The sequence below is a fragment of the Pseudoalteromonas sp. DL2-H2.2 genome, from assembly GCF_021532535.1.
In the GTDB taxonomy this organism is placed as follows: Bacteria; Pseudomonadota; Gammaproteobacteria; order Enterobacterales; family Alteromonadaceae; genus Pseudoalteromonas; species Pseudoalteromonas rubra_A.
Genome location: NZ_JAKGBD010000005.1, coordinates 1 through 57,671, shown reverse-complemented (window position 1 = coordinate 57,671; position 57,671 = coordinate 1). Strand labels below are relative to the sequence as shown.

Genomic DNA, 57,671 nt, shown 5'->3' with positions numbered 1-57,671 from the left:
TTGGCCTCCAGGCGCTTTTCAATGGTTTTAACCACCTGACTGAAACTGGTGTCATCCAGCGAGCCATACAGCATAAACTCTATAACCGGCGTATCATTCACTGAGACCTGCTCGATCAATGGGGTTTTCACCGCTCCGGGAAATTCAGCTTTGCCTTCATCGACTTTCGCTCTTAGGCGCTGCATCGCCTCATTCATCGGTTCATCGGACTTGAACTCCACGGCAATCACGGCATAAGAAAACTGTGAGCCACTTTGCAGCTTTTTAAGCCCCTGCAAACCATTGAGCGCGTCTTCCAGGGGTTTAGTTACCTCCTTCTCAACCTGCTCTGCGGCCGCCCCCGGCCATTCAACCGTAATAATGGCCTGGGGTATTTCCAGGTCCGGATAGTTTTCTTTCAACATGCCCGAGTAAGCCAGTACCCCGCCGACCAACAAGATGGCCAGCAACAAAGTTGAAATGACTTTATCGACAAACAGTTTATGCGCCAGACCCTGCTTATTCATCGGTCGCTCCCACAACACGTACCGCACTGCCATGCACCAACAGGTGCTCGCCGTTCACGACCACCCGCTGGCCGGCACTCAATCCGGCCAGGATCTCAATACGATCAAGATCTTCAATGCCCGTTTCAACCGGCGTCAGTTGTGCCTTATTCGCTGAGTTGATGACATACACAAAAGGCTGGTTGTTGCGCAACATCACAGCCTTGTGTGGCACGCTTAGCGCCTGTGGTTTTTCTGCCACCTTGATCCAGGCGCTGACATGCATGCCATCTTTGAGATGCTGCGCACCTGCAAAAGTATGTACTTTCACTTCAATCGCACGCTTATTCAGGCTGATACTCGGGCTGACAGAGAAAATCTTACCCAGGCTGATATCCCCAGTGGTAAAGCCACTGTTAGCGGCATTCAGCAACTTCTCATTGCTCCAACTCAGATACACGGTTTGCCCTTCCGCCAACTGGTCGGCAGCATAATAAGGTACGTTTAAAGTGACTTCGTACTGACTGGTGTCGATCACCACCATGGCCGCATGCATTTCCCGGTCTTTATCTGACATCACAGCGGCCGGCCCGGCCCAGTAATCCCCCTGACGAATATTGACCGCTCTGAGCTGACCATCAAACGGGGCAAAGATGCCGGTTTTTTCCAGATTCACTTTGCCCTGATTCAGCTGGGCCTGCGCCGCCAGCTTTTGACTGCGGGCAGAGTCCAGCGCCGCAGTCGCGGTGTGCATGGATTGCTGCGCATTCAGCAGCTCGGTTTTGACGGCTTCAAAACGCTCTTTGGCAATGAGCTTGCGCTCCCACATTGATTGCGCGCGCTCAAAACTGGTTTTCGCGAGATTATGGTTATTCTGTGCCTGATGCAGCTGCGCCTGGGCCTGCTCAATGCCCAGCACCGCGCTGCGCAATGATGCCTCATAGCCTTTAACAGCTTCCGCGCCGGTGCGCTCATCAACCCGCGCCAGCAGCTGGCCAAAACGCTCACCCGGTTTAGGCCCGGTAACAAAGCTGCCAGCACGTAAGCGGTTACCACTTTGGTCGTCAGCCAAAAAAACCACCTTGCCGCCACTTTCAAAGTTGAGGTATTCGCGACGGATCCCTTGTGCTATCCCTTCTGCAAATGCCCAGTCTCTGATCGTCTGCTGACTCACCGTGCTTGCCTCAACGGCATAAGCAACAGGCATATTGTCTGCATAGCTCGCTTTGGCGACCAGCAAACTCATTACTGTGGCCGCAATTACTAAATATGATTTCACACTCACTCTCTTTTACATACCCGACGGAATGTTTTGATTATATACATACCAGAAAGTATGTAAATATCAATTGTGTATTTTCTCCGCAAAGGTGATATCACAAGTGGCTCGAAACCTGCCTATGGATGCAGCTAATCAATCAGAATAAGTATTAAAATCGAAGTAAAACGAACAGGTTAAAGGAAGGGAGTAGCGGTCAGTGTGACGCGTGCAAATAATGAAAACAGTTCAAATACAGCGCCAGAAAAGAAAAAGCGAGCATACCAAGGTATGCTCGCTGCAAAATAATAAAAACCGGCCTAGTCCGTTAGACCGTAACCTACTCAACGGGTTGTGAGCTAATAAGCTAGCGCCAGTGGACAGTCACTGACACTTATCTGGGCTCTATGGTTAAGGGAGAAAGAGTCATTTTTGCGTTGTTGCTGGCGCCCATGTAACCGCTGTAATTTTGGCCTTCAAACAAGGTATAAAACACATCCACATAGTCATCATCATTGCTGAACCAGTGGTCCGGCATCGCTTTGATCAGCTGATTGGTCAGTTGGGGAATGATCGCATAACCCTGCACATTAGGATCCGGAATGGTGCGCATCACCTGAGTGACGATATCCAGGAAAATCGTCGCTAAGTCTTTGTAATTGGTGTTGTCATCCTGTTCCATCAGCAGCACATCGGCGGCCTGCCAGCGATAACGCTCCCAGTGGATAAGGATTTGATTCGGCGTGTAGTCAGTGCCGTCATGATCCAGGTAGGGCATATCTACAATATCCAGAACTGGCTCATCCCGTGACGGGCTTACCCCTGTGACGATACCGTAGACTTCAGCTTTACCCAGTACCCAGGGCTCCTGATCATTGTTCAGGCGAATACGTTTCAAAACACTGGTCGAAATGGCTTCAGACTGAATTGTCATCTGGTTCGTTTGCAGCATATTATTAGAAAAACGCTCAACCGATTGCGCTTCTCTGGCACTGCTAAAAATGTTTTGCATCACGGCCAGCCCTTCACGGCGCACTTGCTGTTGATCCAGCTCCAGCACAAGCACCGGACGCTGTGGCATTTGCTGCGCATCTAACAGATGCAGCTGACCATCACTGTCATAGGCTTCAACATGGATCCAGGTTTTATCATCCCCTTTCGGTGCAAAGGCGATCAACGGCTCTTCGCCTTCCTGCCACTGGCTCAGCATGTCAGCAGAAGCCAGACGCAATTGGTAGAGGTTGCTGTCGCTTTGTGGCAAGCCTTTCAATACCCGAGTTTGCGTGCTTGCCTGTCCAATCAATGACTGTGCCTGTTGTGATACCTGCATATCCTGCACCGTCAGGCGTGGCTGACTGGCCAGCGCTGACTGCCAGCGCGGACCCTGCTGCGACAACTCTTGCGCCAGAGACTTCGCCATCACTTTTTTAATATCACTGACCTGGAAGGCCTGTGGATTAAAGCGGTCAATTTGCGCCAGCGGCGCTGCCAGGTTACTCACTGTCTCAACCGGTGCTGCGGTTGCGCTCGCTGCTGCACTCAGGCCCAGGGCCAGTGCAGATAAGGTCATCTGAGATATGCGTTTCATTGTTATAATTCTCCAGAAATAATCCTGTTCCGGCCTCACCTGAACCACGGGAAGCCACCTCTCGTGTGCCAGTTCAAGATAAAACACGAAAATCAAATTATCAACACATTAATATAAAATTTACATAGAGAAATTAACAAAAAATGAATATAATTATGTTTTTTAAGAACTTTAAATATTAAAAAATAAGTAAGAAATAGATCTTTTAGGCAACAAGAGTGATGACTCTATTTGGTTTGGTTCATTATTAGTGGCAGAGAAACAGTGCCAAACAGGCAATATACCGGCAACACTGAGCCTGCGAGATTGAGCAGGCCAGACCGGCTGAGTGCATGAGCTTAAGCAAAAGTCATTACCTCTCATGAGGGTACAAAGTGCTTCCCATACCAGCACCGATTGCACCGGCGAGAGAGCACCGTAGTAAAGTATCTACTTACAGCATCTGAGCATATTTCTTATAAAGTCATTACTTCTCATTAGGATACAAGGTGATTTCCATACCAGCACCGATAGCTGAGATACGTAGTAAAGTGTCAACATGCAGCGCCTGAGAATAACATTTTGGCTGCTCTCCACAGCTAAAACCAATATCAAAGGTCCGCTTCGAACATCCCAGCCACTGCTTGAGTGCAGACTTTGAGCATGATTCAATGAGTTCACACAAATGATTGATGGCTTTGTCCGGGCTCGTTACCTCGGCACTGGCCTCAATTCTGGCCAGCTGACGATACTCATCCTGATCATAATGCAGTACTACCGCGTTCTTTTTAAGATCCGCAACCAGGGCAGAAATATCCTGCTTGGATTCTAACTCTAAGTCGACATTTAAAAACTGGATTTCTGACATGACGGGGCAATTACCTTGTTTCTTTTTTGAGTTGTTCGCTGCCAGATCCAGGTCATGTTCAGCGCCAGAACACGGTCGATTGGCAGGTGCGACAATATGTCACTTCTGATTTTACGCGAATTCTCATAAGCTATCAGCAATTTTGACGAAAAAACACCACTATGAATAAGTCCAGCTTCAAATCTATCCGAAAATTCCACAAACTGGCAGGTTACCTGCTGGCATTACAGATCTTTGCCTGGTTGCTCGGCGGCCTGGTTATGAGCGCCATTCCTTTGGATATGGTACATGGCAAACATCTGGCTAAGCGCACGCTGGAGAATCCTTTTACTTACGTTGACTACACCGCTAACCTCAACCAGCTGGCGAACCGTGTTGCAGGATTTAACAGCCTGACCTTGAGTCACTTTTTAGACCAGCCGATGATCGTTGTCACAGCTACTGAACGCACCTATTTCACCTCTGCCGGCGCGCCCTTCCCCACCCCAAGCGAAGCCCAGATCCGCGCCAATGCTCAGGCGCATTACCTCGGCAATAGCCTCATCGAGTCAGCACAACTGCTCGCCCAAGGTCCTCGGGAAGTACAGTATCGCCCTCAGGTGTGGCAAGTCACATTTGCCGACACACTCAGTACAACCCTCTATCTGGATGCACACAGTGGTCAGGTGATCACCGTTCGCAGTACGCTGTGGCGTATTTTCGACTTTTTCTGGATGCTGCATATTATGGATTATGACGAGCGTGATGATTTCAACAACCCCTTGCTGATCACCTTTGCTGCCAGCAGTGTGGCGTTTTGTCTCAGTGGTATCTTGCTGTTGTTGCAATCCCCGCCCTGGCGCAGGCGCCGTCAGCAAATCCGCTAGCTTCTCGCGCCATACAGAGCGACCTGTTCTAAACCCGGGTTATGACTTACACTCATTATTTGTGCAGCCGTTGACATTAATTAACAGTCAACCCGGTCTATCTGTTGTATTGTACAAAAAGTGTTGATAGTTTTTAGCGCAATGAACAGACAGGAAAAACCATGATGCAATTCAGCAACTTATACCTTGCCATCGGATTGGCCCTCACCCTCACCGCACTCTCTGGATGCGGTGGCGGTGGTACAGAGAGCGGTACTGGCAGCAATTCTGGCACTGTAACAACCCCTGATAATAACAATAATAATGGTGGGGATGCCGGTGTTGACTCAGGCGGAAGCAGCACTGAGCCTAGCTGGCAGGCGGGCGTGTTTCCAGCCGCGACAAACTTCATCAACTTCTGTGCCACCCCGCGCACCGGGCCAGACCCACTCAACAATGATCAGCCCTATCCCGACAAAGCCGGGACCATGATGCATGAAAAAATGTGGTTGCGCTCGTTCAGCAACGAAACCTACTTGTGGTATGACGAAATTGCCGATAACAATCCGAGCGATTTCAGCACCGTGGCAAGCTATTTCGAACAGTTAAAAACCACGCAACGTAACCCGGATAACTCACTCAAAGATGAGTTTCATTTTTCCACCACCTACGAAGCCTATCAAAAAGAAAATCAGGCTGGTTTAACCACCAGCTATGGTATTCACTGGGCGGCTATCAAAACCGCCTCGCCAGATCGTAACTTTACCATTGCGTATATCGAGCCAAACTCACCGGCAGCGGCCAGCGGCCTACGCAGGGGCGACCGCCTGGTCAGCATTGATGGCGAAGACTTTATAGATGGTGATAATGTCACGCTGTTCAATGAAGCCCTATTTCCAAGTGTTCCAAAGGCCTATACCTTTGTGTTCCGCCCTATACAGGGAGAAGATAAATCAGCCACAATGACGGCCGTCGACTTTGAGCAAAGCCCCGTGCAAAATACCAAAATCATACCGCACGGTGGCAAAAACTTTGGCTATGTGCAGTTTAATCAGTTTATCCCCACTGCGCAGGCGCCCTTAATCGCAGCCTTTGATACCTTTAAAAATCGTAACGTCGATGAGCTGGTGCTGGATATGCGTTACAACGGTGGCGGTCTTGTCCACAGTGCTGCCCAACTGGGTTATATGGTGGCCGGTGACAGCTCACTGAGCCGCAATTTCGGCGTGACTACCTACAATGATAAACGCCAAAGTGAAAACCGCGTCTATACCTTCGAGCCTCGCCGAATAGATTGGACTCGCAACGAGTTTATGAATGACACGACTCTGCCAAGCCTAAACTTGTCCAAAGTCTATGTACTAACCACCGACGATACTGCCTCAGCGAGTGAGATGGTCATCAACGGCCTGCGTGGTATTGATGTAGAGGTGATCCAGATAGGCACCACCACACGAGGTAAACCCTATGGTTTCTTACCTGCGCCCAACTGTGGCATGGTGTATTACACCATTCAGTCTAAGTCTGCCAATGAAAAGGGCTTTGGCGACTACGCCAATGGCTTCACCCCGACACCGGCCAGTCAGGTAAGCGGTGAAACCGGATTGGATGCGAAGGTGCCAGGCTGCCAGGTGAGCGATGATTTAAGCCATGCGTTAGGTGATGAGAATGAACAGCTGCTGGCAACCGCCCTGCATCACAGCGTAACTGGGACTTGCCTGGTCAATGAAGCATCGGGGGTGTCTGCCAAGCCTGATAACGGCGAGCAGGCAAATGAGCATAACGCAGTGACATTGCCGTTCAAGCCTTTGCGTCATGGTGCTATCCACACAGACCTTAAAGGACAATAACCATGAAATATTCGGGATGGTTTGCCAGTTTACTGGCCTTGCTGCTCACAGGTTGCCAGACCAGTAAAGCGGCGCCTGTCTATGCGGCCTTAATTGAACAAACCACCCCGGATATGATCCGTGAAATACAGCACGCCATCGTCGCCCTCAAGGGCGGCGCAGCTCCTCAGCTGGCGCACAATGTGTTTATGAAGCATTCCACGTTATTCCTTGAAAAAGGCAATCCACTGGATCCCTATGGACAACCGATTGTCGGCAGCAGAGAAGGTGGCATAACCGGTTTTGAACTGCAAAAACGCGGCGAGCAGTGTGTGTTATATTACCCCACAAGCGGAGAATATCGGGTGCTGCCTTCGGTGCCCTGCGTGGTCAACCCGCAACAGCCTTAACATAGCAGGCTCTATACCTCGCTTGCCTCAGAGCATGCTTGCAACCTTTCCCTTTATCGGTAATATGACTGCCACTAATTGAGGGAGTCATATGTTGTTATCACCAGCCGAATTATTCACCCCCCAGCTGCCATTCGCCAGTTACAGTAGCACGTTTTGCGTTGCCGATTATCAGGACAGCGATTTTGCCCACTATGCTCAACCCTTGCCCGATAAACTCGGCCGTGCTGTTGCCAAGCGCAAGGCCGAATACCTGGCCGGACGCCACTGTGCCAGTCAGGCGTTACAAATGCTGGGATTGCCTCATACCGTTATTGCCAGTGCCGACAATCGTGCGCCTATCTGGCCAACAGGCATTCAGGGCACCATCAGCCATACCCAGGAGGTAGCCATGGCGATGGTCAGTGATGATCCCAAGGTACGGGGATTAGGCATAGACTTGGAAAGGAAAATGTCAGACAAACAGGAGCGGGAGCTACAAACGCAGATCCTGGCAAAGGCAGAGCAGGCAGCGTTCGAACAGCTGAGTAAAACACAGAGCTGCCCGCTGACGTTGATCTTCTCCGCCAAAGAAAGCATTTATAAAGCGCTCTACCCTGTGGTACAACGCTTTTTTGGCTTTGAGGCAGCATGCCTGATTGAGCACAGCGATAATCAGCTGCACTTTGCGCTCACCGAGACACTGCATGAGACCCTGCCACAGGGCACCCGGATCAGCGTCTATTACCAGCTCAGTGACGAGCTTGTACTGACCGAGTGCTGCCTGCGCGCCGCGCCCTAGGCGAGCGCCGTTTGCTGTGCTGATGACTCAGCGGGCGCCGCGCTGGCAGGCTCGCTGAGACAACCGTTGTCCATTTTAAGTAGCCGGTCGGCCAGGCCAAAATACTTGTCATCATGGGTTATCACCAGCACGGTTTTGCCCTGAGCGCTTAGTTCTGGCAACAGCTCGCGATAAAACACGTCTTTAAAGACTGGATCCTGATCCGCCGCCCATTCATCAAAGATGTAAAACGGCCTGTCTTCCATGTAGGCCACCACCAACGCCAGACGCTTACGCTGACCCTGCGAGAGCTTTTGGGTGGTAAACGCGCCGTCTTTAATCGCCACTTTATGGTGCAAGTTCAGCTTGCGGATCAAGGCATTGCCTTTCTCTTCCAGCGCTTTTCCTTGACATCCCAGGACTCGATCAAAGAGATAAAAATCACTGAATACCGTGCTGAATAGCTGGCGATAATCATCGAACTGCGCCGATTGCACCGCTTGCCCGTCAACCAGAACCTGTCCCTGCTGCGCTTCAAAAAGACCACACAACAATTTGGCAAAGGTGGTTTTACCACTGCCGTTGCCGCCCACCAGATAGACTAACTCGCCTTTGCGCAGCGTCAGATTAATCGGGGTCAGGGCAAACACTTCATCACTTTGCTCGTGGTAATAACCGTGACTGATGTCTGTCAGGGTAAGCTGGTTAAAGTCGTTCATGGCCTCATTGCTGCTCGGCATCAGCGCCATGTCTTTGGTTAACGTGGCGATGGTATTGGCCGAGGCCTTCGCGGCAGCAGCTTTGGGAATGGCGGCCAGCATCACCTCCAGTGGCGTCAGCATATACAAAAATAACAGCGCAAAGCCCGACATCACCTTACCACTGTCTGCCCCAGGTGCAGACAGATAAAACAGCGCACCGCCGATAAAGGCAAAGACACTAAAACCGCCCCAGGATGCCGCATAGTGATACATGCTGGCGCCCTGCACCCGGCGCTTTTGCAATAAAGTAATGGTGCTGCCAATCACATCCTGAAAGAAGGTTTCACGCTTTTTACGGTGCAACTTGAGCTCTTTTGCGCCGGCATAAATGGCATCGAACTGATCGTATAAGGTGTCCTGAATTTTCGCCGCCTCGGTCACTTTTCGAAACGCATTGGCATTGGCCAGACTGTAGCCTACTGAGCCCAGTACCAGCGTAAGCAGAGCGAATAAAAATACCTGCCAGTCGAGCCACGCCATGTAAACAAAGCTGCCCAGCACCACCATGGCATTACTGAGAATATTCGGCAGGCTCTGGAAAAACTCCGCCACTTTGAGGCTATGCTCGGTCAGGCAGGATTTAATCTTGCCAGCGCCCTGGGCTTCAACATGACTGAATTGCGCGCCTATCACGTGCTCAGCTACCTCGCGGCGCACCGTGGCTTGACTTTGCTGGCTAAGCTGCTCAGCGAGTAATTTAGAGGCCAGTTGCAGGCTCACCCCCAGACAGGCCAGTACGGCAAACCAGATAAACTGCTCAGAGCGGCCAGCCTGATCACTGTTAATGATTTCGTTGATCAGGGCAACCAGCGACACGCTGATCAAACCAAACAACACACTACTGAGTGCGGTGGCGATAAAGCGCCACCAGGTATTACGGATCAATTTTGCAAGCACGGGGTCTCTCTTCTTTGCTGACGTGGATTTGCTTTAGGTGGTGACGAACAGGGAGTAAAAAAATTCACCCACAAAACGTCTAGGTATCGGTATTTGTAGCAAATCAACCACGAGGTCCGCTTGCTTCCAACATTACAACCGTTTTTTCAGGGGCCCTTTCGGGAATATGGCGAGGCCGTCACTTTGTCACAGAGCCCGGACTTGCCGACACTGGCACAGCAATTTGCCGAGGTAACGGCGTTAAAGAGCGCCATAGCTGGCTGGGCACGTGCTGAGGGGATAGATTCGCCCCGGGCACAAGCCTCTGTCTGGCATATGCGCTATTGCGTGAGGGTGCTGCCGAGCGTGCTGCTCAGCCACAGCGTGCTCAACCTGGATTTGCCTATAGCGGCGCAGCAGGTGCAACTGTGTTTAACCACACAGCGGCTGATGCTGCCAACTTGTGGCCAGCCAGTTGCGCCTGCCAGCTGCACAGCCGAGAAATATCATTCGCTGATCTTTGCCCACTTTGCCCCGCTGCATGCCTTTCTCAGTCGCCATTTTAGCGTCACAGAACGGGTATTGTGGAGCAATCTGGTGTTTCGCCTGCGCCACATCAGCACCACCATCGCCAGTGTGTTGCCTGATGCCTCTGGGCTGCAACAGGATGTGCGCTCCCTGCTGAGCCAAGATTGCTGGCAGGACAAGCCCAACCCGCTATTCAGTGCGCAGCGTAACGAATATATGGTCGCAGGCAAGCGGGTACGCGGTGCCTGCTGTTTGCTGCACGCCCACCCGCACAAAGACTACTGTGGCGACTGCCCCAAGCGCCCGGAGTTTATGGCGGCACGCAAAACCGCCCGCAAGCAAATTGCCTGCGGGACTAAATCTTTTTCGCAATGAGTCGTCTTGGTCACATCTCGCTGAGTGTAGTTTGCATCAGCGTTGCTATCGACAGAGTCAACAGAGGAAAGTAAACCATGCATGCTGGTCAATTATCCGAGCCCACCCAGACGCACGAACTTGGCGAGTTCCGGCCCGAGCAGGACTGTTTATTTGTGTCCGGGCCGTCATGCCTGATAAGCCGCGGTGTGGCCAGACGTTTTACCTTACCCATCAATGACAATGCGGCATTGACCAGCAGACTTAAGCAACAGCTGGACGAACATGCCGCCAGAACCGGCGGCCAGGCCATTGCCTTCGGTGTGGTGCCGTTTTGTAAGCAACAACAGGCTCAGTTTATTATCCCGGAGCAGGTCAGCACACTGGACAAGCAACTGTTTGCACAGTGCCTGAGCGCACAACAGGCTGGCGCGCAGACGCCCAATCGTTTGCAGTCGGTGCACTACAAACAGGACAGAGCCCATTTTGAGCAGACCGTGCGCGACGCCAAAGCACTGTTTGCCGATGGCCAGCTGGATAAAATCGTCCTCAGTAAACAAGTTGAACTGCACTTTGAACAACCGCTGGACCAGGTGGGTGTGCTCTCACAACTGCTGGCACAAAGCCCCAGTGGCTATCACTTTTCTATTCCTGCTCAGTTACACGATGCCCATGCTGAGCAAAATACCGGCGTACTGATGGGTGTGAGCCCGGAGCTGCTGCTGCGCAAAACAAACGAGCAGATTTTTAGTAATCCGCTGGCCGGGTCCATTCCCCGCGACCCTTGCCCCAGTGTTGAAGCCCAGCGCCGCGCCACTTTGTTCGCGTCGAAAAAAGACCGCTTTGAACACGCCGTGGTCTTGCAGGACATGGCCCAGATCCTCGGCCCGCTCTGCAGCCAGTTGCATATCCCTGAGCAGCCCGACTTGCTCAGCACGGCGACTATGTGGCATTTATCTACCGTGATCGAGGGCACACTCAAAGCCCCCGAACAAAGCGCGATTGCACTGGCCAACCGCCTGCACCCGACACCGGCGCTGTGCGGCAAGCCCACTGCGCTTGCGTACCAACATATTGACGCGCTGGAAGGTCATGGCCGCGGGCTTTTCTCCGGGATCGTCGGCTGGTGCGATAACCAGGGCAATGGTGAGTGGGTGGTGGTGATCCGCTGTGGTTACCTGCAAGCCAACCTGGCGACCCTGTTTGCCGGTGCCGGCATTGTCGCCGCCTCCGATCCCAGCTCAGAATGGCTGGAAACCGAAGCCAAATTAAACACTATGCTGAACGCGCTGGACGTACGGCATGCCTATCACTTAGCAACGAAACACACACTATGAGTATTGAATATACCCCGTGGCCCGAAGATCTGGCCGCCCACTACCGCGCCCAGGGCTACTGGCAGGATAAACCGCTCACCAGTATTTTGTACGAGCAACTGGCGCACAACGGACAAGGCATTGCCGTAGCCGATGCCAATCGACAGCTGAGCTATCAGCAGCTGGATGACTACAGCTCGAACCTGGCAGCGCAGCTGGCCAGCCAGGGGCTGCAATCAGGCGACACGGCGCTGGTTCAGCTGCCCAACTGTGTGGAGTTTTACATCAGCTATTTTGCGCTGCTTAAACTCGGTGTTGCCCCTGTGTGTGCCTTGTTTAACCATCAGCGCACTGAACTGCAAAGCTACTGCGAAATTCTGCAGCCTAAGCTGTTGATCGTCTCATCAGCTCAGGCGCTGTTTGCCGATGAGTCGTTTACGCACGAGCTGTATAATCGCTTTGCCTGTATCAGTCACATTATGGTCGATCACACCAAAGGCAATAGCGAGCTCAAACAGGCCTATTTACAAACGCGTACCTTTAATGCACCAAAGCTCAATCCAGAAGATGTGGCGTTTTTCCAGCTCTCTGGCGGCAGCACCGGTACTCCGAAACTGATCCCGCGCACCCACAATGATTACCTCTATTCTGTGGTTGCAAGCCGGGATATTTGCCAGCTGCATGGTGACACCCGCTATTTGTGTGCCCTGCCGGCTCCGCATAACTTCCCGCTCAGCTCACCCGGTGCACTGGGTGTATTCGCCGCTGGCGGCTCCGTAGTACTGGCCTCCGATCCCAGTCCCAGCCACTGCTTTCCTTTAATTGAACGCTTTGCCATCACCCACACCGCACTGGTGCCACCGGCCTTGCAGCTGTGGTTGCAACACGCCCAGCAAAGCCAGCATGACCTGAGCAGCCTGGCACTGATCCAGGTTGGCGGTGCCAAACTCAGCCGCACTGTGGCCGAGCAGGTCAGGCCGCTACTGGGTGCCCAGCTTCAGCAAGTCTTTGGTATGGCAGAAGGACTGGTCAACTACACCCGCCATGACGATGACGACGAGCTGGTACTGACCACTCAGGGTCGCCCGATCAGTCCCGACGATGAAATCAAAGTGGTCGATGAGCACGGCAAGCCGGTCGCGCCCGGTGAAGCAGGCAGACTCCTGACCCGTGGACCCTATACCTTCAGGGGCTATTACAAGTCACCTCAGCATAACGCCAGTGCATTTGATGCTGACGGGTTTTATGCCTCGGGCGATCTGGTAAAACAACTGCCCTCCGGCCACCTGATTGTGGTTGGGCGTGATAAAGATCAGATCAACCGTGGCGGCGAGAAAATCGCGGCCGAAGAAGTGGAAAACCATTTGCTGGGCCATCAGCACATCGAGCAGGTTGCCATTGTCTCTATGCCCGATGCCACGCTGGGCGAAAAAAGCTGTGCCTTTGTCGTCGCAGCCGAAAAACTCACCCCGCTGCAACTGCGCAAGTATCTGCGCCAGCTGGGGATCGCCGATTTTAAAGTGCCCGATAAATTCCAGTTTGTCGCCGACTTACCCCTGACTGCGGTCGGTAAAGTCGATAAAAAAGCCCTGCGCGCCACCTTCGACGGCCAGGCCTGATTAATAAAAGAAGCAAAAACACCATGAGTATTCCTAAGCTATCCCATTACCCGTTACCCCGCGCTGCGGAGTTACCCGAAAACCGCGTTGACTGGCAACTTGATGCCAGTCGTGCCGCCTTACTGATCCACGATGTGCAGCATTATTTTGTTGGCTACTATGGCGACAACAACCCGCTGATTGAAACCATGATCAGCCATATTCAGCGCCTTAAACAGTTCTGTTACGAGCAGGGCATTCCGGTCTTTTACACTGCGCAACCGATCAAACAGGGCCAGCATGAACGCGGGCTGCTGAGCGATATGTGGGGCCCGGGCTTGCAAGACCCGGCCCAGCAACCGATTGTTGATGCGCTGGCCCCCTCCGAGCAGGACGTGGTACTGACCAAGTGGCGCTACAGTGCTTTCCAAAAGTGCGACTTTGAACAGCAACTGCGTGAACGTGGCCGTGATCAGCTGATGATCGTTGGTATCTATGGCCATATCGGGGTGATGACCACCGCGGTCGACGCCTTTATGCGTGATATTCAGCCCTTTGTGATTGCCGATGCAATCGCCGATTTCAGCCGCGATGAGCACCTGATGGCACTGAACTTTGTGGCCGGGCGCTGCGGTAAAGTGGCGACGGTTGCCGAGATCCTGGGCGAAGAAACGCAGGACATCACCACGCTTGAAGGCCTTAAAGCGCATATCCTGCCACTGATTGATTGTGAGGAGGATGAATTTGATGAGCATGAAAGCCTCATCGATTATGGCCTGGATTCCGTTCAGGTGATGAACCTGATTGCCCTGTGGCAGCAGCAAGGCATAGAAACCAACTTTATTGAACTGGCCCAGATCCCGACGCTGGCCGCCTGGGTTGAGCTACTCGAAGAGCGTAAGGAGGACTGATGTCCAGCGCTTTGCCATTAACCGACTCGCAGCAGGCCATGTGGCTGCTGCACACCATCAGCGGTCGGGGTACCTTATTTAACGTCGCCGAATGTATCGAGTTTCAGGGTCAGATCTCCGTAACCATGTTACAGCAGGCGCTGGCCCACGTTTGGCAAAGCAGCGACTGTCTGGCGAGCCGGTTTGTCCATGACGCCAGTTTTGTGCCTCAGCTGCGTCCGAACAAGGACGTGCCGCAGATCGATATTCACACTCAGGACACCCAGCCAGAAGACATTCAGGCTTTTGCCAATGACTTTGTTGCACCATATATGGCACAGAGTTTTTCACTGCCCGATGAGGCTTTGCTAAAGCTGACGCTGGTACGCACGCCAGAGCAAGATCTGCTGTTTATTGTCGGCCACCATTTGCTGCTCGACGGCTACGGATTTGGTCTGTTTACTCAGGCACTGAACCGCAGCTATAACGCATTACAAAAAGGCCGGGCATTGCCCAATCTGCGCTTTGGTACACAAAGCCAGTTGCTCGAATGGCAACGCAGCGAAACCTATCTGGCCCGTCAGCAGGTGGCCAAAGCCACGCTGATCGCCTGGCTGGAAAACGCGCCGCCACCACAGAGCTTTAGTGCCAAAGATGCGGACGTCACCGAGGCGAACCGCCGCCAAAGTGCCACTTTGAGCCGCGCAGACTGGCATACCATTCAGTCGGCCGCCACTTTGTGCCAGGCCGCTCATGCCGAGCTGCTGATCGCCGCCGTGTGCGCCGCGCTGGTTGCTAAATCCGCTCAGTACCATGTCACCCTTGGCATGATCATGATGAACCGCCAGCATCAGGTAGAGCTGAGCACGCCCTGTGTGCAAAGCAACGTGATGCCGCTGCCGCTGGAGCTGGATGCCGAAATGACCCTCAGCCAGTGCTGCCGGGTGATCAATCAGGGGATCAAAGCGCTGAAATCACTGCAAACCTTCCGGGTAGAAGAACTCAAGCGCGAACGTAACAAACAGGGCCTGAGCCCGCACGTATATGGCCCCACGGTTAACCTGTTGCCCTTCTCAAGCAGTCCGAAGTATGGTGCGGTGTCGTGTCAGTCGCACATTCTCAGCGCCGGGGCCACCGACGACATTATGCTGCAATGGCATTTATTGCAGGACCAGCCGGCGAAACTGGATACCGACGCCAATGTCGCGCGCTATACAGATACTGAGCAACAGCAGGTGCAGGCGCAGATCTTTGCCGCAGCCCGTTGCTGGTCGGCACAACCAAACCGCACACTCCTTTCGGTGATCGAAGCACTCAGCGCAGGAGCAGAGTATGCCGTTTGATGCCAGACTCAAAGAGGAATATCGCGACAAGCTGGTATGGATCAGTGGGGTTGGTCAGGGCATAGGCCTGGCCGCGGCGCAGCGTTTTCATGCCCTGGGTGCCAAAGTGATTGGCTTTGATCGCCAGTTTAGCGACCTCAGTGTGCTGCATCGTGCGGTGGAGTGCGATTTAGGTGCACCAGAGCAGCTTGCTCACCAGCTCGACACGCTGATCGCCCAAGGCCTTGCCCCGTATAACCTGATCAGTGTTGCCGGGGTACTGGAGCTGGGCGATTTAGAGCAGCTGACGCTTGAGCAGTGGCAACACTGCCAGCACGTCAACAGCACGGCCGTGTTTACCTTTTTACGTGCCTGCACGCCCCACTTTAAACAACAAGGCACAGGCGCGGTAGTAACCATAGGCTCCAATGCCGCAAATACACCACGCCAGCAAATGGCAGCCTATTGCGCCTCCAAAGCTGCCGTGACTCAGCTAACCCTTACAGCCGGACTGGAGCTGGCCAACTTCGGTGTGCGCTGCAATGTCATTGCTCCCGGCTCGACGCTGACACCAATGCAAACGGGCATGTGGCAAGATGATCAGGGCGCCCAGCGGGTGATCGATGGCTTTGCGGCCCAATACAAATTAGGGATCCCATTACAAAAGCTGGCCACGGCTGAAGAAATTGCCGACAGTATCGTGTTTGTGGCATCCAGCCTGTCTTCCCATACCACTATGCAGGTACTGACCATTGACGGTGGCGCGACGTTTTAACGTCTCGCCCCATGCTCCTGAACGATTAAGTCAACGCCTCCAGCTGCTCAGCCTGAGCATCCATGATTCGTTGCGGGTCAAGACAAAACGCCTGGATCACTAACTGATAGATGTGCGCCAGATCGGCAATGTCCTGGACGTCGGCCGATTCGTTCACCTGGTGGATATTGTCGTTTCTGAGACCAAATTCAATTACCTGAGTATGACTGGAAGCAATAAAGCGCCCGTCGGAGGTTCCGCCATCTGTGGTCAGTACCGGCACCTGTCCTACCACCGCTTCAATGGCATTACAGATCAGGGCCACAAACTCATCCGCCTGATTAAAATACGGCGCACAGGGGCGTTGCCACTCGATGTCGTAATTCAAGTCCAGATCCAGCAGAATGTCGTCGATCAGGCGCTTCAGCTCCGCTTCGTTAAAACGGCTGCTATAACGAAAATTAAAGCAGACATCACAGGCGCCTGGCACCACGTTATCTACAAACTCGCCGCTGTTGAGCTGAGTCACCTGAAATGTGGTGCCCGGCATCTGCGGCGTACCTTTGTCCCATTCCAACGCCAGTAAGCGCTGTAATAAACGCGCGGTATGATGGGTGGCATTGTCGCAGTTGTGCGGATAAGCCACATGACCCTGACGCCCGTACACCCGGATGTGCGCAGACAAAGAGCCACGACGACCAATTTTGAGTACATCGCCCAGCGTTTTGCGACTCGATGGTTCACCGACCAGGCAATAATCCGGCAGATGATCGATCCCCTGCTGCTTGAGATGGCTCATCAGCGCGGCCGTACCGTGCTCCGCCTCGCCTTCTTCATCACAGGTGATCAAAAACATCAGGCTGCCACGCGTACACTGCGCCAAAATAGACTCGACGGCAGCAATAAAGCAGGCAATTGCGCCTTTCATATCCGCAACGCCACGACCATACAAGCGGCCATCCTGAATGTTGGCGGCAAAGGGCGGGCTTTGCCACAACTCCAGCGGGCCCGGCGGCACCACATCCAGATGTCCGGCAAAAGCCAGTGTTTCACCGGGGCCAAACACGCGTTTAGCCACCAGGTTGCGCACGCCCTGACGAGTGACTTCGTGGCAGTCAAAACCAAGCGACTGTAACTTGCGCACTAAAAAGCAGAAGCTGCCGGCATCGTCCGGGGTAATGGATTTATAACGCACCAATTTTTGAGTCAGTGCAATGGCCTGTTCACTTAATGTCGCACAGCGTTTCAGAGCCGTTCCGGCAACTTGCATATGGCTTTACCCGTTTATTCTTAGTTATTGAAATGATGGACAAAAGTAAAACCTTTGCCCCGGTTGATTAGCTAGACGAGCCGATGGGTAAAAAATTCATATTAATTGCCGGATTTTTGCCCTGGATCAATGCGATTTTTTTCACTGCGCTTTGTGCTGATTTCCCCTACTTCAGCCCTAAAGAAACGCCCGCAGCCTTCGTCCTTAAAGGCAAGAAACACTATTTCACGCAGCTTTGCGTGTGGTTAAGGTAATCAAAGGCAAAACAATGAAACTATACGACGTGATTGGGATTGGATTTGGTCCCGCCAACCTGGCTCTGGCCATCGCCCTTCAGGAACAAAATAAACTGAGCGATCGAGTCTGCTTTATCGAAAAGCAGCAGGACTTTTTGTGGCATGGCGGCATGTTGCTGGACAACACCACGATGCAGATCTCGTTTTTAAAAGATCTGGTCTCGCTGCGCAACCCAACCAGTCACTTCAGCTTTATTAACTACCTGCACCATAACAAGCGTCTCGACAACTTTATCAATCTGAAAACCTTCTACCCGTCACGACATGAATTCAACGATTACCTGGGCTGGGCCGCCAGCCACTTCCGCGACTATTGTCATTTTGGTGAGCAGGTGTGCGCCGTAGAGCCGGTGCTGCTGGACGGCCAGGTTGATCACCTCAAAGTGATCAGTCGCGACAGCGAAGGTCAGCAAAGTGTGCGCCTGACCAAGCACCTGGTGGTCAGTGTGGGTGGCTCGGCCAAAGTACCGGCGCCATTCAATGCCTTACAGGACGCCGAGAACGTCTGGCATTCGTCACAGTATCTGCATAACAAGGACAAAGTACAAGACGGCGATCGCGTTGCAGTGATTGGTGCCGGTCAAAGTGGTGCCGAGATCTTTGCCGATCTGGCAGCGATGACCGAGCAGCCTGAGGTCGATATGATCATGCGTGCCGGTGCGATGAAACCTGCCGATTCCAGTCCGTTTGTTAATGAGATCTTTGATCCCGGCTTTACCGACGTGGTCTTCAGCAAGTCGCCGGAGCAAAGAGATCGTTACTTTAACGAGTTCCGCAGCACCAACTATTCAGTGGTCGATGAGCCGCTGATCGACCACATTTACGCCAGCCTGTACCAACAAAAACTCAACGGCACAGAGCGTCTGGCGATCCGCAACCGTACCAGTGTCAATGCAGCCCGCATTAATGCCGAGGGCAAAGTGGTTCTGGAGCTGGAAAACATTCATGGTGTCAGTCAGGTGGAATATGATCAGCTGGTGCTGGCCACAGGCTACCAGTATCCGAGCCGCTCACCGCTGCTTGAGCAGGTGAGTGAGTGGTTACAACCAAACATTACACGCCAATATCAACTGGAGACCAGCGAGCAGTTCAAGCCCAAGATCTTCACTCAGGGTGTGAACGAGCAGACCCATGGGATCAGTGATTCTCTGCTGTCTATTCTGGCGGTGCGCTCCGCTGAGATTGTCGACGCCCTCGAGCTGTGATCTCCCTGTTACGGGCTTCCCTCGGAGCCCGTTTTTTTCCTTTCCAATCCCCACTTCATATACGCCAAACGCTTATTTACCCCTGAAAACACATAAAAAAACCGCTTTGCAGCGGCTTTTTAAGCAGTAGCGGGAGGTTAATCCCGCTGAGTAAGTTTGGCTATCAAATCGGTCTGAACCGCTGCGGCGCGGATGATCTGCTGGTGATCATCCTCTGTGTGGGTCGCCGTCACTGTGCTGCCCAGCATGGTTTGATAGGCCGCCGTCGCTGCGGGGTCGGCATCCGTTGACCACCAGGCGTGCGCCCGTTCGGTCACACCATCCAGAGTGTAATCCGGCTGATGTTCTGTTGGCGTCATTCGGGCCAGTCGATACAGCTCAAACCCGTCGGACAGCAGTTTGCCAAGCTCCTGCTGTGGCAGCAGTAGCAGCTCTTCATTGAACAGTTCAGCAAAACGAGTGCGATGTGCCACCAGCCAGCTTGCCAGCGTATCTGCATCCTTCAGGTCTTGCTGTAACGCCTCGCTGAGCTCTGCCACAAACGCCTGATACAATGCGGCGTCGACCGATTGGGCTGCCCCACCAATCCACTCCAGCACCCAGTCGGACCAATTCAGCTGCGTCGCAGCAAAGTCGCTACACGGGTTCCAACTATCCACCAGATACACCTGACGCACGTTGCGCCCCTGCGCTTTAAGCGTGCGGGCCACCAGTACTGCCAGTGCGCCACCCAGTGACCAGCCCATCAGATGGAAAGTCCCGTGCGGCTGCGCCATCATCAGCGCCTCAGCGTAATGCTCGGCCAGCGCCGTCAGGCCATTAATGTCTGACAGGTTCGCCGCCGGCGCCACCCCGACGCAATTAAACTGACCCGTGAGCTGCTCGGCCAGCGGGCGGTATGGCGCAGTCAGGCCATTGCCTTCATGGAAACAATACAAGGTCTCGGCTTTGTCCGTGTGCGGGTTCAGCGGCTGCAATACGGAGTTATTGGCGTTTTGCATAGTCGCGACCAGCGCCGCCAAATCACTCGCCTGCCACAGTTGCTTGAGTGCCAGCGGCTGCTCACTGCGCTGCTGCCACAGGCTGATCACTTTCAGCCCGGAGATGGAGTCGCCGCCCAGCGCAAAGAAATTATCCCGGCGCCCGACCTGCGCCACGCCCAGCACCGTTTGCCAGATCTCGGCCATCAGGGCTTCAGTGTGGTTATGTGGCGCGACATAACTGACTTCACTTTGTAGTTCGGCCTTCGGCAGGGCCTTGCGGTCAATTTTGCCATTGCTGTTCAGCGGCAAATCGCCCAGTGCCATGATCACCGCAGGCACCATGTAGTCCGGCAGACTGGCTGTCAGCATGGCTTTGAGTGCGCCTTCATCGGGCAGCTCGCCCTGATGGCCACTGACATAGGCCACCAGACGCTTACCACTGGGGGTGTCATCCGCGACGACCACGGCCTGACGTACTTCAGGGCGCTTGCGCAGCAGGGTTTCGATTTCGCCCAGCTCAATTCTGAAACCGCGAATTTTCACCTGATGATCGGTCCGGCCCAGGTATTCCATCAGCCCCTGCTCGTTCCAGCGCACCAGGTCGCCGGTGCGATATAAGCGACTGCCATCATTGGCAAATGGGTTAGCGACGAAGCGCTCGGCGGTCAAGTCCGGACGGTTCAGATAGCCCCGTGCCAGACCAATCTCTTCGGCCAGATATAGCTCGCCCACCTGTCCCGGCAACACCAGATTGAGGTGACTGTCGAGCAGCCAGGCCTGACGCTGGCCAACCAGCTCGCCGATTGGGGCATACACCGCATCAAACTCGCTGCCCGGCAGGGCTTTCCAGGTCAGTGGCGTGACCACAGTTTCGGTCGGACCGTAACCATTGATAAAGAAGTCAGGTTTTAATACCCGCTGGGCCAGCTCAAAGGTGGCCTGTGGCATCGCATCGCCACCAAAACAGTAGACCCGGACCGACGGCGGGTTGCCGACCTGCTCGACATGGGCTGCCAGCTCACGCAGGAATACCGGCGGGAAGACAGCTATAGACACCCGCTGCTGATGCAGGTTCTGATAGGTTTCGTGTAAGTCCCACTGGCGCTCAGGGCGGATCACCACAGCCGCGCCATGGGTCAGCACCGTCAGCCAGCGCTCATGTGCACCGTCGAAACAGAACGACATAAAGATCAGCTCGCGATCACTGGGGCGCATTTCATAGCGGCGACCAATGCCGCGGCAATGCGCCGCAATAGACGCCCGGCTGACCAGCACGCCTTTAGGATTACCCGTCGAGCCCGAAGTGTAGATCAGATACGCGCCCTGCGCCGGACACACGGCTGGCTGCTGCCATTGTTCGCTCAGTTCAATGTTGGCAAAAGGGTGTAACGTGGCTGAACCGGCAATGTCATCCAGGCTGTTGTCGCTGGTCAGGATATGGGCCATCTGACTGTCCTTGATCATGTAGGCCAGACGTTCGGGCGGATAACTGAGATCCATCGGCACATACACAGCGCCGGCCTTGAGAATGGCCAGAAATGCCAGCGGTAAATCAATCCCTCGCGCCAGTGCCACACCGACGCGCTGCTCAGGCTTCACACCCTGTTCGCGCAGGTAATGGGCCAGCTGACTGGACTTGTCGGCCAGCACTTTGTAGCTGTAGCTGCGTCCATCGCAGATCACCGCCTCGGCATCTGGTGTCAGCTCCGCCAGGCGGTTGATTGTTGACACCACATCCTGATATTGCGTCGCACCGAGCTGTGGTACTGCACCACCCGGCAAATAAATTGGCTCCACCGCGCCCGAATGCAGCGGCGTGATAGACTCACCAAAGCCCAGCCCCTGCAAGGCCTGCTGCTGTGTCTCGCTGACCAGTGAAAACTCAGACAAACGCGCCTGCGGTGTCTGCAACATAGCCAGGATCAGCGTTTTATACTGCGCGGCCAGTGCTTTTACATCGGCTTCGGCCAGCTCACTTCCCTGATAGCTGAAGTGCAATCTTAGCGTCTCTTCCTGAATAAAGCTGATGGTCAGCGGGAAGTTGGTTTCTTCGCGATCTTCCAAGACTTCAAAACGGGTCTGACGAGACTCCTGTTGTAACATCGCTTCATCAATGGGGTAGTTTTCGAATACCAACAGGGTATCGAATAAGCCCTCGCGGCTGAGTTCCAGTGACTGTGCTGCCAGCTTCTGAATGTCGTACAGCGGCGTAAACTCATGCTCACGCACTGCCAGCGCCGTGCTTTGCTGTGCCTGAAGCCAGTCGTTCAGCGACTGAGCCGGATCGACGCATGCAACCATAGGCACGGTATTGATAAACATGCCCTGGATGGCGTCATGACCGGCCAAATCGTTTGGACGACCCGAGGTTGTGGCACCGAAGCACACCGTATCGCGACCCAAATAACGGCTCAGCAGCAGCGCCCAGGCGCCCTGCACCAGGGTATTCTGGGTAATGCGATGGTCCTGACAAAAAGCCACCAGCTGGGCAAATTCAGCGTCCGACAGGTGCACATCAAAGCCACCAAACTGGCCGCTCTGAGGCTTGTTCAGGGTGCCGCTCAGGTAACTGGGTTCCTCCAGTAGCGCCAGTTGTTGCTGCCAGAAAGCGCGATTTTGCGCCTCATCCAGTTGCGCCAGGTAAGCGATATAATCGCCATACTGGCCAGTCACCGGCGCTAAAGTTTGCCCTTCGTAGGCCATCAGCACTTCACCCAGCATGGCGGCACGGCTCCAGCCATCGGTGAGAATATGGTGCATGGTCCAGACCAAAGCATGACGACCGTCTGACAGCTCGATAATGCGCATTCTGCTCAGGCCCGGTTCGCCTTGCAGATCAAAGCCGCGACGTGACTCTTGTCTGGCAAACGCTTTCAGTGCCGCCTCAGAGACCGCCCGGTCACGCCAGTCCAGCACCAGCCAGTCAAGCTCGGCTGACTGAGCGACATACTGTAACGAGATACCGTCGACATCGACAAACCCGGTACGCAGCGCGTCGTGGCGATCCACCACCTGCTGCCAGGCGGCTTTAAAGCGGGCCACATCCAGACCCGTAACCATAAAGCAGCTTTGGTTAACATAGGTTTCGCCCCCCTGATAGAGGCTCTGGAACAGCATGCCCTGCTGCATCGGCGACAAAGGATATAACGTACTGACGTGCTCGAGTGCCAGCGGCAGGTTGTCGATTTGTGCCTGGCTCAGCCCGCTAAGTGGCAGATCGGATGGCGTAAAGGTCGCCTCAGCCACTGCGCACTGGGCCACCACTTCTTCCAGAGCACCTTGCAGATGCGCGGTGAAGATCTCCACCTGCTGTGCAGGCAGGCGTTGTGGCGCGTAGCGAACCAGTACCTGTAGCTGACCTTCAGTGACTTGCGCGGTGATCGACAGCTCTGTGTCCATTTCATAGTTCGGATCCCAGGCCGTGCCGGTGGACTCAGTAGCAGGTCGCCAGCCGGCTTCTTTGCTGGCCACGTTGTCGAGCTGGCCGAGATAATTAAACTCGATTTCAGCGGGCGTCTGAGCCGCCAGTTCGCTGCGCTGCGAGGCACTGCCGTAGTAACGGAAAGCACCATAACCTATGCCTTTGTTCGGGATGCCGCGCAACTGCTCTTTGTTGTACTTTATGGTGTCGGACAACTCGGGAAGACGCGTCAACAACACCGGGAACAGGCTGGTAAACCAGCCCACAGTGCGACTCAGGTCGACCTCATCATTCAATGGCTCACGGCCATGTCCTTCCAGGTTGATCTGATGCTCAGATTGCGCGGTCCAACGGAATAAGGCCTCGCTCAGTGCACTGAGTAACAGGTCATTGACCTGAGTGCGGTAAGTCTGCCCCGCCTGGGTTAGCAGTGCCGTAGTCGTTGCCGTATCGAGTGTCAGGGTAGCAATATCCGCGGCCTGATACTGGCGACTGCCCGCCGGGTTCAGCTCGGGGAAACGGGTCTGCGGCGTCGCCATTTCCTGCCAGTAGGTATATTCAGCCGGATGCGCCGAGGCATAGCTTTGGATCTGCTGTGCCCAGAACTGATAGCTGTGACTTTTTGCCCCCAGCTGTGCCTGTTCCGATTGCCACAAGGTGGTCAAATCTTCCAGCAAGATGCGCCAGGAAACCCCATCGACCGCCAGGTGGTGGATCACCAGTAATAAGCGCGCAGTGCCGTCGTCAAGACTCACATGTACCACGCGTAGCAGCGGGCCATTTTCCAGATCCAGACTGCGCTGCGCCTGCTCGGCAATGTCACTCAGCTCACTGATTGAGGCACGCTGATACCAGATGCTTTGCGCCGCCATCTCGGCACTGACATCGCGATAACTTTGTTGCCATTGTCCAGCTGCATCACGAACAAAACGCAGTCTCAGCGCGTCGTGCTGGGTCAGCAATGCAGTCACCTGTTGTGTCAGCTGCTCGGCAGTCAGCGGCGTCGCCAGCTCCAGCATCACCGCCTGGTTCCAGTGCTGGTAATGCGTCATGCTGCGCTCAAAAAAGGCCTGCTGAATTGGCAGCAGTGCCACCTGACCACTGACATTCTGCTGTGGTAAAGCATCCGCAGCGTGCTCCGTCATCATTGGCGCCAGTCTGGCCACCGTTTGCAACTCAAACAGCTGTTTTGCCGTCACTACGAACCCGCCCTGACGCAGTCGGGCAATGATCTGTAAACTCAAAATGGAGTCGCCACCCAGCGCGAAGAAGTTATCATCCCGGCCAACCTGAGCAACACCCAGCACACTTTGCCAGCTTTCAGCCAGCAATTGCTCGGCCTTGCCCTGCGGCGCAACATATTGAACGGTGCTGTTCAGCTCTGGTTTTGGCAGCGCTTTTCGGTCGATTTTGCCATTGCTGTTCAGCGGTAACGTATCCAGCACCATGATCACAGCCGGCACCATATATTCTGGCAGTTGGGCTGCCAGTTCTGCTTTTAGCGCGTCGACAGCCAGTTCGACGTCCGCTTCGCCCGACACATAGCCTACCAGACGCTGCGTCGCGCCATCGCGGTCGGCCACAATGACCGCTTCCCGGACACCATCTATGGCGTACAAGGCGGCCTCAATTTCGCCCAGCTCAATTCGGAAGCCACGAATTTTCACCTGATGGTCGGTCCGACCGAGATAATCCAGCTGGCCTTCGCTGTTCCAGCACACTAAGTCGCCACTGCGATACATGCGGCTGCCATCATTCATAAAGGGGTCGGCCACAAAGCGCTCGGCGCTCAGGTCGGCACGGTTAACATACCCCCTTGCCAGACCCGTACCGGCAATATAAAGCTCTCCGGCCACACCCGGCGGACACAGGTTCAGTGCCCGGTCGAGTACATACAAACGGGTCCCCGCAATCGGCGCACCAATGGGCACCGGTAATGCCGGGTCGCCATGACAGGTAAAGTGACTGACATCCACCGCCGCTTCGGTCGGACCATATAAGTTATACAGCTTAGCCTGTGGCAATTTGCTCAGCGCCTGCGCCTGCACTTCACTGGGCAGGGCTTCACCACTACATAAAATACGGCGAATGCTGGTTGCGGTATGCACCGACTCATGACCAATAAACGCCTGCAGCATTGAGGGGACGAAGTGCAAGGTGGTAACGCCAAAGTGATTGATGGTGTCGAGCAGCTGAGTGCTGTCTTTATGGGCCCCCGGCTGGGCAATCACCAGCTCCGCACCGTACATTAATGGCCAGAAGAACTCCCACACCGACACATCAAACCCGAAAGGGGTCTTCTGCAGCACTTTGTCGTCTGCACCAATCGGATAAGCCGACTGCTGCCAGGCGATACGGTTGTATATCGCGCTGTGCTGGTTCCCCACGCCTTTGGGCTTGCCAGTCGAACCAGAGGTGTAAATCACATAGGCCAGCTGGGTTGCCGGGATGTCGTGCGCAGGTAACTGCATGGGATAGTCTGCCAATGACAAACTTTGATACGTGACGCGCTCAGCCAAATCGCTCAGGCTGTCCAAACGCGCCAAAGAGTCATCGCCTAAGAACAACGATAGGCCACTGTTGCTGGCGATATAAGCGATACGATCCAAGGGCAGTGACGGCTCTAATGGTACGTAAACTGCACCGGCCTTCACCACCGCCAGAATGCTTATCACCATTTCCAGGCTGCGCTCGAACACCAGCGCGACTTTGTCTTCTGCCCCAATGCCCCGGGCATTCAGGCAGTGGGCCAGTTGGTTCGAGGCCTGCTCCAGCTCAGCGTAAGTCATGCTCTGCTGGGCAAAGCGTAGCGCCACCGCATCGGGCGTGCGCGCACTTTGCTCGCTGATCAGCGTCGTGATCGGGCGCTGGTAGTCAAACGCCGGGGTGCCCGTGCCAGTATCCAGTAAGGTGCTACACTGCGACGTGTCCTGCAACTGTAACAGCGCCGCTAGCGGAGTCTGTGCAGCGTCCACCATAGTCAACAGCAGGGTTTTAAACTGAGTCGCCAGCGCTCGGATATCCGCTTCGGCCAGCACGCTGCCCTGATAGCTGAAGTGCAACTTCAGGGTTTGCTCCTGGATAAAGCTGATGGTGAGCGGGAAATTGGTCTCTTCACGGGCATCACGCACCGTAAATTCAGTTGCCTGCTCGTCCTGCGGCAATGCCGTCGTGATTGGATAATTTTCAAAGACTAATAAAGTATCGAACAGCCCATGCTGATCCAGGGTCAGGTGCTTCGCCTGCTTCTGGATCTCATACAGCGGCGTAAACTCATGCTCTCGCCCGGCCAGGTTGGTCCCCTGCAAGGTTTGTAACCACTGCGCCAGGGTCACTTCAGGCGCTACTTCAACTACCACGGGCATGGTATTAATAAACATCCCCTGAATGCTTTCATGGCCCGCCAGCTCGGTTGGACGACCCGAAGTTGTGGCACCAAAACACACCGCTTCACGGCCCAGATAACGGCTCAGCAAGAGCGCCCAGGCGCCCTGCATCAGGGTATTCGCAGTCAGGTGGTGCTGTCGCGCAAAAGCATTCAGCGCGGTATTTTGCGCTTCATCCAGCTGCACATCCAAAGCCGCATGTGCGCCGCTTTGTGGGGCCTTAAACGCCCCGCTGAGGTAGCAGGGCTCTTCCAGCATGCCAGTCTGCGTTTGCCAGTAAGCCAGGTTTGCCACCACGTCCTGTTGTTCAAGGTAAGCAATATAATCGCCATACTGAGCCTGCGGCTCTGCCAGTGTCTCGCCATCGTACATACGCAGCACTTCGCCCATCAGGGCGGCACAACTCCAGCCATCGGTTAAGATATGATGAATCGTCCAGACAAAGGCGTGGCGCTGTGGTGCCAGCTGTATCAGTGTAAAGCGCTGCAATCCGCTCTCGGCATCCATCGCAAAGCCCTGCTGGCGGTGCGATACGCTCAGTTCGGCCAGCTGACGTTGCTGCTGCGCGCTATCGAGGTGCTGCCAGTCCAGAGTTTCCCATATCGGCTGCACGGTTTTGCGTACAAATTGCAGTGGTCGGGGGTCCAGACTCACAAAGCCACTGCGTAAGGCATCATGACGGGCGATTGCATTCAGCCAGGCGGCTTTAAAACGTGCGACGTCTAATCTCTTGATCTCTAAACTGGTTTGATTGACATAGGCCTCGCCTTCTTCCACCAGACTGTGGAATAGCATACCTTGCTGCATCGGTGACAAGGGGTATAAATCGCTGAGCTCAGCGGTGTCGAGAGGCAGCTGATCCAGCTGTTGCTGGTCCAGCCCGCTCAGCGGTACATCACTGGGCGTCAGACAGCCATGAGTGTCGCAACAGTGCGCAACCAGCTGTGTCAGTGCCTCATGCAGATGCGCTGCAAAGGCTTGCATATCGGCTTCACCAATACGCTCACGGCCATAGCTGATAGTCAGCTGCAAGGCCCCGTCACTGACCTGGCCATTGATGCTCAACTCACTGTGTGGTTCATAATCCGGGCTGAATGACGCGCCACTGTGCTCACTGGCCAGACGCCAGGGCGCATCGCCCTGGTTGAGCGTGTTGTCGAGCTGACCCAGGTAGTTAAATTCTATCTGACCCAGAGGCTGAGCAGCTAACGTCGCCTGTGCTTGCGACTCACCAAAGTATTTCAAAGCACCATACCCGATGCCTTTATTCGGCACACTTCTGAGGTGCTCTTTGGTATGCTTAATGGTCTCTGACAGCGCATTTAAACGTGTCAGATGAACCGGATATAAGGTAGTAAACCAGCCAACACTGCGGCTGAGATCGGTGTGTGCATCCCAGGGTTCGCGGCCATGGCCTTCGAGGTTGATCACGGCCTCCTGCTGACCCGTCCACTGGTAGACGGCTTCACTCAGCGCACTTAACAGCAGCTCATTGACCACAGTGCGATAAGGCTTTCCTGCCTGTTGCAGCAGACGCTCAGTGGTGGACTGCTCCAGCGTCACACGCACTTCGGCACTGTCCGCCAGACGTCGGCTTCCCGCTGGGTTTAACCCCGGAATAGTCAGCGCTGATGACTGTTGTTGTGTCCAGAATGCCAGTTCCTGCGAATTCAGGCTGGCGTAATCCGCTACCTGCTCGGCCCAGTACTGATAACTGTGACTCTTGCTGGCAAACTCGCAAGCCTGCTGTTGCTGCGCTTGTGCATAACCGCGCGCCAGGTCATCCAGCAACACTCGCCAGGAAACCCCATCGACCGCCAGATGGTGGATCACCAGTAGCAGCCTGGCAGTGCCATCCTCAAGCGTCATGTGGACCACTCGCGCCAATTCGCCACTGTGAATATTCAGGCTGCGCTGCGCCTGCTCAGCCACCGACGTGATCTCAGCACTTGCGACGTTGCGCTCCCAGACACTGGCCACGGCACGCTCGGCGTCAAAAGGCAGGTAGCGCTGCTGCCACTGCCCTGCCTCGTTTTGGCTAAAGCACAGGCGTAATGCATCATGATGTGCAACCAGGGCTGACCAGACCTGCTGTAGTGCCGCGCCATTCAGCGGAGCGGCCAGCGTCAGTAGCAGCGCCTGATTATAATGATTTTTGTCGCTCAGACTGGTCGCCAAGAACTGCTGCTGAATGGGTAACAGTGTTACCTCACCACTGACTTGCTGCGCAATCCGCTGGCTGGCAGGCAGTTCAGTCAATGCCGGAGCCAGGCGGGCAATGCTGTGCAGTTCAAATATTTGTTTCGGGGTCACCACCAGGCCGTGCTCGCGCAAACCGCTGACGATTTGCAGACTCAGAATAGAATCGCCCCCGAGTTCAAAGAAGTTGTCCAGCCGTCCTATCTGCTCCTGACCCAGCACTTTTTGCCATACCTGTGCCAGTGCCAGTTCACGCTCACCCTGCGGCGCTTCGTACGCCACGCTGGATTCATGACTGGGTTTTGGCAGTGCCTTACGATCGATTTTGCCATTGCTGTTCAGCGGTAACGTTTCCAGCACCATGATCACAGCCGGCACCATATACTCTGGCAGTTGGGCCGCCAGTTCTGCTTTGAGCGCGTCGACCGCCAGTTCAACGTCCGCTTCGCCCGATACATAGCCTACCAGACGCTGCGTCGCGCCATCACGGTCGGCCACTATGACCGCTTCCCGAACACCACTAATGGCGTACAAGGCGGCCTCAATTTCGCCCAGCTCAATGCGGAAGCCGCGAATTTTCACCTGATGGTCGGTCCGGCCGAGATAATCCAGCTGGCCTTCGCTGTTCCAGCACACTAAGTCGCCACTGCGATACATGCGGCTGCCATCATTCATAAATGGGTCAGCCACAAAGCGCTCGGCGCTCAGGTCGGCACGGTTAACATACCCCCGTGCCAGACCCGTACCGGCAATATAAAGCTCACCGGCTACCCCTGGCGGACACAGGTTCAGTGCCCGGTCGAGTACATACAAACGGATCCCCGCAATCGGCGCACCAATCGGCACCGGTAATGCCGGGTCGCCATGACAGGTAAAGTGACTGACATCCACCGCCGCTTCGGTCGGACCATATAAGTTATACAGCTTGGCCAGTGGCAATTTGCTCAGCGCCTGCGCCTGCACTTCACTGGGCAGGGCTTCACCACTACACAGAATTCGGCGAATGCTGGTTGCGGTATGCACCGACTCATGACCAATAAACGCCTGCAGCATCGAGGGTACAAAGTGCAAAGTGGTGACGCCAAAGTGATTGATGGTGTCGAGCAGCTGAGTGCTGTCTTTATGGGCCCCCGGCTGGGCAATCACCAGCTCAGCGCCATACATTAATGGCCAGAAGAACTCCCACACCGACACGTCAAACCCGAAGGGGGTCTTCTGCAGCACTTTGTCGTCGGCACCTATCGGATAGGCCGACTGCTGCCAGGCGATACGGTTGTATATCGCGCTGTGCTGGTTCCCCACGCCTTTGGGCTTGCCGGTCGACCCTGAGGTGTAAATCACATAGGCCAGCTGGGTTGCCGGGATGTCGTGCGCAGGTAACTGCATGGGATAGTCTGTCAGTGATAAACTTTGATAGGTGACACGCTCTGCCAAATCGCTCAGGCTGTCCAGACGCGCCAGAGAGTCATCGCCTAAGAACAACGATAGGCCACTGTTGCTGGCGATATAAGCGATACGATCCAAGGGCAGCGACGGCTCTAATGGTACGTAAGCTGCACCGGCCTTCACCACCGCCAGAATGCTTATCACCATTTCCAGGCTGCGCTCGAACACCAGCGCGACTTTGTCTTCTGCCCCAATGCCACGGGCATTCAGGCAATGGGCCAGTTGATTAGAGGCCTGCTCCAGCTCAGCGTAAGTCATGCTTTGCTGGGCAAAGCGTAGCGCCACCGCCTCGGGCGTACGCGCACTTTGTTCACTGATCAATGTGGTGATTGGACGCTGGTAGTCAAACGCCGGGGTGCCCGTGCCGGTATCCAGCAAGGCCTGAGTTTGTGCGCTTTGCAGCAAGGAGACATTATTGACAGGCTGATCTGGGTCACTCAGGCAGGTATCCAGCAAAGAGACTAGTTGTGTCAGACATTGCACCGCAAAATCCGCATCATACAACTCACTGGCAAACACCAGGTTCAGGCTGGTGCCATCGGTAATGTCTTCAATCACATCCAGTTGCAAATCAAACGGCATACCAAAGCGGTACATTTGCGTGCCAGACAGACTCAGTGACTCAAGCTGGCTAAAGTTACGCTTATCACGGCGCAGGTAATTAAACATCACCTGGAAAACCGGATGTACACCACGCTGTCGCGCGGGCTTTATCGCTTCAATCAGCTTGTCGATCGGTAAATCCTGGTTACTCTGTGCCACCCGGCTCATTGCCGTATTCTTTGTCAGGAGTTGTTGGAAGCTGTCGCTGTCATCCACCTCGATTGGCATCACCTGAGTATTAACAAAATAGCCCACCACGTTTTGCGTTTCGCTGCGGTGACGATTAGCTATAGGTACACCGACCCGAATATGCTGCCCACCACTGAGCCGGGCCAGTAGGGTTTGCCATGCTGTTAGTAAAATCAGATACGGAGTAATTTGATATTGCGTTGCCAGCGCGCTGATCCTTTGCCACAGTGCCCCTGGCACCGGCCGGGTTTCAAAGCCAACCTGATAATTCAGGTCATGGCGCTGGTGGTCGCGGGCCGGCAGCCTGAGGGTGTCATCGGTCTCCACTAAATGTGGTAACCAGTTTGCCAGTTGTGTGGCAAATAATTCGGAGCGCTCCTGCTGTTGTTCCCATTTGGCAAATTCTAAAAAGCCTGGCACCGGCGTCCGATCGACCGTGCCTTGTGCACCATACAATGCAACAAACTCATCCAGCAGTTGCTGCATCGAGGTACCATCGGTAATGATGTGATGCATAGTCACGATCAGGCTGGTCTGCGTCCCCCGGGTGGCAATCGCAATGCGCAGTAAAGGCGCCTGGCACAAATCGAACGGCTGCTCCACAAAGGCACGGATCGGGTCGTCCGGCTGTTCATCGTGCACCGTCAGTTCAGTCACGTCCAGTTGCTGATATTGACCATCAATCTGATAGACCTGCTCAGCGGCTTCAACAAATCGAATACGTAAACCAGAGTGTTTCGCCAGCAGCACTTCGAATGCCTGCTTAACCCGCAATGGCTGCAACTGGCCATCAAAATGCAAGGCACCAGCCAGGTTATAAGACGCATCAGCCGGGTCCATTTTCCAGGCATACCATAAAATCTGCTGCGCGGCAGTCAGTGGCACCTGTTCACCGGGGGCCACGCTCACCGTCAGCTGGCCGGTCGTTTCCGAGGCCTCTGCAATACGGGCCTGCAGGCGTTGTTGATCTTCACTAGAGAGGGACGAAATGGCGCGATTTCTTCTGGTACGTCTTTGCTGTGACATTCTGGCTCCACTGCAGTCAGCTAAATTGGGATTCTAAAATATGACTGCAAGACGAATGTCGGTGGTAAAAATCCACCTCTGGGAGGAAATTTTTCCAGCGTGGCAAAGGCAGGAAAAGCGCCACACTGACAGGTCCGGGTGGCTGTTATTCCAACCCGGACCGCACAGGGATTACAGCGTATAGCTAAACGAGATCCCCACCGTTCTTGGGTCGCTCAGACGTGCGTAGCGGAATTCACCGGCAAGGTGCTTATATTGTTCGCTCATACCGTCGTGACGTTCACCACGCAGCAGGCTTTCATTGTCAAAGGCATTGTTCACATAAGCATTAATGCGCCACTGTTCAGTCACATACGCCACAGAGAAATTAACCTCGGCATAATCACCAGCCAGGTGAATATCCTTGCCACCCAGTTTGCTGTAATACTCACCAACATAATGACTGCGTGCGTTAAATTGTAGCTGCTCAGTCAGCCAATACTCGGCACCCAGTCCCACAGTGACATCGGCCGCCATAGGTAAGTCCAGGCCTTCGGAGTCACGGTTTTGTGCATTGGCTTCCTCAATGTTGCTATCCAGTAAGCCCAGGCTGGCAGAGAGCGTTAGATCCTCGGTCACCGCCAGACGCGCTTCGGTTTCCAGACCATAGCTTTCGACCTGCGCCAGATTCAGCACTTTGCTGTCTCGTGCATCGCCACTTGGACCACGGCCAAGGAACTGATAATTTGAGTAATCGTTGTAGAACAGGTTTGCTGACACAGACAAATCACCGTCCAGCAGCGTGGCGCGTGCGCCCAGCTCAAAGGTATCGACGTATTCCGGCTCAAAGGTGTAGTTGGTACGGGTAAACCAGTGGAAATCACCACCGCCTGAGGTGTAACCCTTTCTGAAGCTGGCGCTCAGTGTGGTGGTTTCGCCCAGGTCGTGCAGTACTGCCAGCTTAGGCAGGTAAATGCGGTTATCCACATCAATATCGAAACGCAGACCCTGAGGCCCTAAACCAAAACCATCAAAGATCCGAAATTGTGATTCGTCGGTAACACGACCACCGGTAACCAAACGCGTGGCGTCTGTTAAGGCGAAGGTCAGCTCACCGTAAATGGCCTTTGAGCTGCTGTCATCCGTCCCCTGATACCAGCTCTCACGGAAAAATGCCTGATCGCGTTCATTGTGATAGTAACCCAGGTAGCCACTGATGCCAGCGTCACCATCATAAGTTACCTTAGCATCATAAGTACGCCCTTCTTCTTCCATGCGTACAAACCAGTAGGTAGGATATTGCTCGAAGATATAGCTGTAGTCTGTGTCTGATACCATCAGTTCAAAGTCAAACTGGCTGTTGATCTCATATCGGGTACGTAGTGACCAGCGCTTATAATCAGACGTTTTATCCCTGGCACCCGAGCCCAGTGCAACATACAGGCCGGTCTCCGGATTACGAACCCGCTCGTAACCAACCACCCAATCTGAAATCGGTGCGATTTCAGGGCCTTCAACGGTCCAGTCGCGCTCACCTGTGTCTTCGCTGTCAACATAATGCAGCAGCATATCCAGACCCTGTACACCGGCCGGTTGCCACTTTAATTTAATGTCTGCGCGGGTGCTGTCATACTCATTCGGATCGAATGGGTAGCCTTTATCGTACTGGAAAGTATGATGCAGATCGCCAGCAACACGCTGCACACTGGCGCGCACACCCAGCTCGTCTTCCAGTAGTGGAATAGACACCACACCGGCCAGCTCGCTCTGCTCATTGAGGTCGGAATACCCTACGCGCACACCCGCTTCGACGTCGGTCAGCGAGGGTTCTTTGGTTTTGATGTAGACCACACCACCGCTGCTGTTACGGCCGCTGTTAGAAGACTGAGGACCACGTAAAACTTCAATCTGCTCTACGTCCCACAAACCCAAATCGCCGCTGACTTTGGCGACATACGGTTCTGCCACGCCATCGCGCATAATAGAAATACGTGGCTTAGCACCGGATGAAAATGATCCAAACCCTTGCGATACACCCTGACCTTGTTGGCCCCGGATGGCCGGTAAGCCACCTGTCACGACCACGTTTGCAATGCCCTGCAAAGCATCCAGATAAGAATTAACCTGACCGCTTTTCAACTGTTCTTGATCGATCACCGCGATCGAAGAAGTGGTATCTTTCAGTGAATTGCGACTATTCTCACCATAGACAACGATCTGTTCAATCGATTTGACTTCAGCGTCATCGTCGGCCATAACGGCTTGTGAAACGGCAAGAGCGAGCGGCAGAATGCTGTATTTGAGTTTGTTCATTATTTCATCCTAGTTGTATTTCCGACAACCAGACGAAGCAAAAAACAGCAAATTTAGTAAAAATAGTAATTATTATCAAAAAGATAATATTACGCTCACAAACTGAGAAATAATCTTCCCTATTGCTCACTCAGATGCACTTTCATCTCCAGTAGGCACGGACTAAATCCAGCCTTTTCATAGGCGCGTATCGCGGCCTGATTGTCGCTGTACACATCCAGATAAAAGTCGTGGATCGCCTGCTGCTTACTCCAGTTCATCAGGTGCGTCATGATTGCCTGATTCAGGCCCTGACCGCGATAATCCGGATCGACATACATAAAGCCCAGATAACCATGGCGCTCATGCATCAGCTGTGCTTTCGAGTCCCGGTGTTGCACATAGCCTGTGGCCACAATCTTACCGTCTTGCTCACCGACGACCAGCAGACTGTCGGGACAGTCAAGCAGGGCTGGTAAATCATAATAACGCGCATCCTGTGGTTTAATGGCTTGATTGTAGGGGCGCTCAGCGGCTATCACGGCCTGCTCTAACTGACGTAAAATAGGCAGGTCTTCTAAAGTTGCGATGCGGATCTGCATGATATGTCCTGGTTACTATTCATAGAGCAGGCAGCGTCTCACAAATAGGTTCCAGTGCCAATCTATGGGCAAGAAAAAAGCCACCTGGTTTGACCCGAGATGGCTTACTAACACTACAAAAAGGGTTATGACAAATTAATGTTCGTCGTGCGCCGCGTCGCTTTTGGCGACCCCCAGCCACACTAGCTTGCCTGGTACAATATCCAGCTCAAAGGTCTGTGACCATGCACCAGCTTCTAAATCGAATTTCTTAATCAGTTTATTCTCCGAGTCGCTGACAAATACCGCTTCTTCAGCCTGAGACAATGCCAGTGAGAAGCTTTGACCTTTGGCCAAGCTCTCGCTCACCATCACTTCGTGCTCAGCTTCCCAGTGGTGCTCACCATCATGATCATGAGCGGCAAAGACGCTTAGCTTACCTGCGCTATCCATGACGACAATATGCTCGCCGCTGGCACTGAACCCATAGTAGTTGATGCTATAGCCATTCGTTACTTGCCATTCCAGCGCTTCAAACTCAGCGTCATGCGTATCCAACACAAGCAACTGATCACCGGCTTTCGCAATATACTGGTCACTGTGATAATGACCTTTCAAAGAACCCACACGCAGACCTTCGGCAAAGCTCTCCGGGTTGGCGATTTTGCTTGCGCTGAAGGCCTGACCTTGCTGAGTGATCAAAGCCACTCCGTCAGTACAACCAAATACAATGGTTTCTTCATTCTGTGCACTGCCGTGCAGACCAGGACAGCTGACATCAAAGACTTTGTCAGCATGGAAATGGTCACCATGGGCATGGAACAAACCAACTTGAGCAGGCAACACCGACTCACTGCTGCTGTCACGCAATGTGCTGATCAGGTACTCACCGCGTGCCTGGGCTGCGCCGTGCATATATGTGTTGTATTCCCACACCGCAACCTCTTTGTTTGCACCGCTGATGTGCGATTCGTTGAACATGGCCACTGACGCGTTTTGCTGGCTTTCGCCATCGCCATCAGAGAACACGGCGATGCCGCCTTCACTGACCGTCACATGAGTCGGTTTCACCGATTCAAGATGAAATGACACAGCGGCCGGTGCATCCTGATGCGCATGGAAATGGTCATCATGGGCTTCCTGATACAAACCACCGTCCAAAAACTCCACCATGCCGTTGGTACGCTGTACCGAAATCGCATAGCGATGATTTTCTGAGCCATATAAATAGTCAGGTGCGTAAGTCAAACCAATCGAGTCAATCAGAGACTGATCTGCGGTTGAGTAAACATGCAGCACGTGACTGTCAGCACTGCTAACCACCAGACGACCTGCGACATCGGTTACGCCCTCATCGTGATCATGTTCATCATGATCGGCTTCTTTTTCAGATTCTGTCGCTTTCGCTTCTTCAGCCTTAGCTTCATCTGCGACTGCAGGCTGCGCCGTGCGCTCAACGGTGTGGTCTGTACCACCACACGCAGACAACAAGATGGCTGATACGGCGGCTGCCAGGACCTTTGCTCTGAAAATCATCAATACTACCTTAAATATGAACGTTACATTATAACAACACAGAAATGTTATAATGTCACACAAAAGAACGCAAGCGTTGCTGGTAAGTTATTTATCAAAAAAGCGGTGGGATGCAGGTAAACAAAGATAAAAATGCGGCCTCTGATGAGGCCGCAGGAGGAAGTTAGTGAGATTGCAGCTGAGCCACCAGCTGTTCTTCAATCATAAAGGCCAGGTTGTCTATGGTCGGATCTTCAAAGAAAGTGGCCGGTTCCAGCTCAACGGCAAACATTTGTTTGGCTTTCGCCAGCATCTGGATCGCCACCAGCGAATCGCCGCCCAGCTCCAGCATGCTGTCGAAAATACCGATCTGCTCGAAACCCAGATACTCGGCCCACAGGGCAACCAGCTTATGCTCCAGCTCGCTCTCTGGCGCTTCGTATTCCACCGCCAGTTCTGGGCGCGCATGGCCTTTGGGCTTGTTGAGTCGCGCTAGCAATGCCTGCTCCGTGGCTCGCGTTGCCGCACACAATTGCGACCACTCGGTGCTGGCACAGTAAACCTGCGGCAAATCCAGGCTTAGTGCGGCATCAAGTAACTGGCACGCCTCTTGGTGGCTCAGCCCCAGTCCATCGGCGAGCGTCATATTGGCCGTCATCCCTGTGTTTATCCAGGCATCCCAGTTCAGTACCTGCACGGTAAATGGGTGCTCCTGCTGTGCAACCGCATCCAGATAACTGTTGGCGGCGCAGTAATCACTTTGCGCAAATGCGCCCACGATTGAGGCCAGGCAAGAACACAGTACCATGCGCGTCAATGGCGTATCAGCAAACAGCTGCAATAACGTTTGTGTGCCCTGTACTTTGGCCATGGCGCTTTGCTGTGCTTGTTCTGGCGAAATCTCATTAAGCAAGCCACCACCGGGCAAGCCCGCGGCATGGATCACCTGAGTCACGGGGCCCGTTTCTGCCTGAACTTCGTTAAGCGCCACCTGCATCTGTGTCAGATCAGTCACATCAACGCTGATCACTTTCAGCCTGGCGCCGCTTTGCTGCAAAGCATGGAGTTGCTGATAGCGCGCACGTAACTTCTGCGGCTGCTGCTCATCTTCGCTCAGCTGTGCCCACTGCGCAGGCTCCGCCATTGACTGGCGCGTTTGCAGCACCAGGGTATGTCCCTGTCCGGCCAGATGCTGAGCCAGCGCCAGACCTATGCCGCCTAATCCACCTATGATTAACGTCACCTCAGGTGCGACACTCGGCGTGGGCTGAGCGGTCACGGCCGCTTGCGTTAAAGTAAAACGGTGTGCACCGCGATAGGCAATTTCCCTTTCCCCCTGAGCCAAGTCAGCGACCAGACGATTGCTGAGTTTTTGGCTCGGGTTGTCTGCCATCTGCTGTGTCAGTGCCAGTACCTGACAGCTTTGTGCGCTCAGCTCCAAAGGTGCAACCCGCGTGAGCCCTAACAGTGAGGCCTTTTGTGCACTAACCGCGTCATCGCCCAGCACATTAAATAGCTCAGTTGCGACGATACTCAGCGGACGCCCGCCAAGCGACATCAGCCACTGCACCACTGGTAGCAGGGTGTTATAGGCCAACACATCGGTGCTTAGTGATTGCGTAAAGCGGGTGTCGATCACCTGATCAAACTCCCCCACCGCCGCACTCAGCTCACTCAGTTGCGCTGCATCTTGCAGGTTCAGGCGGTAAGTCTGTGCATCGAGGGCTGAGAACGCCTCACCCTGCCAGATTTGAGTCAGCAGGGCGCCCGCCTCAGTTAACGCTGCGCTCAGCTGTGTGACCAAAGGCACATCGGCTGCCAGCAGCAATACCCGCTTGCCAGCCAGTGACGCCACTTTTTGTGGTGCAACACATTGCTGCCATTGCGGTGCATAAAGCTGCGCGCCTTGTTGAACCGCATTGTTAGTCACATCCGCTGCCGCTTTTGTCACGGCACCCGGCTCAACCCAGTACTCGGTATCCGCAAACACGTACTCGGGCATCAGGTTGGCCTGGCCATGTGGACGCGTTGTAAGCTGTGCAAAGTCAATCGCACAACCCAGCTGCCATAGCTTAGCTAAGGTTTTGGCAAACGGTGGTAATGGCGCTTTGAGGTCGCGTGCGTGAGACACGGAGTGCAATACGACCTTGTCTTCACTCACCGTTTGCTTGGCCAGTTTTTGCAGGGTATCGCCCGGTCCGGCTTCAATCAGCACATCGGTGTTCTCTGCCAGTACCTTCACACCAGCCACAAAGTTCACCGGCTGACGAATATGGTCCAGCCAGTACTGTGCTGAGCAGGCCTGCTCGGCCGTGATCCAGTCGCCTGTGACGTTAGACACAAACGGCACCTCCGGCGCGCGCAGCGGCGATACACTCAGTACCTGTTCCAGCGTGCTGGCAAAGTCAGGTAAAACGGCTTCGGTCAGGTGACTGTGGAAAGCGTGTGAAACGTGCAGGCGCGTTGCGGCGATATCGGCCGCTTTCAGTTCACCCTGCAAGGCCTTGATCGCCTCGCGCGTGCCGGCAATCACGGTATTGGTCGGGCTGTTCAGCGCCGCAATGTCGAGCCCATCATTGAGATAAGGCGCAATGGTTTCACCATCGGCCATGACAGAAAGCATGGTACCCGGCGCCATGTTTTGCAGTACTTCACCGCGTGCAGTCACAAGCTGAGTTGCCACCTCCAGGGTCATTGCCCCAGCCAGACAAGCCGCCGCATATTCGCCAATGCTGTGACCCAGCATGGCACTGATGACCACGCCGTGCGCCTCGTAACATTTTGCCATGGCATAAGCGACCACAAACAAGGCAGGTTGCGTAATGCGGGTCTGATTCAGTAGTTGATTGGCCGTCAGGATCTCGCTGTCTGCCGGACTAAAGACGCTGTGCAGCTCCTGCTGTAAGATCTCTGGGAAATGCCCCATTACCTCATCAAAGGCGGCCTTAAATGCCGGTACTGCACGCAGTAACGGCTGGGCCATAGTGACATACTGGGAGCCCTGCCCTGAGAACATCAATGCTACCCGAGGCGCGGCCGCTTTATCGCCCTGCGGCTCTCGTAGTAACTGCGCAATGGCCTGCTCGGCATTTTCTGCCACACAGGCATAACGCACCGCCAGCGCGCTGCGTTTATGCTGCAACTGGGCAGCCAGCTGGCCAAACTGCTCTGGCGAGCGCTGCAATGTGTCGGCCAGCGCCTGAGTCTGACGAACCAAAGCACTTTGACTGCTGGCGCTGATCGGCAGCATATGCCACGGCGCATCGCTGTTTTGCTCCGTGTCTTGCTGATTGTACTCTTCCAGGATCACATGGGCGTTGGTGCCCCCCATGCCTAATGAACTCACCGCTGCACGACGAACGCTTTCACTGTGCCAGGGTTTCAGCTCGGTATTAACGTAGAAAGGGCTGTTGGCAAAATCGATTTTGCTGTTCAAAGGCTGACTGTGCAGGCTGGGCGGTAACTCCTTATGACGCAGCGCCTGGACCGCCTTGATAAGGCCAGTCACCCCGGCTGCGGCATCAAGGTGGCCAAGATTGGTTTTGGCCGAGCCAATCGCACAGTATTGCTTTGTGTCACTACCATAGGCCTGGCTCAGCGCGGCAATTTCAATCGGGTCGCCCAGCTCAGTGCCGGTGCCATGGGCTTCAATGTAACCCACACTGTGCGGCTCAATGTCTGCAAACTCCAGCGCCGCCATAATCGCATTGGCCTGACCGTTAACGCTCGGCGCGGTGTAGCCGACCTTGTCACGGCCATCATTATTGATGGCAGAGCCTTTGATCACTGCCAGAATAGGGTCACCGTCTTCCTGCGCTTCTGCCAGGCGCTTTAATACCACAGCCGCACTGCCGCTGCCGATCAATATGCCATCGGCCTGCTCACCAAAAGCGCTCAACTGACCAGAGGGCGACAAGCTGCCACCAGCCGGGGCATGATACCCCTGATCCTGCGTCAGATTAAGCCACACACCGCCTGCCAGAGCCGAATCACACTCAAAGTTTTGCAGCGCCCGACACGCCATATGCACCGCAACCAGTGAGGTTGAGCAGGCAGTCTGAACGGTGACCGCCGGACCTTTGAGGTCCAGCTCATAGCTCACCCGGGTCGCCAGTGAATCTTTGTCATTGCCGTTGGTTAGCGCCAGCAGGCTGGTAATATCGCGCTGCTGTCCCTGCAACAAGTTTTGCATCAGATAGGCGGGGACACCACACCCGGCATAAACGCCGGTCAGTTCACCCTGCGCCAGTCCGGCGTGGGCCATGGCATGCCAGCAGGTTTGTAGAAAGTGACGCTGCTGAGGGTCTAGTTGCTCGGCCTCTTTTGGCGTGTAGCCAAAAAACTCAGCATCAAATTGCGCCAGTCCGTCAAATGGTATGCCACGCTTCACATAGTCCGGGTCGTTTAAGTCAGACTCGCTCACCCCGGCGCGGCGCAGCGCCTCGTCGTCATAACTTTGCACGGCGCAGCGGCCGGCGCGAATATTTTGCCACAAGGCATCGACGTTATCCGCATCGGGGAAACGTCCGGCCATCCCTATGATGGCAATATCCAGTTCACTATAGTGCTGTTCTGACATGATTATGATTCTCTTACTTTACGTTTACGGGCAGCGACGGCACCCATGCCGCGACGCTGCCGGGCGCCACTCGGGGCGCTAGTTGTTTGTGACTGTGTTGTTTGTGACTGGTCCAGATACGCAGCCAGGCTGGCGATGCTGGGATAGGCGAATAAGTCGGTCAACTGCAGCTGGGCAAACTGCGGTTTTAAGTCGTCGAAGACCGCCATCAGCAACAGCGAATGGCCTCCCAAATCGAAGAAGTTTGCATTGCGGTCAACCTGAGCAACCGCCAGATGCTTCATCCAGATTGTTTCCAGCGCCTGCTCTGTCTGATTGGTTGCCGTGCTGGCTACCGGCGCCTGCGCGGGCTGGACTTTTGGCAGTTGCTGACGCTCCAGCTTGCCGCTGGCATTAACAGGTAGCTGTGCCAGCACCACTATCTGCGCCGGGACCATATAGTCGGGCAGCTGCTCGGTCAGCGCCCGCTTGAGTCTGAGTGCATAGTCCGGGTCGTCATGGCGCTCGCTTTGCACATAGGCAATCAGGCTTAACGACTGTGCCTGCTGCTCGGTGATCACCACCGCCACATCCACGTCCGGCAGCTGCGTTAAGCGCGTTTCGATTTCACCCAGTTCAACCCGGAAACCGCGAATTTTAACCTGATGATCGCTGCGGCCATGATAATGCAGCGCGCCATTTTGCCAGCTAACCAGATCGCCACTGGCGTACATGCGCGCACCATTATCCGCAAACGGATCGGCAATAAAGCAAGTGGCCGTCTGCGCCGGACGTTGCCAGTATCCGCGCGCGAGCAGCTCGCCGCCGATATACAGTTCACCCACCTGGCCTTCGGCTACGGGCTGAAGGTTGCTGTCGAGCACATACAGACGACGACCATTCAGGGCATGACCCAGCGGAACCTGCTCGTCCGCTGTCAGGGTGCGACAATCATGAATAGCGGCCTCGACCACAATTTCTGTTGGCCCGTAAGTGTTGAGCAGGCGCACCTCACCCAGACCTGCCGCGCGCCAGTCTGCAATGCCCTGCTCTGACATGGCTTCACCACCCGAATGCACCTGGCGTAAATTAGGCAGTGACAATGGCGTGGTGGTCGCCATTCGCGCCCAGCTGGCGGCAATGCTGCGCCAATAGGCCGCACTGAGATCCATCACGCTGATCTTGTGACGTTGTGCTTGCTGGTACAGGGTGTCGGCATCCCACAGCGTATCGCCACGTAACACCACGGCAGCGCCCACAGCCCAACTAGGGAACAGCTGCTCGACAAAAGCATCAAAGTTAATGGTGGCAAATTGCAGCACAACATCGGCGTGGCTGAGCGCAATAAACGCTTTTGCCGATTCGATGTAACAGGCCAGTGCCTGATGCTCAATCGCCACGCCCTTCGCCTGACCCGTCGAGCCAGAGGTATAGTTTAAGTAGGCCAGTGAATGAGCATGATGCACCACCACAGGCGGGGTGCTGTGCTCATGGTGTTCACTGAGTAAAGCAACCGGAGAAATACAGGGCACAGGTAAGGAGATATCAGTCTGCTCACCGAGTATCGCCGCACAGCCACTGTCGCTAACCATATGTGCTAACTTCGCTTGCGGGAAGTTAGGATCTAACGGTAAGTAGGCGGCATTGGCCTTCAAACACGCCAACACCGAGACCAGCATCAGGGGTTTACGGGCCTGCATGATCCCCACCACCTGATCTGTCAGACCCTGAGCGACCAGGCCATGTGCGAGCCGGTTGGCCGTTTGCTCCAGCCACTCATAGCTATAGTGCTGGTCGTCAAAAATTACCGCCGTGGCATCCGGGTTGCTGGCTGCATACTCGCTGATTGATGTGAGCCACTGTGCAGCGGGTGCCGACGCATCAGCGCCCGTTGCCGCCGGGATGTGTGCCAGTTCTGTGCCCAAAGACAGATTACCAATGGCCTGCTGCGCCTGTTGTGGCAGCTGATTGAGTAGCTGCTGAAAAGCCGCAGACAATCGCGCTATGGTGCTGTGCTGATAGAGCGCCTGATTGTACTGTAGCTCAATGCTCAACTGGCCTTGCTCATCCAGTCGCGAATCTATACTGAGATCAAACTGCGCCTGCTGCTGCAGTGACTGCGCATCAACTGAGGTGCAGTCGGCCAGCGTCAGTGCCTTAGCCACATCCAGCTCAAGGTGGTTAAACATCACCTGAAACAGCGGTGTCTGTCCCAGTGCGCGCTGTGGATTCAGCACTTCCACCAGCTTCTCAAATGGATAGTCCTGATAACGCTGTGCCTCCAGTGCTGTGTGTTTGCACGCTTCGAGCAACTGGGTAAAGCTCTGCTCCGGTGATACCGAGCCACGGATCACCTGAGTATTAATGAAAAAGCCCACCAGCTTGTGTAACTGTGCCAGGTTACGATTGGCCACTGCCACGCCAATCTGTGGCTGACGTTTGCCACTGAGACGATAAAACAGCACCTGCAAACTGCTTAGCAACAGCATAAACAAACTGGCATTTTGACCATGAGCCAGCTGTTGCAGCTTGTCGGTGTGTTTGTGATCCAGGGTAAAACGCATCACGCCCATGGGCGCTGCCAAATCGCTGCGTCGCGCCTGCTCAGGCACCAGTAACTCTTCATCACCCTGACCATCCAGCCGTTCCTGCCAGTAAGCCAGCTGCGTCGCGGCGGCCTCTGAGGTCAGCCACTGGTGCTGCCACAGAGCAAAGTCACCATACTGGATGTCGCTGCTGTCGAGCGCGCCTTCCCCCTGCGTGTTGTACTGATGCGAGATGGCCCCCAGCAGCAAATCAAAGCTCCAGGCATCACTGGCAATGTGGTGCATAACCAGCACCAGGCGATATGTCTGTTCAGACTCACGGATCAACGCAGCACGGAAATTTTCGCCGTCGCCCAGTGCAAACGGGGTTTCATAGCAAGTACGCTGCAAGGCATCGGCCTGTGTGGCTGCATCCGCTGCATCGCTGAGGTCATGATAATGCCACTGCAAAGGCTGCGCAGCGGTACGCTGACGCCACTGGCCATCCATCGTTTTAAAATAGGCTTGTTGCAATGCAGGTTGCTGGGCCAGTACCTGTGCACAGGCCTGCTCAAGGCGCTGCGGATCAATTGCGCCTGATAATTTTATCGTTGCGCCAATATGATAGGCACTGCTATCGGGCTCCAGTTGCCATAAGAACAACTGCCTTTGTTGCTGGGCACTGAGTGGGTAATCATCCAGCTGTTGCGCAGGGATCTGAACACTAGGTGCATCCATCACGTCTCGCACACGCTGGCAGAAATCGCCAAAGCGATGTGCTGCAAACAAGCTGCTGGGGTCGAGCTGACAATCCAGTTCGCTCTGGATCAGTGCCAGTAACTGGGCGGCTTTAATCGAGCTGCCTCCCAGCGCAAAAAAGTCCGCGTCGTCGTGGTTGACCGGATAACGCAGCACGCTTTGCCAGCACTGCGCCAGTTGCTGGGTCAGGTGATCCCAGTGCGCATTGCCAGGCAGCGAGCCTTGCGCCGTCAGTTGTTGCAGCTGAGCCAGGTCAAAATCCCCATAGCTGGCCAGCTCGTTGGCATTGCGTAACTTCAGACAGGCACTGCGCTGGAGCTTACCGCTGGAGGTTTTTGGCAAGCCCCCCTGATCCAGGAGCAATACCAGCTCAGGACAGGCAGCAAAGTGCTCAGTGATAAAGTCACGAACGATCAACGCCGTTTGCTGCGCCGGGACCTCATTGCGATAGCTGTTGCTGGTTTCGATTGCCAGACCAATGCCTTCGCCACTTTCTGCACTGGGAACCGGAAACGCCGAGACCCGACCTTTACGTACAAAGCTCAGCTCTGCCTCAATGGCGCGCTCAATATCCTGCGGATAAACATTGTGACCATTCATGATGATCAAGTCCTTTTGTCGGCCCGAGATATAGAGCTGGCCGTCGAACACATAACCAACGTCACCGGTTCTTAGCCAGCGGTGGCCGTCGAGCGCCACAAAGGTGTCCTGAGTCGCTTGTTCATTTTGCCAGTACCCCAGCGCAATGCTGGGTCCGGCGGTCCAGATCTCGCCAATTTCACCATCGGCCAGTGCCTGATGTGACTGTGGACACGTGATCCTGAGCAGGTGGCCGCTGGCGACCTGACCACAGCCTACCTGATGGCAGTATGCGTCACTGTCGCGCAGATCGCGGGCATCGGCCAGCTCTGCGCGGCCCGCAGCCAGCCCCTGATTATCAAAGGCACGGATCACGGCGCCGCCACCGGCTTGGGTGCCCGTCACCATCAGGGTGCCCTCGGCCAGACCATAGCAAGGGTAAATGGCCGATGCCTGCATACCCTGCGGCGCAAATCGCTCCGCAAAGTCCAGCAGAGTATCGTGGCGAATTGGTTCTGCGCCGGAGAAGGCGACGCGCCAACTGCTCAGGTCCAAATCTGCAAGTTGCTTGTCGCGGATCCGCTCCAGACACAAACGGAAAGAAAAGTCGGGGCCACCCGAGACAGTGCCGCCATATTCACCAATCAGCTGTAGCCAACGCGCCGGGCGCTCCATAAAGAAACGGGGCGAGCACAGCACCAACGGATAACCAACGTAGATGGGCTGTAACAGCCCGCCAATCAGTCCCATATCATGAAACAGCGGCAACCAGCTGACCATCACATCGGATTGGGTGGTTTGCATTCGCTCGGTGATCACCGCTTCATTGGCCAGCAAATTACCATGGCTGACCATCACACCTTTTGGTTTGGCGGTTGAGCCCGAGGTGTACTGTAAAAAGGCAATCTCGTCGCTGTGCGCCGGGTGGCGTGGCGCTTCAGGTGCTGGCGTGTTTAATTCGTCCACCACCCGCATAATGATGCCATCCAGAGCCTCGCACATGCCCGCGACCGTTTCGCTAAAACGAGAGGTGGTTAGCACCAGCCGGGCACTCGCGTCTTCGGCAATGCCCACGGTACGGGCAATGTGTTGCGCTTTGGTCGACTCGGGTGGAAAGCTCGGGATAGCGGTCACCCCCAGGTGCTGACAAGCAAGAAAGCTGGTCACATATTCAATGCCGGTATCCATCAGGATCAGGGCGCGATCCCCCGCACTGACGTGATGCTGCAGATGCCCTGCCAGCTGTAAACTCTGTTCATACAAGGCCTGAAAACTAAAGCGTGTGTGTGCTTTTTTATCTACGCAGATCAGCGCGGTTTGTTGTGGCTGTTGTGCTGCGTGGTGGGCAAGGCGATCCATTATCGTCGTGGCGGTCATGGGGTACTCCGTGAATAAACTGGCAGTGTGGCAAGGCAGTGCGGCTGGGTGTTCGCCCCGCACTGGCGCTGATCAGCAGCTAGGCTTATCAGTCGACGCCGGAAAACTTACTGATCCATCGCCTGGCGAAGGCTCAACGGACGCATATCAGTCCAGTGCGTATTGATGTAGGCCAGACAGGTCTCTTTATCACCTTCGACACCCACATCCTGCCAACCACCGGGCACGCTTTTGTAACTGGGCCAGAGTGAGTATTGTTCTTCATGGTTAACCAGGACCTTGAAGGTGCCATTGTCGTTATCAAAGCTCATCGTTTTCTCCAAAAATCAGACTGTCGGCATAGTGACGCGCGACAGTCCGGGTTTTTTAGTCTTTTTTCACGATCAGTTTGGTGCTACTTAGCTTATTGATGGACACCTGCCAGGGATAGAATGGCAATTCAACCAGCCCTTGCTGTGCACTGTAATGGCGACTGCTGTCGCTGAAGTGCTCTGAGTCGCGATTGGCACTTTGCGAATAACTCAGCAGGCCGCGGGCAACCGGCCCGTTATCATCAAAACCCACCACCATCATCCAGCTGGAGCCAAAGTTAATGCCATAGCCTTCCTCTCGCAGCCCGGACCACAGCGGCCGTCCATCAACTACACTGGTCAGTGGCGGTGATGCCTCAGCGGCAAAGCTACTCAGGTCCATGGTATTGTGGGTGGCAAACACGTTAAACCCGCCACTTTGATGTTCAGGTCCGGCCCAGGGCAAGCGCTCCGTGCCTTTTTGCAAATACTGGATCTCAGCAAGTGGTGCATCCAGCGCAAAACCATAGTGCGCTAAATCGGCCGCAGCACGGAGCAGTTTTCGCAGAATATCGGGGCTAGATTTCAGTGTGTGTGGCGTCGTAGTTGGCAATCTGGGATTAAACGGCACCGCAAAGTCTTCGCGCTTGTCGAGCACACGGAAAAACTCCCGCGCCAGATGGGCCGCTTTTGATGTCAAATCAAAGCGTCCATCCCATTGTGCAAATGCGCCGCAAACGGGATCAACATCGACCTCAAGCTGGTCGTTCAGCGCCCAGCGCTGACCCGCATACTGCTGACATAAGTTGGCGATAACCTCTCGCTCACTGGCAAAATAACTGCCGTTGCCCAGTAGGATATGCTCCAGTTCGTCGAGACTGAAACGACCATCTCGCCCCGATCCTGAACGCAACAACGCATAGGCATAACGGCTGCGCTCAGACTGCTGTACATCCACCTGACCATACAAAGGAGAGACGTCGCGCAGTGGCTGTGAGGCATTACTCAGCCAGAATGAATCATTGGAATTTTGCACATAATCACGACGACTGAGTGACGGTGCTTCGGCCAGCTCAACGGCCCCATCAAAGATCATCTCTTCGCGGTCACCTGGCAACACCACCTGGCCTGTGGCGGCAAAAATGGCTGCAGATTTGGGGTTCGTCTGTAACCAGCTCAACGCAGCCGCTGAAAGGTTAGGGACATTGGAATCATCGGTATAGAAGGCGTTGCCATATTTATCTGCTGCCAACGTGTTATTGAAAGACAGGCCGTTAAAACGTCTGGATGCTGCGCGCAATCGCGCGACTGACTCGGCCCGGTTATAAGACAGCCAATGATCTATGGCAGAGAAGTTATCCAGATTGACATCACTGACCGCATAGGCCACCCCACCCTGCCAGGGAAAGCGCTCTGCGTCTTCGAGCATTAAGCCAAAGTGTGTGGCATACGCCGTGTGGGTGTGCGTTTGCATCCCCGCAGCCGTTTTCACTGCCACCTGGATCTCACGCTCACGTATGGTGTGCCACTGTCCTTCATAACGATATCGACGTGGATTGTCCGGGTCCAGCGTCAATTCATAAAATACATGATGCAGTGCCGTTGAGTAGGTGTGGGTCCAGGCCAGGTTGCGGTTAAACCCGATATTGACCACGCCGGGCATACCCAGAACGGAAGCGCCCATCACATCCAGTTCACCCGGTACCGTGGCATGATGGGTCCAGAAACGGAAATTGCCATTGAACGGAAAATGTGGGTTGGCCAGTACCATACCCCGGCCATTGTGGCTCAGGGTTTTACCAATCGCCCAGCCATTTGACCCCTGTGTAAGTTGCTCAGCAGGTGTCAGTGCCATAGCGCGACCCTGTTGTGCTGGCGTGGCCGTGTTGTCCGGCCCGGCCTGTACTAACTGTGGCAGTAGCCGACCCACACTGCCCTGCACGCCCATGAGCAATACATTGGCAATCACGTCCTGTGCGGTGATGGGTTTAACCCAGGGAGCATCGCGACAGATCTCATCCAGCTGTTCATTGCCCGCAGCAACCTCCTCAAGATACTGGTTGTATCCGGCTGCAAAGCCCTCTGCCAGCGCGCGCGTGCTCGCCGATAAGCTCGAATATTGCTGCGCAGCACGACCTGGCAAGTCCAAAATGCGATAACCGATATCCGACATCAGGTAGTGGTTATCTCCTTCATAACGATGTGCGCCAAGGTATTGAGCACGCTCGCCACGCAGCCGCAGGTAGCCGTCTGCCAGCAGGCAACTGTGATCTTGTGCCTGAGCATAGGCATTACCATAGCCCAGTCCGTACAGGCTCTGCGCTTTGACATGCGCAATACCAAACTGGGTGCGGGTGAGACTAACGGCTTCGTTGTTGTGAGGATGTGTCAGGGCTGGGGGAAAAAGTGGGGCGGCCTGTGTGCTGCCCATAAAAATGGCGAGCCCTGCAATGCTCAGTGTAAATAATTTCATATTCATCCTTTTGTTTAAAAATACAAAAAAGCCCCTGAGAAAATAGAAGTAGGAGCTTCACTTGTAGACGCGAGATCAAAACAAAAAATCACCCCAATGCGTTCAATCCACAGTGCCCGGCGCGCATACCGGTTGCACCTCTGGGTGCCAGAATCCTGAGTCACTGCACTTTGAACCTCATAAAGGTCCAATTCAGGGTAGAAAATTACTTGACGGCAAAATACAAAAGGAAATAACATAATAGTGATAACTATTATCATTCGCCATAACGGATCTAATACAAATACACCAGGAGAACTTACCGTGCCGCAGTCGTGTGAAAAGTGGTCAAATGTCATTGCAGAAAACGAAGCCAAGCTACTTGCTTATTTGAATAATATTCTGCGCTGCCCCTATCTCGCTGAGGATGCGTTACAAGATACCTTTATTCGCCTGTCTGGCATGTCTGCCTGTCAGAATTGTCAGGTTAAAAACTCGAAGAGCTTTTGCTATCAGGTGGCCCGCAATATCGCCATCGACATGTTACGCAAGCAAAGCCGGGAAAGCCTGGTGGATATGGAGTCTGTGCACGGCGAGCACTTTGATGATGAAGAATCTAACATTGAGACCCGTTTTATTGACGCACAGCTGTCGGAGAAGGTGAATCACACCATTGCCAAGCTGTCTAAACGCCATCAAAACGTGGTGAGTTTTTATCGTGACGGGCGGTTAAAGCAAAAAGAAATTGCTCAGATGTACAGTATTTCTCCTACCCTGGTCAATTTCCTGATCAAAGAGGCTATCCAGTCGTGCAAAACAGAACTGGGGACCGCTCAGCTCACTCACTAGTCGGTGAGCTTTAGCTGCTGGCGGGCAGTGAGTTTTGCTGAAATAAAGTCAGCGTGCGCCACATAGAGCAGACCGGCGATTTTTCTGACCATATGTTCTTCGTGAGGGTCTAAGCGGCCATCGGCAAAAGCAACCAGCCACAGCAGCTCTATTACTTCTATCCGTTCCAGCTCGCCGGTGTGCGCGTTGACGACACGTACAAACCGATGCAAATCAATCGCTTCATCTACCATCTCAATAGCCTGGTCACGAATAAGCTCGCTGGCCTGTGTGGAAATCCCACTGTGCTGAGTCAGTAGCCGGGCTATCATATGGCACTCGTCGACATGGACTTCACCGTCTGCACGCATAATTTCCACCATCAACGCGGCCAATGCGGTGGTAAAATCGGGTGCCTGATCAGACTCGGGTTGCTCAGCCAGGGTATTAATGAACTTTCTCAGTTGCGCAAACAAGTGCACCTCCTAAATATGTTACACTTCAAGCAGGACGATAATGGATTAACAGGTTTTGTATGTCACATTTGTGTTTTAAGATAACTCGGGCAATCAAACAACCACGGCGTTTAGCTCTTCTGGCCGTACTCTCTTTACTTGTAAGTGCCTGTAGTAGCTACACACCTCCGCCCAATGGCGTCGTCGAAAAGCTGTACGATTTCGATCATAAGGTGCACTATGAACAAATTAAGTATAATGACGACCACTACTATTTACAGATAAAATCGGATAGTTATCAGCACTTTTTGCAACAAAGTGTGTTTTTACTCAGACACAGCCAGCGGCTTTGTCAGGGCAGCTTGCCGCAATTGGTAGTGATCGCGGGAATACAAGGCTTTGACCGCCTGCCCACTTACCCCAGACCGTATGAGCCTGACTTGCAAGTTGAAGTGCGCTGTGTGAAAAAGCCGTAATACTCGCACAGCTCAGTATGAGTTACTGAGCTGTGCAACCCCATTAATCCTGATAACCCCAAGGGGCTTTGGGTGCCTGAACCGGCTTAGTCAGGTCAAAGTCAACTCTGAACTCACGCCCTTCTCTGACCAGGCGATAGGTAAAACGCTCATCGTAAATGTACATCTGCCACGTGTTACCTATAGATTGTGGAATACCGCGCCTCGCAAATAACTCTTTGGAGTACTGATCCGCCGGGAAAGACTGCACATTGTTATACCCCGCATCGACTGTATGACCACCATACATAGTCGATTCATCATCACTGCCATCCTTATGACGGTGGTCATGCTTGAGGCTCAGGCCGCTACCTGTCTTGGTAATGATCCAGGTGCGCGAGGCATTTTGGCCAACATGAAACGGAATTTGCAGCTCCTGCTCGTTACAACGACGCACGTGCATGACCAAACGCGCTTCGCTAAATGCACTCGGCCCTTGATTGTCGACCGTCACTTTGCCCTCATACGCTTTACCACAATGTTGTTTGATTTGGTCGAAGAACGCATCATGCGTGGGGATAGACACTAGTGGCGCCGGGCGCGCCATGACCGTACCAGTGACCAGCAAAGCGGCTGCATAAACAAGTTTCATATCATTGTTCCTAAAAAATAATAAAGGCCGCAGCGTAATCCACTTAGCGGCCTTTGCCAATTAAATGCGGTGATCACACAGTTACTGCCAGGGGCGTGCCACCTGAAGCTGGTGTTCAAACTTATCTATTTGGGCATTGAGCTGCTCGGTTTCACCGATAAAGTCTAAGCCACTCAGCAGCCGGGCTTTAATGTCTGGGCGGACATCAAACGCGATCGGCGCAAAATGCTCGCTACGCAGTTGCTGAGCTGCCAGGTCGACTTCAATCTGAATATCGGCCTGGCGCTCACACAAGCCAAACAGACTATCCAGGGTACTCGCTGGTAGGCTAATGCACAGCATCTGATTATTGCCACAGTTATTAAAAAAGATATCGGCAAAACTCTGTGCCAGGATCACGGTAAAGCCGTATTGTTTGAGCGCCCAGGGCGCATGCTCCCGCGATGAACCACAGCCAAAATTATCCCGAGTCAGCAACACGCTGGCACCCTGATATTGCGGCGCATTGAGAATGAAGTCCGGATCCGGCTCGCCTTGTTCTGTGTAGCGCCAGTCATAAAAAAGCGCCTTGTCAAAACCGTCCCGGCTGGTAGACGTTAAGAATTGCTTAGGAATGATCTGATCAGTATCGACATTATTTTTATCCAGCGGTGCTAACAATCCGCAATGAAAAACACTCATGCCTGCTCTCCTTGAATATCGGTAAAGTGACCCGCAATTGCTGCGGCCGCGGCCATCGCAGGGCTCACTAAGTGGGTTCTGCCACCGCGCCCCTGACGCCCTTCAAAGTTACGATTGGAAGTTGACGCACAGCGTTTACCCATCCCCAGACGGTCGTCGTTCATTGCCAGACACATAGAGCAACCGGGTTCACGCCACTCAAAGCCTGCCGCCATAAAGATCTCCGCCAGACCTTCTTGTTCAGCCTGCTGTTTTACCAGACCTGAGCCTGGCACTATTAAGGCTTCAACGCCGCTGGCAACCTGTTTACCGGCAACAACCTGGGCTGCGGCGCGCAAGTCTTCAATACGGCTATTGGTACAGGAGCCAATAAACACAGTATCTACTTTAGCGTCTGTCAGTTTCTGACCTGCGTGCAGGCCCATATAACGCAGTGCGCTGCGCATGGCCTCGGCCTTGATCAGATCCGGCTCAGTTTCCGGATCCGGAATAGCCTCATCAATCCCGATCACTTGCTCGGGGCTGGTGCCCCAGGTCACCTGAGGCTGGATCTCGTCGGCGCTGATGATCACTTCGCTGTCGAAAGCAGCATCCGGATCTGAGTGCAGGGTTTGCCAATAAGCCACAGCCTGATCAAAATCTTTCCCCTGCGGTGCGAAAGGACGGCCTTTCAGATAATCGTAAGTGGTCTGATCCGGGGCGATCAACCCAGCCTTGGCACCCATTTCAATGCTCATATTACACAGAGTCATGCGCGCTTCCATCGATAAGGCCTCGATGGCCGTGCCGCAAAACTCCGCCACAAAACCGGTGCCTCCGGCCGTGCCCAGTTTACCGATCACGGCCATGATCAGATCCTTCGCCGTGACGGTGGGCCGCAACGTGCCGGTGATCTCAATTTTCAGTGACCTGGCTTTCTTCTGCTGGAGTGTCTGAGTGGCCAGCACGTGCTCCACTTCAGAGGTACCGATGCCATGGGCCAATGCGCCAAAAGCACCATGCGTTGAGGTGTGGCTGTCGCCACACACGATGGTCGTGCCAGGTAGAGTGATCCCCTGCTCAGGCCCCATCACATGCACTATGCCCTGATTCACTGAGTTCAGATCATAGAGCTCAATGCCAAACTCCTGACAATTCTGTGCTAACGCCTGCAGCTGGTTCTTGCTGACTTCACTCGCCGCATCAATGGAGCGGCTTTTGGTCGACACATTGTGATCCATGGTCGCAAAGGTCTTATGCGGGCAGCGCACCGTGCGGTTCTTTTCACGCAGGCCTGCAAACGCCTGAGGCGAGGTGACTTCATGCACCAGGTGCCTGTCGATATACAGTAAGTCGGTTTGCTCGTTTATACTGGCGACCACATGCGCCTGCCAGATTTTATCGTATAATGTTTGTGCCACTTGCTACATCCTGTTGTTAATCTGAGATCAGGTTAAATTCGCTCGACAATTGCATGGGCGACGTCCAGGGTGGTGTAGCCTGCTGCCGGGTAAATATCCGGCGTACCCACACCGGCTGCCACAGCTTCTGCTACCGCCTTTTCTATGCGCCTTGCCGCCTCATCCTGTGCCAATGAATAACGCAACATCAGCGCGGCACTGAGGATCTGTGCGATTGGATTGGCAATACCTTTTCCTGCAATATCGGGGGCAGATCCGCCCGCCGGCTCATAAAGGCCAAAACCCGATTGATTCAGGCTCGCTGACGGTAGCAAACCCATTGAGCCCGTGATCATGGCGCACTCATCCGACAGGATGTCACCAAATAAGTTGTCACACAGCAGCACGTCAAACTGCCCCGGCTGTTTAACCAATTGCATTGCGGCGTTATCAATATAGATGTGCTCCAGTTCCACATCCGGGTAATCTTTACTTACCTCACACACCACCTCGCGCCAGAGCACGCTCGATGCCAGCACATTGGCTTTATCAACCGAGGTAACCCGATTACTGCGCAACCTTGCCGCTTCAAACGCAAAACGGGCAATGCGTTCAATTTCATGGCGACTGTACCGTTGAGTATCAAACGCCGCTTCCTCAGGTCCCGACCCCTCGCGGCCCTTTTCACCAAAATAGATGCCACCGGTTAGCTCGCGAACACACAAAATATCAAAGCCTTGCTGACTGATATCAGCCCGTAATGGGGAAGCGGCACTGAGTGCCGGTAGCAACTGGGCCGGACGCAGATTACAGAACAGCCCGAAATGTTTTCTCAGCGGTAGCAAAGAAGCACGTTCAGGTTGCTCCTGAGGCGGTAAATGCTCCCATTTAGGTCCGCCTACTGAGCCAAACAAAATGGCATCTGCTGCTTCACACGCAGCCAGTGTTGTAGGAGGCAACGCAACACCATACTCATCAATGGCGGCGCCGCCAATAGCATGATGTTGGCGCTCCAGAGTAATACCAAATACTTCGCTGACTTTATCAAGCACCAGTTCAGCGGCCGCCATGACCTCAGGTCCAATGCCATCACCGGCTAATACGGCTATCTGATAATTTGATTGACTCATCCTGCTTTCCTTTGTTGTTTCAGACTCGAGACCTTAGCGGCTCGGTGAATTAAGTTATAAACGTGAACCATGGCGTGCACCGATGCTTCGACAACATCGGCAGCCAGCCCGGTGCCGTGGTAGCGGCGACCGTCATATTTAGCAATCATATCGACCTGCCCCAGTGAACTTGCGCCCTGACCGGTAGCATCCAGGTTGTACTCAACAATATCAACGGCTTTGCCTGTGATCCGCTCAAGTGCCAGAAATGCCGCTTCCACCGGACCGTTGCCGGTAGCCGCTTCTTGTTTTAGTTGCTCGCCCATTGCAATCCCCACGGTTGCACTGGCAATAGATTGGGAGTTGGACGACGCGTTGACAAATTGCAGCTGGTAAAAATCGTCTTTGTCGGTGATTTGATTAAAGTGGATCATCGCTTCCAGGTCATAGTCGTACACTGTGCCCTTCTGATCGGCCAGGGCCAGGAAGCTCTCGTAGAGTGAATCCATGTCGTAGTCAGATTTTTGATAACCCAGCTCGCTCAGACGGTGCTCAATGACATGGCGACCGGAGCGTGAGGTCATATTCAACTGGTTATTTGGCACGCCCACGGTTTCCGGAGACATGATTTCGTAGGTATTTTGCGCCTTCAATACACCATCCTGGTGAATACCAGAGCTATGAGCAAAGGCATTTTCGCCGACGATGGCTTTGTTAGGCTGGACCGGCATATTACAGATCTTGGCGACCTGGCGTGATGCCCGGTAGATTTCTTCGCTGCGAATATCGCAACCCACTCGTAAATGGTCTTCACGCATTTTCAGGATCATGGCGGCTTCTTCTAATGAGCAGTTACCGGCACGCTCTCCAATACCATTAATGGTACATTCGATTTGCCTTGCACCGGCCTGTACTGCAGCGATGGAGTTCGCAACAGCCAACCCTAAATCATTGTGGCAATGCACGCTCAGGCGCGCTTTATCTATATTTGGCACATTATTACGGATATGGCGGATCATCGCGGCATATTCATCGGGTGTCACATAGCCCACTGTATCAGGCAGGTTAATGGTGCTGGCCCCAGCATCAATGGCTCGCTCAACAACACGGCACAAGTCATCAAATGGCGTGCGGCTGGCATCTTCACAGGAGAACTCAACATCATCGGTGTAGTTGCGCGCCAGCTTAATTGATTTAACCGCCATCTCGGTTGCATCATCCAGGGACATTCTTAGCTTATGCTCCAGGTGCAATGGACTGGTGGCGATAAAAGTATGAATACGGCTTTTCTCAGCCGGTCTCAGCGCCTCACCACAGGCTTCAATGTCTTTACTGACAGCACGGGCCAAACCGCAAATGCTTGGTCCACTGATTTCTCTGGCAATGCGCTGTACTGCACGAAAGTCCGCCGGACTTGAGACCGGGAAACCAACCTCCATCACATCTACATTTAAACGACTAATGGTATGCGCGAGCAGAATTTTATCTTCTTCCGTCAGACTGGCTTTAAGCGCCTGCTCTCCATCTCTTAATGTCGTGTCGAATATCCAAACCTTGTCTTGCATACCTGATGTCCTCGTTTAAGCATAAAAAAACCCCGCACAATGTGCGGGGTTTATCGTGTTGCTGCCCTTACGCGCAACTACGCCCCGCTCTTACAGCTAAGCAGTAAGAGGTTAAGCAATAGTGACAACGTAATAATTTGCATGTGGGCACTGGTCCTGTTGATGAATTGACTATGTTTTAACATGGCCTAAAACATCAAATCAAGCATATTTATTTCGCAAAAGCCGATTTAAAGCAGTCTAAAAAGGAATTTTAATTCAAATGCAAAAACAGTACAGGTCTTTTCATACCAAAAGTGTGAGGTCACTGGAAGTTAAACGCATGAGAGCTTAAATCCAGGGTGATTTAAATTTATTGAAAATAGGGGCAATTATTTTGATAAAACTTCATGAGAAAACTTTGCTTGCGGTGTCTGCGACATGCTCAAAAAGCAACTCACGCTATATCCGACTCCACTCTACGTCTTTACAGTGCTTTGTCATTATTCTGAGGTTGATCCGGGCCCGGCTCGTTAGTATTGAGTATGCTTGATCAGAAACCAATGTCATGCATTTAGTGTGGCCTCCCGCATCACGTGCGGGATGGCCGTGGTATGGGCTTGTATGAATGGAGAAATACATAACACTGCGTCAGAAGTCGCTCTATACAGCATGAGGACAGGAGTATGTTTGATCAGTCGTATTTGTTACACGTACAGTGTGGTTTTCCAACAGAGGCTCCAAGTCCACCCTGCTCTGCGACATTTACCAATAATAGCGTTGTCATACCAGCGGTGTGGCTTGTGAGTAGATCCCGCATCAGGTGCGGGATGACGGTAGTGTGGGCTGTAAGAGTCTAATACCAATTTCACTTAATACCTGTTCAATTTGAAGGAGCAAATATGCCGCTAACGGTGTTAAAAATTTCTCATTTAGAACAACTAAATAGCGGAATTTTTGCCTGGTTATCGACGATATTTTCTCGCCTCAAAATAGAACACTTAATTAAGCAAATTGGTATAAATATAAGTGACTTCTTTAAAAACACTCGGCCTATAAAGAGTCTGAACGCAAAAAAGCCCGACTCTCTCGAATCGGGCTTTGATGTACAAGGAGGTACGAATGTCGATGATATTCATGGATGGATTAAGTGCAAAGTACAATGACAGCGAGCAACGCGAGTACATTTACTTTGCGCAAGGTGAAATAAGCCATT

The 57,671-nt window shown here is 53.9% G+C and carries 33 protein-coding genes (1 of these 33 running past the window's edge); 13 read left to right on the top strand and 20 right to left on the bottom strand.

Features of this window, described 5'->3' with window-relative positions; genetic code table 11:
* The 4 genes from L1285_RS10135 to L1285_RS10120 form a co-directional block, all read right to left on the bottom strand.
* On the bottom strand, nt 1–506 hold the start of the coding sequence (locus L1285_RS10135; protein WP_235412240.1) for an efflux RND transporter permease subunit. It extends 2,638 nt beyond the left edge of the window; only the first 506 of its 3,144 coding nucleotides appear in the window; the start codon lies at nt 504–506; its stop codon lies off the left edge, out of view.
* Nucleotides 499–1,764 carry an efflux RND transporter periplasmic adaptor subunit gene (locus L1285_RS10130; protein WP_235412239.1) on the bottom strand — a complete coding sequence of 422 codons (1,266 nt, stop codon included), beginning with the start codon at nt 1,762–1,764 and terminating at the stop codon, nt 499–501. Before L1285_RS10130 ends, L1285_RS10135 begins: the two co-directional genes overlap by 8 nt.
* Nucleotides 1,765–2,137: 373 nt before the next feature.
* Nucleotides 2,138–3,331 (bottom strand): DUF3103 family protein, encoded by a 1,194-nt coding sequence (locus L1285_RS10125; protein WP_235412238.1) that lies wholly within the window; start codon nt 3,329–3,331, stop codon nt 2,138–2,140.
* 466 nt (nt 3,332–3,797) lie between these two features.
* Nucleotides 3,798–4,178: a hypothetical protein gene (locus tag L1285_RS10120; RefSeq protein WP_235412237.1), complete on the bottom strand. Its 381-nt coding sequence runs from the start codon at nt 4,176–4,178 to the stop codon at nt 3,798–3,800.
* 161 nt (nt 4,179–4,339) lie between these two features.
* Here L1285_RS10120 and L1285_RS10115 point away from each other — a divergent pair, with 161 nt between their 5' ends.
* The 4 genes from L1285_RS10115 to L1285_RS10100 all read left to right on the top strand — a co-directional run bounded on the left by L1285_RS10115 (nt 4,340) and on the right by L1285_RS10100 (nt 8,043).
* Entirely contained in the window at nt 4,340–5,044 is a 705-nt protein-coding gene (locus tag L1285_RS10115) for a hypothetical protein (protein ID WP_235412236.1), read from the top strand.
* Nucleotides 5,045–5,205: 161 nt separating this feature from the next.
* Entirely contained in the window at nt 5,206–6,873 is a 1,668-nt protein-coding gene (locus L1285_RS10110; RefSeq protein ID WP_235412235.1) for a S41 family peptidase, read from the top strand.
* Nucleotides 6,874–6,875: 2 nt separating this feature from the next.
* Entirely contained in the window at nt 6,876–7,262 is a 387-nt protein-coding gene (locus L1285_RS10105) for a hypothetical protein (protein WP_235412234.1), read from the top strand.
* Nucleotides 7,263–7,353: 91 nt separating this feature from the next.
* A complete protein-coding gene (locus L1285_RS10100; protein WP_235412233.1) occupies nt 7,354–8,043 on the top strand; it encodes a 4'-phosphopantetheinyl transferase family protein in 690 nt (229 codons plus the stop codon).
* Here the strand turns inward: L1285_RS10100 and L1285_RS10095 are convergent.
* Nucleotides 8,040–9,680: a cyclic peptide export ABC transporter gene (locus tag L1285_RS10095; protein ID WP_235412232.1), complete on the bottom strand. Its 1,641-nt coding sequence runs from the start codon at nt 9,678–9,680 to the stop codon at nt 8,040–8,042. The two genes, L1285_RS10100 and L1285_RS10095, sit on opposite strands and share 4 nt — an antisense overlap.
* A gap of 120 nt (nt 9,681–9,800) precedes the next feature.
* On the opposite strand from L1285_RS10095, the gene fhuF reads away from it, so the two are divergent.
* From fhuF to L1285_RS10065, 6 genes are all read left to right on the top strand, one after another.
* Entirely contained in the window at nt 9,801–10,562 is a 762-nt protein-coding gene (gene fhuF, locus L1285_RS10090) for a siderophore-iron reductase FhuF (RefSeq protein ID WP_235412231.1), read from the top strand.
* Nucleotides 10,563–10,639: 77 nt separating this feature from the next.
* Entirely contained in the window at nt 10,640–11,878 is a 1,239-nt protein-coding gene (locus L1285_RS10085) for an isochorismate synthase (protein WP_235412230.1), read from the top strand.
* Nucleotides 11,875–13,476, top strand: coding sequence for a (2,3-dihydroxybenzoyl)adenylate synthase (locus L1285_RS10080; RefSeq protein WP_235412229.1), 1,602 nt, complete (start codon nt 11,875–11,877; stop codon nt 13,474–13,476). Before L1285_RS10085 ends, L1285_RS10080 begins: the two co-directional genes overlap by 4 nt.
* Before the next feature lie 23 nt (nt 13,477–13,499).
* On the top strand, nt 13,500–14,366 hold the full coding sequence (locus L1285_RS10075; RefSeq protein WP_125782711.1) for an isochorismatase family protein: 867 nt from the start codon (nt 13,500–13,502) through the stop codon (nt 14,364–14,366).
* The gene (locus L1285_RS10070; protein ID WP_235412228.1) at nt 14,366–15,688 is read left to right on the top strand and encodes a condensation domain-containing protein; all 1,323 of its coding nucleotides are present in this window, start codon (nt 14,366–14,368) and stop codon (nt 15,686–15,688) included. The genes L1285_RS10075 and L1285_RS10070 overlap by 1 nt, the downstream gene beginning before the upstream one ends.
* Nucleotides 15,678–16,442, top strand: a complete 765-nt coding sequence (locus L1285_RS10065; protein ID WP_235412227.1) for an SDR family oxidoreductase — start codon at nt 15,678–15,680, stop codon at nt 16,440–16,442. Before L1285_RS10070 ends, L1285_RS10065 begins: the two co-directional genes overlap by 11 nt.
* A 25-nt stretch (nt 16,443–16,467) precedes the next feature.
* On the opposite strand, the gene dapE is transcribed toward L1285_RS10065, so the two are convergent.
* Nucleotides 16,468–17,691: a succinyl-diaminopimelate desuccinylase gene (gene dapE / locus L1285_RS10060; protein WP_235412226.1), complete on the bottom strand. Its 1,224-nt coding sequence runs from the start codon at nt 17,689–17,691 to the stop codon at nt 16,468–16,470.
* 268 nt (nt 17,692–17,959) lie between these two features.
* Here dapE and L1285_RS10055 point away from each other — a divergent pair, with 268 nt between their 5' ends.
* Nucleotides 17,960–19,192 (top strand): lysine N(6)-hydroxylase/L-ornithine N(5)-oxygenase family protein, encoded by a 1,233-nt coding sequence (locus tag L1285_RS10055; protein WP_235412225.1) that lies wholly within the window; start codon nt 17,960–17,962, stop codon nt 19,190–19,192.
* A gap of 137 nt (nt 19,193–19,329) precedes the next feature.
* On the opposite strand, the gene L1285_RS10050 is transcribed toward L1285_RS10055, so the two are convergent.
* The 8 genes from L1285_RS10050 to L1285_RS10015 all read right to left on the bottom strand — a co-directional run bounded on the left by L1285_RS10050 (nt 19,330) and on the right by L1285_RS10015 (nt 49,373).
* Complete coding sequence (locus L1285_RS10050; protein WP_235412224.1) at nt 19,330–32,445, bottom strand: non-ribosomal peptide synthetase; 13,116 nt, start codon at nt 32,443–32,445, stop codon at nt 19,330–19,332.
* 171 nt (nt 32,446–32,616) lie between these two features.
* Nucleotides 32,617–34,737, bottom strand: a complete 2,121-nt coding sequence (locus L1285_RS10045; protein WP_235412223.1) for a TonB-dependent receptor — start codon at nt 34,735–34,737, stop codon at nt 32,617–32,619.
* 119 nt (nt 34,738–34,856) lie between these two features.
* Entirely contained in the window at nt 34,857–35,318 is a 462-nt protein-coding gene (locus L1285_RS10040; protein ID WP_235412222.1) for a GNAT family N-acetyltransferase, read from the bottom strand.
* Between the two features lie 135 nt (nt 35,319–35,453).
* Nucleotides 35,454–36,833 carry a hypothetical protein gene (locus tag L1285_RS10035; RefSeq protein ID WP_235412221.1) on the bottom strand — a complete coding sequence of 460 codons (1,380 nt, stop codon included), beginning with the start codon at nt 36,831–36,833 and terminating at the stop codon, nt 35,454–35,456.
* Between the two features lie 163 nt (nt 36,834–36,996).
* Nucleotides 36,997–41,391: a type I polyketide synthase gene (locus L1285_RS10030; protein WP_235412220.1), complete on the bottom strand. Its 4,395-nt coding sequence runs from the start codon at nt 41,389–41,391 to the stop codon at nt 36,997–36,999.
* 2 nt (nt 41,392–41,393) lie between these two features.
* Nucleotides 41,394–46,610, bottom strand: a complete 5,217-nt coding sequence (locus L1285_RS10025) for a non-ribosomal peptide synthetase (protein WP_235412219.1) — start codon at nt 46,608–46,610, stop codon at nt 41,394–41,396.
* A 107-nt stretch (nt 46,611–46,717) separates the two neighbouring features.
* Nucleotides 46,718–46,921, bottom strand: coding sequence for an MbtH family protein (locus tag L1285_RS10020; RefSeq protein ID WP_046007095.1), 204 nt, complete (start codon nt 46,919–46,921; stop codon nt 46,718–46,720).
* Nucleotides 46,922–46,976: 55 nt separating this feature from the next.
* Entirely contained in the window at nt 46,977–49,373 is a 2,397-nt protein-coding gene (locus L1285_RS10015) for a penicillin acylase family protein (protein WP_235412218.1), read from the bottom strand.
* Nucleotides 49,374–49,676: 303 nt separating this feature from the next.
* On the opposite strand from L1285_RS10015, the gene L1285_RS10010 reads away from it, so the two are divergent.
* Nucleotides 49,677–50,201, top strand: coding sequence for an RNA polymerase sigma factor (locus tag L1285_RS10010; RefSeq protein WP_010383862.1), 525 nt, complete (start codon nt 49,677–49,679; stop codon nt 50,199–50,201).
* On the opposite strand, the gene L1285_RS10005 is transcribed toward L1285_RS10010, so the two are convergent.
* Nucleotides 50,198–50,662, bottom strand: coding sequence for a TerB family tellurite resistance protein (locus L1285_RS10005; RefSeq protein ID WP_442960488.1), 465 nt, complete (start codon nt 50,660–50,662; stop codon nt 50,198–50,200). The two genes, L1285_RS10010 and L1285_RS10005, sit on opposite strands and share 4 nt — an antisense overlap.
* A gap of 53 nt (nt 50,663–50,715) precedes the next feature.
* Here L1285_RS10005 and L1285_RS10000 point away from each other — a divergent pair, with 53 nt between their 5' ends.
* Nucleotides 50,716–51,111: a hypothetical protein gene (locus tag L1285_RS10000; RefSeq protein ID WP_046007093.1), complete on the top strand. Its 396-nt coding sequence runs from the start codon at nt 50,716–50,718 to the stop codon at nt 51,109–51,111.
* Between the two features lie 43 nt (nt 51,112–51,154).
* Here L1285_RS10000 and L1285_RS09995 read toward each other — a convergent pair whose 3' ends face one another.
* The 5 genes from L1285_RS09995 to leuA form a co-directional block, all read right to left on the bottom strand.
* Nucleotides 51,155–51,742, bottom strand: a complete 588-nt coding sequence (locus L1285_RS09995; protein ID WP_235412216.1) for a hypothetical protein — start codon at nt 51,740–51,742, stop codon at nt 51,155–51,157.
* An 81-nt stretch (nt 51,743–51,823) separates the two neighbouring features.
* Nucleotides 51,824–52,423 carry a 3-isopropylmalate dehydratase small subunit gene (gene leuD / locus L1285_RS09990; protein ID WP_235412215.1) on the bottom strand — a complete coding sequence of 200 codons (600 nt, stop codon included), beginning with the start codon at nt 52,421–52,423 and terminating at the stop codon, nt 51,824–51,826.
* Nucleotides 52,420–53,823 carry a 3-isopropylmalate dehydratase large subunit gene (gene leuC, locus L1285_RS09985; RefSeq protein ID WP_235412214.1) on the bottom strand — a complete coding sequence of 468 codons (1,404 nt, stop codon included), beginning with the start codon at nt 53,821–53,823 and terminating at the stop codon, nt 52,420–52,422. The genes leuD and leuC overlap by 4 nt, the downstream gene beginning before the upstream one ends.
* 32 nt (nt 53,824–53,855) lie before the next feature.
* A complete protein-coding gene (gene leuB, locus L1285_RS09980; RefSeq protein WP_046007089.1) occupies nt 53,856–54,932 on the bottom strand; it encodes a 3-isopropylmalate dehydrogenase in 1,077 nt (358 codons plus the stop codon).
* Nucleotides 54,929–56,476: a 2-isopropylmalate synthase gene (gene leuA / locus L1285_RS09975; RefSeq protein ID WP_046007088.1), complete on the bottom strand. Its 1,548-nt coding sequence runs from the start codon at nt 56,474–56,476 to the stop codon at nt 54,929–54,931. The genes leuB and leuA overlap by 4 nt, the downstream gene beginning before the upstream one ends.
* Between the last annotated feature and the right edge of the window lie 1,195 nt (nt 56,477–57,671).

Coding starts and splice junctions, on each gene's coding strand:
- L1285_RS10125 (WP_235412238.1), bottom strand. CDS start 3,331: ATGAAACGCATATCTCAGATGACCTTATCTGCACTGGCCCTGGGCCTG.
- L1285_RS10120 (WP_235412237.1), bottom strand. CDS start 4,178: ATGTCAGAAATCCAGTTTTTAAATGTCGACTTAGAGTTAGAATCCAAG.
- L1285_RS10115 (WP_235412236.1), top strand. CDS start 4,340: ATGAATAAGTCCAGCTTCAAATCTATCCGAAAATTCCACAAACTGGCA.
- L1285_RS10110 (WP_235412235.1), top strand. CDS start 5,206: ATGATGCAATTCAGCAACTTATACCTTGCCATCGGATTGGCCCTCACC.
- L1285_RS10105 (WP_235412234.1), top strand. CDS start 6,876: ATGAAATATTCGGGATGGTTTGCCAGTTTACTGGCCTTGCTGCTCACA.
- L1285_RS10100 (WP_235412233.1), top strand. CDS start 7,354: ATGTTGTTATCACCAGCCGAATTATTCACCCCCCAGCTGCCATTCGCC.
- L1285_RS10085 (WP_235412230.1), top strand. CDS start 10,640: ATGCATGCTGGTCAATTATCCGAGCCCACCCAGACGCACGAACTTGGC.
- L1285_RS10080 (WP_235412229.1), top strand. CDS start 11,875: ATGAGTATTGAATATACCCCGTGGCCCGAAGATCTGGCCGCCCACTAC.
- L1285_RS10075 (WP_125782711.1), top strand. CDS start 13,500: ATGAGTATTCCTAAGCTATCCCATTACCCGTTACCCCGCGCTGCGGAG.
- L1285_RS10070 (WP_235412228.1), top strand. CDS start 14,366: ATGTCCAGCGCTTTGCCATTAACCGACTCGCAGCAGGCCATGTGGCTG.
- L1285_RS10065 (WP_235412227.1), top strand. CDS start 15,678: ATGCCGTTTGATGCCAGACTCAAAGAGGAATATCGCGACAAGCTGGTA.
- dapE (WP_235412226.1), bottom strand. CDS start 17,691: ATGCAAGTTGCCGGAACGGCTCTGAAACGCTGTGCGACATTAAGTGAA.
- L1285_RS10055 (WP_235412225.1), top strand. CDS start 17,960: ATGAAACTATACGACGTGATTGGGATTGGATTTGGTCCCGCCAACCTG.
- L1285_RS10050 (WP_235412224.1), bottom strand. CDS start 32,445: ATGTCACAGCAAAGACGTACCAGAAGAAATCGCGCCATTTCGTCCCTC.
- L1285_RS10045 (WP_235412223.1), bottom strand. CDS start 34,737: ATGAACAAACTCAAATACAGCATTCTGCCGCTCGCTCTTGCCGTTTCA.
- L1285_RS10040 (WP_235412222.1), bottom strand. CDS start 35,318: ATGCAGATCCGCATCGCAACTTTAGAAGACCTGCCTATTTTACGTCAG.
- L1285_RS10035 (WP_235412221.1), bottom strand. CDS start 36,833: ATGATTTTCAGAGCAAAGGTCCTGGCAGCCGCCGTATCAGCCATCTTG.
- L1285_RS10030 (WP_235412220.1), bottom strand. CDS start 41,391: ATGTCAGAACAGCACTATAGTGAACTGGATATTGCCATCATAGGGATG.
- L1285_RS10025 (WP_235412219.1), bottom strand. CDS start 46,610: ATGACCGCCACGACGATAATGGATCGCCTTGCCCACCACGCAGCACAA.
- L1285_RS10020 (WP_046007095.1), bottom strand. CDS start 46,921: ATGAGCTTTGATAACGACAATGGCACCTTCAAGGTCCTGGTTAACCAT.
- L1285_RS10015 (WP_235412218.1), bottom strand. CDS start 49,373: ATGAAATTATTTACACTGAGCATTGCAGGGCTCGCCATTTTTATGGGC.
- L1285_RS10000 (WP_046007093.1), top strand. CDS start 50,716: ATGTCACATTTGTGTTTTAAGATAACTCGGGCAATCAAACAACCACGG.
- L1285_RS09995 (WP_235412216.1), bottom strand. CDS start 51,742: ATGAAACTTGTTTATGCAGCCGCTTTGCTGGTCACTGGTACGGTCATG.
- leuD (WP_235412215.1), bottom strand. CDS start 52,423: ATGAGTGTTTTTCATTGCGGATTGTTAGCACCGCTGGATAAAAATAAT.
- leuB (WP_046007089.1), bottom strand. CDS start 54,932: ATGAGTCAATCAAATTATCAGATAGCCGTATTAGCCGGTGATGGCATT.
- leuA (WP_046007088.1), bottom strand. CDS start 56,476: ATGCAAGACAAGGTTTGGATATTCGACACGACATTAAGAGATGGAGAG.